55 protein-coding genes (2 of these 55 running past the window's edge) are annotated in these 56,098 nt (G+C 64.8%); 32 read left to right on the top strand and 23 right to left on the bottom strand.

Annotation, left to right across the window (positions count from 1 at the left end):
- The 3 genes in view from PV781_RS03810 to PV781_RS03800 are tightly spaced (each overlapping or abutting the next) and all read right to left on the bottom strand, a layout consistent with a single transcriptional unit that may run on beyond the window.
- Positions 1-17, bottom strand: the start of a protein-coding gene (locus PV781_RS03810) for an ABC transporter permease (protein ID WP_274774302.1). It extends 862 nt beyond the left edge of the window; only the first 17 of its 879 coding nucleotides appear in the window; it begins with the start codon at positions 15-17; its stop codon lies off the left edge, out of view.
- Positions 14-1,090 carry an ABC transporter ATP-binding protein gene (locus PV781_RS03805; RefSeq protein ID WP_274774301.1) on the bottom strand — a complete coding sequence of 359 codons (1,077 nt, stop codon included), beginning with the start codon at positions 1,088-1,090 and terminating at the stop codon, positions 14-16. The genes PV781_RS03810 and PV781_RS03805 overlap by 4 nt, the downstream gene beginning before the upstream one ends.
- Entirely contained in the window at positions 1,087-2,133 is a 1,047-nt protein-coding gene (locus PV781_RS03800) for an extracellular solute-binding protein (RefSeq protein WP_274774300.1), read from the bottom strand. Before PV781_RS03800 ends, PV781_RS03805 begins: the two co-directional genes overlap by 4 nt.
- A 249-nt stretch (positions 2,134-2,382) precedes the next feature.
- On the opposite strand from PV781_RS03800, the gene PV781_RS03795 reads away from it, so the two are divergent.
- Positions 2,383-3,096: a GntR family transcriptional regulator gene (locus PV781_RS03795; RefSeq protein WP_274774299.1), complete on the top strand. Its 714-nt coding sequence runs from the start codon at positions 2,383-2,385 to the stop codon at positions 3,094-3,096.
- 30 nt (positions 3,097-3,126) lie between these two features.
- Here PV781_RS03795 and PV781_RS03790 read toward each other — a convergent pair whose 3' ends face one another.
- Positions 3,127-4,050, bottom strand: coding sequence for a LysR family transcriptional regulator (locus PV781_RS03790; RefSeq protein ID WP_274774298.1), 924 nt, complete (start codon positions 4,048-4,050; stop codon positions 3,127-3,129).
- A gap of 185 nt (positions 4,051-4,235) precedes the next feature.
- Here PV781_RS03790 and PV781_RS03785 point away from each other — a divergent pair, with 185 nt between their 5' ends.
- Entirely contained in the window at positions 4,236-5,267 is a 1,032-nt protein-coding gene (locus tag PV781_RS03785; protein ID WP_274774297.1) for an aldo/keto reductase, read from the top strand.
- Positions 5,268-5,333: 66 nt separating this feature from the next.
- Here PV781_RS03785 and PV781_RS03780 read toward each other — a convergent pair whose 3' ends face one another.
- The 4 genes from PV781_RS03780 to PV781_RS03765 form a co-directional block, all read right to left on the bottom strand.
- A complete protein-coding gene (locus PV781_RS03780; RefSeq protein ID WP_274774296.1) occupies positions 5,334-5,867 on the bottom strand; it encodes a hypothetical protein in 534 nt (177 codons plus the stop codon).
- Between the two features lie 128 nt (positions 5,868-5,995).
- Positions 5,996-7,150, bottom strand: coding sequence for an MFS transporter (locus tag PV781_RS03775; protein ID WP_274774295.1), 1,155 nt, complete (start codon positions 7,148-7,150; stop codon positions 5,996-5,998).
- Positions 7,147-8,490 (bottom strand): HdeD family acid-resistance protein, encoded by a 1,344-nt coding sequence (locus PV781_RS03770; RefSeq protein WP_274774294.1) that lies wholly within the window; start codon positions 8,488-8,490, stop codon positions 7,147-7,149. Before PV781_RS03770 ends, PV781_RS03775 begins: the two co-directional genes overlap by 4 nt.
- A 324-nt stretch (positions 8,491-8,814) precedes the next feature.
- The gene (locus PV781_RS03765; RefSeq protein ID WP_274774293.1) at positions 8,815-9,429 is read right to left on the bottom strand and encodes a carbonic anhydrase; all 615 of its coding nucleotides are present in this window, start codon (positions 9,427-9,429) and stop codon (positions 8,815-8,817) included.
- A 445-nt stretch (positions 9,430-9,874) separates the two neighbouring features.
- Between PV781_RS03765 and urtA the strand changes: the two genes are divergently transcribed.
- From urtA to ureG, 13 genes are all read left to right on the top strand, one after another.
- Positions 9,875-11,206 (top strand): urea ABC transporter substrate-binding protein, encoded by a 1,332-nt coding sequence (gene urtA / locus PV781_RS03760; protein ID WP_425532355.1) that lies wholly within the window; start codon positions 9,875-9,877, stop codon positions 11,204-11,206.
- A gap of 261 nt (positions 11,207-11,467) precedes the next feature.
- Positions 11,468-13,033: an urea ABC transporter permease subunit UrtB gene (gene urtB / locus PV781_RS03755; RefSeq protein ID WP_274774670.1), complete on the top strand. Its 1,566-nt coding sequence runs from the start codon at positions 11,468-11,470 to the stop codon at positions 13,031-13,033.
- A 5-nt stretch (positions 13,034-13,038) separates the two neighbouring features.
- On the top strand, positions 13,039-14,148 hold the full coding sequence (urtC, locus tag PV781_RS03750) for an urea ABC transporter permease subunit UrtC (protein WP_425532354.1): 1,110 nt from the start codon (positions 13,039-13,041) through the stop codon (positions 14,146-14,148).
- A 5-nt stretch (positions 14,149-14,153) separates the two neighbouring features.
- A complete protein-coding gene (gene urtD / locus PV781_RS03745; protein ID WP_274774291.1) occupies positions 14,154-14,924 on the top strand; it encodes an urea ABC transporter ATP-binding protein UrtD in 771 nt (256 codons plus the stop codon).
- 70 nt (positions 14,925-14,994) lie between these two features.
- Positions 14,995-15,690, top strand: coding sequence for an urea ABC transporter ATP-binding subunit UrtE (gene urtE / locus PV781_RS03740; RefSeq protein ID WP_274774290.1), 696 nt, complete (start codon positions 14,995-14,997; stop codon positions 15,688-15,690).
- Positions 15,656-16,504 carry an urease accessory protein UreD gene (locus PV781_RS03735; protein WP_274774289.1) on the top strand — a complete coding sequence of 283 codons (849 nt, stop codon included), beginning with the start codon at positions 15,656-15,658 and terminating at the stop codon, positions 16,502-16,504. Before urtE ends, PV781_RS03735 begins: the two co-directional genes overlap by 35 nt.
- 11 nt (positions 16,505-16,515) lie before the next feature.
- Entirely contained in the window at positions 16,516-17,136 is a 621-nt protein-coding gene (locus tag PV781_RS03730; protein ID WP_209104585.1) for an urease subunit gamma, read from the top strand.
- Between the two features lie 54 nt (positions 17,137-17,190).
- A complete protein-coding gene (locus PV781_RS03725; protein ID WP_274774288.1) occupies positions 17,191-17,475 on the top strand; it encodes an AbrB/MazE/SpoVT family DNA-binding domain-containing protein in 285 nt (94 codons plus the stop codon).
- Positions 17,472-17,867: a type II toxin-antitoxin system VapC family toxin gene (locus PV781_RS03720; RefSeq protein ID WP_274774287.1), complete on the top strand. Its 396-nt coding sequence runs from the start codon at positions 17,472-17,474 to the stop codon at positions 17,865-17,867. Before PV781_RS03725 ends, PV781_RS03720 begins: the two co-directional genes overlap by 4 nt.
- Positions 17,868-17,880: 13 nt before the next feature.
- Positions 17,881-19,596 (top strand): urease subunit alpha, encoded by a 1,716-nt coding sequence (gene ureC, locus PV781_RS03715; protein WP_274774286.1) that lies wholly within the window; start codon positions 17,881-17,883, stop codon positions 19,594-19,596.
- Between the two features lie 58 nt (positions 19,597-19,654).
- Positions 19,655-20,305: an urease accessory protein UreE gene (locus PV781_RS03710; protein ID WP_274774285.1), complete on the top strand. Its 651-nt coding sequence runs from the start codon at positions 19,655-19,657 to the stop codon at positions 20,303-20,305.
- A complete protein-coding gene (locus PV781_RS03705; protein ID WP_274774284.1) occupies positions 20,229-21,038 on the top strand; it encodes an urease accessory protein UreF in 810 nt (269 codons plus the stop codon). The genes PV781_RS03710 and PV781_RS03705 overlap by 77 nt, the downstream gene beginning before the upstream one ends.
- Positions 21,035-21,658, top strand: coding sequence for an urease accessory protein UreG (gene ureG, locus PV781_RS03700; protein ID WP_274774283.1), 624 nt, complete (start codon positions 21,035-21,037; stop codon positions 21,656-21,658). The genes PV781_RS03705 and ureG overlap by 4 nt, the downstream gene beginning before the upstream one ends.
- Before the next feature lie 106 nt (positions 21,659-21,764).
- Here the strand turns inward: ureG and efp are convergent, their stop codons facing one another.
- Positions 21,765-22,334 carry an elongation factor P gene (efp, locus tag PV781_RS03695; protein WP_274774282.1) on the bottom strand — a complete coding sequence of 190 codons (570 nt, stop codon included), beginning with the start codon at positions 22,332-22,334 and terminating at the stop codon, positions 21,765-21,767.
- 126 nt (positions 22,335-22,460) lie between these two features.
- On the opposite strand from efp, the gene epmA reads away from it, so the two are divergent.
- Both epmA and PV781_RS03685 read left to right on the top strand, forming a co-directional pair.
- The gene (gene epmA, locus PV781_RS03690) at positions 22,461-23,531 is read left to right on the top strand and encodes an EF-P lysine aminoacylase EpmA (RefSeq protein ID WP_274774281.1); all 1,071 of its coding nucleotides are present in this window, start codon (positions 22,461-22,463) and stop codon (positions 23,529-23,531) included.
- Between the two features lie 184 nt (positions 23,532-23,715).
- Positions 23,716-24,081, top strand: coding sequence for a DoxX family protein (locus tag PV781_RS03685; protein ID WP_274774280.1), 366 nt, complete (start codon positions 23,716-23,718; stop codon positions 24,079-24,081).
- A 28-nt stretch (positions 24,082-24,109) separates the two neighbouring features.
- Here PV781_RS03685 and PV781_RS03680 read toward each other — a convergent pair whose 3' ends face one another.
- The gene (locus PV781_RS03680) at positions 24,110-25,285 is read right to left on the bottom strand and encodes an alpha/beta hydrolase (protein ID WP_274774279.1); all 1,176 of its coding nucleotides are present in this window, start codon (positions 25,283-25,285) and stop codon (positions 24,110-24,112) included.
- A 182-nt stretch (positions 25,286-25,467) separates the two neighbouring features.
- The gene (locus PV781_RS03675) at positions 25,468-26,598 is read right to left on the bottom strand and encodes an aminomethyl transferase family protein (RefSeq protein WP_274774278.1); all 1,131 of its coding nucleotides are present in this window, start codon (positions 26,596-26,598) and stop codon (positions 25,468-25,470) included.
- Positions 26,599-26,907: 309 nt separating this feature from the next.
- On the opposite strand from PV781_RS03675, the gene PV781_RS03670 reads away from it, so the two are divergent.
- The 7 genes from PV781_RS03670 to PV781_RS03640 all read left to right on the top strand — a co-directional run bounded on the left by PV781_RS03670 (position 26,908) and on the right by PV781_RS03640 (position 35,854).
- On the top strand, positions 26,908-28,311 hold the full coding sequence (locus tag PV781_RS03670) for an acyl-CoA dehydrogenase family protein (protein WP_274774277.1): 1,404 nt from the start codon (positions 26,908-26,910) through the stop codon (positions 28,309-28,311).
- 112 nt (positions 28,312-28,423) lie between these two features.
- Positions 28,424-28,927 carry a flavin reductase family protein gene (locus tag PV781_RS03665; RefSeq protein WP_274774276.1) on the top strand — a complete coding sequence of 168 codons (504 nt, stop codon included), beginning with the start codon at positions 28,424-28,426 and terminating at the stop codon, positions 28,925-28,927.
- Positions 28,928-28,957: 30 nt separating this feature from the next.
- Entirely contained in the window at positions 28,958-31,240 is a 2,283-nt protein-coding gene (locus tag PV781_RS03660) for a trimethylamine N-oxide demethylase (RefSeq protein WP_489667327.1), read from the top strand.
- A 268-nt stretch (positions 31,241-31,508) separates the two neighbouring features.
- Positions 31,509-33,191, top strand: coding sequence for an APC family permease (locus PV781_RS03655; RefSeq protein ID WP_274774274.1), 1,683 nt, complete (start codon positions 31,509-31,511; stop codon positions 33,189-33,191).
- A gap of 11 nt (positions 33,192-33,202) precedes the next feature.
- Positions 33,203-33,790, top strand: a complete 588-nt coding sequence (locus tag PV781_RS03650; protein WP_274774273.1) for a dimethylamine monooxygenase subunit DmmA family protein — start codon at positions 33,203-33,205, stop codon at positions 33,788-33,790.
- Positions 33,787-34,743 (top strand): PDR/VanB family oxidoreductase, encoded by a 957-nt coding sequence (locus PV781_RS03645; RefSeq protein WP_274774272.1) that lies wholly within the window; start codon positions 33,787-33,789, stop codon positions 34,741-34,743. The genes PV781_RS03650 and PV781_RS03645 overlap by 4 nt, the downstream gene beginning before the upstream one ends.
- Positions 34,744-34,798: 55 nt before the next feature.
- The gene (locus PV781_RS03640) at positions 34,799-35,854 is read left to right on the top strand and encodes a heme-dependent oxidative N-demethylase family protein (protein ID WP_274774271.1); all 1,056 of its coding nucleotides are present in this window, start codon (positions 34,799-34,801) and stop codon (positions 35,852-35,854) included.
- 66 nt (positions 35,855-35,920) lie between these two features.
- On the opposite strand, the gene PV781_RS03635 is transcribed toward PV781_RS03640, so the two are convergent.
- Complete coding sequence (locus PV781_RS03635; RefSeq protein ID WP_274774270.1) at positions 35,921-37,222, bottom strand: MFS transporter; 1,302 nt, start codon at positions 37,220-37,222, stop codon at positions 35,921-35,923.
- 247 nt (positions 37,223-37,469) lie between these two features.
- On the opposite strand from PV781_RS03635, the gene PV781_RS24040 reads away from it, so the two are divergent.
- Entirely contained in the window at positions 37,470-38,609 is a 1,140-nt protein-coding gene (locus tag PV781_RS24040; protein ID WP_342455436.1) for an NUDIX hydrolase, read from the top strand.
- 38 nt (positions 38,610-38,647) lie between these two features.
- Here PV781_RS24040 and PV781_RS03625 read toward each other — a convergent pair whose 3' ends face one another.
- The 7 genes from PV781_RS03625 to PV781_RS03595 are packed head-to-tail and all read right to left on the bottom strand — an operon-like array spanning position 38,648 to position 45,889.
- Positions 38,648-39,394 carry an HAD family hydrolase gene (locus PV781_RS03625; protein WP_274774269.1) on the bottom strand — a complete coding sequence of 249 codons (747 nt, stop codon included), beginning with the start codon at positions 39,392-39,394 and terminating at the stop codon, positions 38,648-38,650.
- Positions 39,394-41,484, bottom strand: a complete 2,091-nt coding sequence (locus PV781_RS03620; protein ID WP_274774669.1) for a glycosyltransferase 87 family protein — start codon at positions 41,482-41,484, stop codon at positions 39,394-39,396. The genes PV781_RS03625 and PV781_RS03620 overlap by 1 nt, the downstream gene beginning before the upstream one ends.
- The gene (locus PV781_RS03615) at positions 41,481-42,068 is read right to left on the bottom strand and encodes a phosphatidylinositol-specific phospholipase C/glycerophosphodiester phosphodiesterase family protein (protein WP_274774268.1); all 588 of its coding nucleotides are present in this window, start codon (positions 42,066-42,068) and stop codon (positions 41,481-41,483) included. Before PV781_RS03615 ends, PV781_RS03620 begins: the two co-directional genes overlap by 4 nt.
- A 19-nt stretch (positions 42,069-42,087) precedes the next feature.
- Complete coding sequence (locus PV781_RS03610) at positions 42,088-42,792, bottom strand: glycosyltransferase family 2 protein (RefSeq protein ID WP_274774267.1); 705 nt, start codon at positions 42,790-42,792, stop codon at positions 42,088-42,090.
- Positions 42,789-43,187, bottom strand: a complete 399-nt coding sequence (locus PV781_RS03605) for a GtrA family protein (RefSeq protein ID WP_274774266.1) — start codon at positions 43,185-43,187, stop codon at positions 42,789-42,791. The genes PV781_RS03610 and PV781_RS03605 overlap by 4 nt, the downstream gene beginning before the upstream one ends.
- A complete protein-coding gene (locus tag PV781_RS03600; protein WP_274774265.1) occupies positions 43,184-44,842 on the bottom strand; it encodes an NTP transferase domain-containing protein in 1,659 nt (552 codons plus the stop codon). Before PV781_RS03600 ends, PV781_RS03605 begins: the two co-directional genes overlap by 4 nt.
- A gap of 12 nt (positions 44,843-44,854) precedes the next feature.
- Positions 44,855-45,889 carry a class II aldolase/adducin family protein gene (locus PV781_RS03595; protein ID WP_274774264.1) on the bottom strand — a complete coding sequence of 345 codons (1,035 nt, stop codon included), beginning with the start codon at positions 45,887-45,889 and terminating at the stop codon, positions 44,855-44,857.
- A 122-nt stretch (positions 45,890-46,011) separates the two neighbouring features.
- On the opposite strand from PV781_RS03595, the gene PV781_RS03590 reads away from it, so the two are divergent.
- Positions 46,012-47,577, top strand: a complete 1,566-nt coding sequence (locus PV781_RS03590) for a hypothetical protein (RefSeq protein WP_274774263.1) — start codon at positions 46,012-46,014, stop codon at positions 47,575-47,577.
- 61 nt (positions 47,578-47,638) lie between these two features.
- On the opposite strand, the gene rfbG is transcribed toward PV781_RS03590, so the two are convergent.
- The 3 genes from rfbG to PV781_RS03575 all read right to left on the bottom strand — a co-directional run bounded on the left by rfbG (position 47,639) and on the right by PV781_RS03575 (position 50,452).
- Positions 47,639-48,748: a CDP-glucose 4,6-dehydratase gene (gene rfbG, locus PV781_RS03585; protein ID WP_274774262.1), complete on the bottom strand. Its 1,110-nt coding sequence runs from the start codon at positions 48,746-48,748 to the stop codon at positions 47,639-47,641.
- Positions 48,709-49,482, bottom strand: coding sequence for a glucose-1-phosphate cytidylyltransferase (gene rfbF, locus PV781_RS03580; protein WP_274774261.1), 774 nt, complete (start codon positions 49,480-49,482; stop codon positions 48,709-48,711). The genes rfbG and rfbF overlap by 40 nt, the downstream gene beginning before the upstream one ends.
- Before the next feature lie 472 nt (positions 49,483-49,954).
- Complete coding sequence (locus PV781_RS03575) at positions 49,955-50,452, bottom strand: CYTH domain-containing protein (RefSeq protein WP_274774260.1); 498 nt, start codon at positions 50,450-50,452, stop codon at positions 49,955-49,957.
- A 181-nt stretch (positions 50,453-50,633) separates the two neighbouring features.
- On the opposite strand from PV781_RS03575, the gene PV781_RS03570 reads away from it, so the two are divergent.
- Positions 50,634-50,840, top strand: coding sequence for a hypothetical protein (locus tag PV781_RS03570; RefSeq protein ID WP_274774259.1), 207 nt, complete (start codon positions 50,634-50,636; stop codon positions 50,838-50,840).
- An 11-nt stretch (positions 50,841-50,851) separates the two neighbouring features.
- Here PV781_RS03570 and PV781_RS03565 read toward each other — a convergent pair whose 3' ends face one another.
- Complete coding sequence (locus PV781_RS03565) at positions 50,852-51,121, bottom strand: hypothetical protein (RefSeq protein WP_274774258.1); 270 nt, start codon at positions 51,119-51,121, stop codon at positions 50,852-50,854.
- A gap of 146 nt (positions 51,122-51,267) precedes the next feature.
- On the opposite strand from PV781_RS03565, the gene PV781_RS03560 reads away from it, so the two are divergent.
- The 5 genes from PV781_RS03560 to PV781_RS03540 all read left to right on the top strand — a co-directional run.
- Positions 51,268-53,052, top strand: coding sequence for a potassium/proton antiporter (locus PV781_RS03560; protein WP_274774257.1), 1,785 nt, complete (start codon positions 51,268-51,270; stop codon positions 53,050-53,052).
- A 35-nt stretch (positions 53,053-53,087) separates the two neighbouring features.
- Positions 53,088-53,387: a hypothetical protein gene (locus PV781_RS03555; RefSeq protein ID WP_274774256.1), complete on the top strand. Its 300-nt coding sequence runs from the start codon at positions 53,088-53,090 to the stop codon at positions 53,385-53,387.
- A 96-nt stretch (positions 53,388-53,483) separates the two neighbouring features.
- Positions 53,484-54,701 carry an aminotransferase gene (locus PV781_RS03550; RefSeq protein WP_274774255.1) on the top strand — a complete coding sequence of 406 codons (1,218 nt, stop codon included), beginning with the start codon at positions 53,484-53,486 and terminating at the stop codon, positions 54,699-54,701.
- Between the two features lie 190 nt (positions 54,702-54,891).
- Positions 54,892-56,022: an efflux RND transporter periplasmic adaptor subunit gene (locus PV781_RS03545; protein ID WP_274774668.1), complete on the top strand. Its 1,131-nt coding sequence runs from the start codon at positions 54,892-54,894 to the stop codon at positions 56,020-56,022.
- Between the two features lie 3 nt (positions 56,023-56,025).
- A protein-coding gene (locus PV781_RS03540; RefSeq protein WP_274774254.1) for an efflux RND transporter permease subunit crosses the window boundary here: on the top strand, positions 56,026-56,098 show its start. 3,050 nt of this gene lie beyond the right edge of the window; only the first 73 of its 3,123 coding nucleotides appear in the window; the start codon lies at positions 56,026-56,028; its stop codon lies beyond the right edge, outside the window.

Below are 56,098 nucleotides of genomic sequence, written 5' to 3'. Positions count from 1 at the left end.
AGGGCGTGATCGCTCATGCGGCCTCCGGCGCCGGAAAGGCCAGCGTCTCTGCGGCGGGCCAGCCGAGCTGGATGGGATCGCCTGTGGCAAGGCCGGCCGCGTCCTGGCCCGGGAATTCGGCAAACAGGGAGCCGGCCTGCGTCTCCACTTCCACGAGGCTGCGGGAGCCCTGGAACACCACGGAGCGCACGCGACCGGCGGCGATGTTGTCGTCGGCCCCGCTGGCCGGGCGCATATGCTCGGGGCGGGTGGCGACCACCACCGGCGAGCCGGGCAGGAACCGGCCGGAGGCGCGCAGGCGGCCGAGCGGCGTGTCCACCTCCATCCGCCCGTCCGCCGCATGGGCGACCGTGCCGATGATGCGCGAGGACAGGCCGACGAAGTTCAGCGTGAACAAGGTGGCCGGGCGGGCATAGATGGTGCGCGGCTCGGCCAGTTGGTCGATGCGGCCGGCATGCATGACCGCGATGCGGTCGGACATGGTGAGCGCCTCGTCCTGGTCATGGGTGACGAAGATGGCGGTGGCGCCGATGTCGCGCAGGATGCGCCGCATCTCGCCTTGCATTTCCTCCCGCAGCTTGCGGTCGAGGGCAGAGAGCGCCTCGTCGAACAGGAGGACGTCCGGCTCCACCGCGATGGCGCGGGCGAGCGCCACGCGCTGCTGCTGGCCCCCGGAAAGGGCCGAGATGGGCCGGGCCGCCAGATGGTCCAAATGGACCATGGCGAGCGCCCGCATCACCTTAGCCTCCACTTCGGCCCGGGGCTGGCGGCGCACCTTCAGCCCGAAGGCCACGTTGCCGGCCACCGACAGGTGGGGGAACAGGGCATAGGACTGGAACACCACGCCCACATTGCGCTTGTGCGGCGGGACGTTCGTCACGTCCCGGCCGGCAATCTCGATGCTGCCCTCGTCGGGGGTGGCCAGGCCCGCCACCAGCCGCAGCAATGTGGTCTTGCCGCAGCCGGAGGGACCGAGCAGCGTGACGAGCTCGCCCCGCGCGATGGACAGGTCCACGCGGTCGAGCACCGTGGTCGAGCCGTAGCGCTTCGAGGCGTGGCGGACCACCAGATGAGGGGCGCTCTGGCTCATGACATCTCCTTGATCCAGCGCTCCACCCAGCCGGCGCGCTCCTTGGCGATGAAGGCCCAGTCGGGGGCGAACAGGGAATTGGCGTCGGGATAGCCGGCCGGCGTCGGCACGGTGGAATTGGTGGGCGCGACGAAGGCCTTGGTGGCAAGCACGCTCTGCACTTCGGGGGAGAGGAAGGCGTTGATGACTGCGTCGGAGGTGTCACCCGCTGGCGCGCCCGCCACCTTGGCGATGCCCGAGGGCATGGAGAAGCCGCCGCCTTCGGGGATGGCCAGGTCGATGGGCGAGCCGTCGGCCTTGCGGATCAGCGTATAGGCGGAGAATTGCCCGCCGATCATCCAGGCCTCGCCCTGCTCCAGGAGGTTAATGGCCTGGGGGGCGTTGGTGTAGACGTTCAGCAGATTGGGCTTCAGGCTTTTCAGCTTCCGGAAGGCGGCGTCGATGTCGTATTGCGCTTCCTTATAGGGCTTTCCGGTCTCCAAGTGCGCGGCCGCCAGCAGCACCCAGAAGCCCTCGGTGTTCTGGAGCGAGGGGACGATGACCTTCTGCCCGAACTTGGGCTCCCAAAGCGTCGCCCAGCTCTTGGGGGCGGCGGGCATGCGCTTGGTGGAATAGGCGATGCCCACCCAGGGGCGCTGATAGTTCGCCCACATGCCGTCCTGGTGGATGGTCCCGGCTACGAGCTTGGCCAGGTTCGGCACGGTGGAGGCGGTGATGGGGGTGATGAGGCCGGAGGCGGCGGCCGGGAGCATGACCGGATCGTCCATGATCACCACGGACATTTTCGGGCTCGCCTTGTCCGCCTGCATCTTCTGCAGGTTGGTGAGCGAATTGGTGCCCTCATAGAGGATCTTGACGTCCAGGGCCTTCTCGATGATGGGGAAGACATCGGCATTCAAGTATTTGGCGGCGCCCGCCGGGCCACCCACCACGATTTCCTTGGGGGCCGCGCGCAGGATGGCGGGCATGGCGATGCTGCCGGCCAAGGCCCCCGCGCCGAGCCGCAAGGCGCTCCGACGGGAGATGCGCAAATCGAAGACCATCTTTCCCACTCCTTGTCCGGGAGACGACGGGAGACACTTCGCAAGACTTGGGCCAAGCGGCGAGGAGTGTGCACATTTTTGAAAAACGTTGCATGCTTAATGTGTTAGAGCGGTGCGGCGGTGCAGGCGTCGCGACTGGGGAAAGGCAGCTTTGGAAATGTGCACATTATAAAATCTGATTGTGCACATTTTTCAGGCGCGGGCAAAGCGGCGAGGACGGTCTATCCTCGCCGACATCAGTGAGGCGGAATGAACGAGACGCGCAAGAGAGGCCCAAAGGCGGACCCGGAAGCCGACGAGGCCATCCATGGGGCCATCCTCAAGGCCATCATGGAAGGCCGGCTGAAGGCGGGCACCAAGCTCGCCGAGCATCGGCTGGCCGAATGTTTCGGCGTGTCCCGGGAGCGGGTACGCAAGGTGCTCCAGCGCCTTGGGGCCGAGCGGCGCATCGAGATCATTCCCAACCGGGGCGCCCGTGTCGCCCGGCCCTCGCTGGAAGAGATCCGCGCCGTCTATGAGGCCCATCGTGTGCTGGAAGCCGGCGTCCTGGTGCAGCTCGGTCAGATCCTGGACGAGACCATCCTCGATGCCCTCGACGCCCATCTCAGCCAGGAGCGCTTCGCCGCCGAGCGGGGCGACCGGGCGGCCTCGGTGCGCCTGTCCGGCGCTTTTCATCTGCTGCTGGTGGATGCGCTGGGCAATGAGGAACTCTCCCGCTTCCTGCGCGAGCTGCTCTCCCGCTCCTCGGTGATGGTCTCGGTCTATGAGCCCGCCAACCAGTCCCTGTGCGCGGTGGACGAGCATGGCGCCATCGTCGAAGCCCTGCGCGCCCGCGACATTCCCCGCGCCATCGACCTCTCCCGCCACCACTTCCTGCATGTGGAACAGCGCCTCAAGCTCGACGCCGACCCCGGCGAGGCGCCCGACTTGATGGACATTTTCGCCGGCGCGGCGCTGGGGTGAGGCCGGCCCGGCTCTCTCTTGGAGGGACGCTCAGGCCGCCGCCTCGGCGTGCGGGCGCAGCATCACCCGGGTGCAGGTGTCCACGAAGGCGCGCAATTTGGGCTGGGCGCGGCTTTGGCGGGGGAAGCAGACGAAGAGGGCATCGCGGGGGGGCACGAAGTCGCTGAGCACCGGCACCAGCGACCCGGCGGCCAGGTCCGCCGCCGCATGCAGCTCGGATGTATAGAGCAGGCCCAGCCCCTGGCGGCCCAGCGCGCGGGCGAGGCTGGAATCGTTCACCGCCACGCTGCCGGGCGGCTCCAGGGTGAGGGACTGGCCGTCCCGTTGGAATTCCCAGCGATAGAGCCCGCCCAGCTCCGGCCGGCGATAGCGGATGCAGGTGTGGCGGGCGATGTCCTCCGGCACCAGCGGCCGCCCGTGCCGCTCCAGATAAGCGGGGGAGGCGGCGACGATCCAGGCAAAGGGCTGGGTGACGCGCACTGCCACCATGTCGCGGTCGATGAATTCGCCCACCCCGATGCCCGCGTCATAGCCGGACTTCACCAGGTCGGCGTGGCTCTCATCCACCACGATGTCCAGCTTCACCTGCGGATAGGCGCGGTGAAAGACCGGCAGCACCGGCTCCAGCACATGCTCCACCGCGCCCCGGTGCACCAGCAGGCGCAGCGTTCCCGACGGCTCGCCGCGCATCTGGCTGAGCCCGTCGAGGGAGCCGACGATGGTGTCCGCCGCCTGTCCCACCCGCCCCATCAGGTGCTCGCCCGCCTCGGTGAGGGAGACCGAGCGGGTGGTGCGGTGGAACAGCGGCAGGCCGAGCCGGGCCTCCAGCGCCTGGATGGCCTGGCTCACCGCGCCGGGTGTCACATCCAGCGCCGAGGCCGCCTTGCGGAACGAGCCCAGGCGCGCCACGGCAAGGAATTCGCTCAGGCCGTCAAAGGGATCGGGGCGAGGCATGGGGCGTCCGTAGGTGGACCATATAGTCCAGCTTCATACTCTATGGGGGATATGGCGTCTAATCCTCAACAAAGAGGCAGCCTATGTGAGGGCCAGCCCGGCGGCCGGGCAGCTCCGGGGGCGGGGCCTGGCCGCGCGTGGCGCGCGCCGGGCGCACCGCCCGGCCTTGAGGAGACAGGGATCTCATGCGCACCAAGACACTCGGCGGCACGGGCCTTCTCGTGTCCGAAATCTGCCTCGGCACCATGACCTTCGGCGGCCGTGGCGGCCACTGGACCGCCATCGGCACCCTCGACCAGAGCGCGGCGGACGCCATCGTCGCCCGCGCCCTCGATGCGGGCGTCAATTTCATCGACACGGCAGACGTCTATTCCGGCGGCCTGTCGGAAGAAATCACCGGCGCCGCGATCCGCAATTCCGGCCGGCCGCGCACGGACGTGGTGCTGGCCACCAAGGTCTATGGCCAGATGGGCCCGGGCCGCAACGACCGGGGCTCCTCCCGCGGCCATATCATGGATGGCGTGAAGGCCAGCCTGAAGCGGCTCGGCACCGACTATATCGACCTCTACCAGATCCACGGCACCGACCCCCTCACGCCGGTGGAGGAGACGTTGCAGGCCCTCGACGACCTCGTGCGCCAGGGCCATGTGCGCTATGTGGGCATTTCCAACTGGCAGGCATGGCGGCTCATGAAGGCGCTGGGCCTGTCGGAGAAGAATGGCTGGGCGCGCCCGGTCACCCTCCAGGCCTATTACACCATTGCCGGCCGGGACCTGGAGCGCGAGATCGCGCCCCTTCTGATGTCCGAGAAGCTGGGCCTTATGGTGTGGAGCCCGCTGGCGGGCGGCCTGCTCTCCGGCAAGTACAGCCGCGACGGCGCCGGCACCAATGACGGACGGCGTGTCACCTTCGACTTCCCGCCCGTGAACAAGGACCGCGCCTTTGACTGCATCGACGCCATGCGGCCGATTGCCGAGGCGCGCGGCGTCTCGGTGGCGCGGATCGCGCTCGCTTATGTGCTGGCCAAGCCCTTCGTCATGTCCGCCATCATCGGCGCCAAGACGCTGGAGCAGCTGGACGACAATCTCGCCGCCACGCAGATCCGCCTGACGGAGGAGGAGATGGCGACGCTGGACGCGGTGAGCGCCCTGCCGCCGGAATATCCCGGCTGGATGCTGGAGCGCCAGGGCAAGGACCGGGCGGCGCAGCTGGGCTGATCATCCCCCGCCCCACATGAAAAGGGCCCGGCTTGCGGCCGGGCCCGAACCTTGAAGCGCCTTGTCTCAATAGACGCAGTGCAGGCCGCCATAGGGACCGCGCCAGCAATGGCCGGGTCCGGCATACCACCAGTCGATGAAGAGGCTGGCAGAGGTGCCCGCCACCGGCTGCTCGTTGCTGAGCGTGCGGAAGGTGTAGGTGAGGGTGTCGCCATTCACCACCGGGTCGGTCAGCTCCACCACGGCGGTCTGCGGCTTGCCGTCTGCGCCGGTCACCGCGAGGGTGGCATTGGGCGGATCCTTCTGGAAGCTGTCCTTGCCCTGGTTCCAGATCTTCACGAAGCCGGCGGTGGTGGTCTCGCCGGTCATGCGCTCCGGCCGGTCCGCGAACATCAGCGTCTGCGGGGCGGTGCCCTTCAGGATCAGCTTGTTGCCTTCGATGGACACCTGGTCGGCCACCTGCACGAACAGCCAGTTGGCCCCGGTGGCGGGAACTTCGGTGTTCACCGGGTCGGCGGCGGCAGGCGTTGCCGCCACGGACAGGGCGAACGGCGTGGCAAGCGCGGCGGCGACGGCCAGCGCTCCAAAAAGCCTTTTCATAATTCTTGTCTCCAGGTCTTCCCAACCCAGCTTTATCTTAGCAGCAATCGCGGGCGCCTGAACGGGATCTCGTGCCTTCCCGCATTAATTGTTGGACAGATTTCGCAAGGTCAGGCCATGTCCTTGGGTCAGGTCTCGTGCTTCAAAAGCATGACGGCGAGGGCGAATGCGCCCAAGGCGAAGGCGCAGAAATAAGCCAGGCCATGCACGAAGACTTGCATGGCCATCCCGGCCGCCAGCGGGCCGATGAGCGCGCCGCCGCCCCAGGTCAGGCCCATGACCGCATAGATGCCCACCAATTCCCCGCCCTTGAAGCGGCTGCCGACCACGGTGAGCATGATGGTGTAGATGCCCACGAACGCGCCGCCCCACACGAAGAGCAGGGCATAGGAGGCCCAGAAGGAGCCCAGCGCGAACGGCCAGATGAGCGCGCCGATCGCGCCGATGGAGGCCAGGGCAATCACCAGCGTCCGGCGGTTCATGGTGTCGCCCAGCCAGCCGATGGGCAATTGCAGCACGATGGCGCCCACCATCATGCAGGTGATGAGGCGTGTGGCATCCGATTCCGGCCAGCCCAGATTGATGGCGTAGATGGCCAGGAACGAGAGGCCGGCCGCCTCGATGGCGGCGTTCAGCACCGTCGCCGACAAAGCGATGGGCGCGATGCGCATGTAATGGAGCGGGCTGGCGTGGCTCGGCTCCTCGAACTTCGGCGCGGTGATGCGCGGGGAGGCCACGAAGCAGGCGGCGCAGAGGGCCAGCACCGAGCCCACCGCATAGCCGGTCATGCCCCCCGTGCCGACGATGGACAGGATGAGCGGCCCGAGCGCGAAGCCCACCGACAGCGCGGCGGTATAGGCGGCCATGGCGCGGGCGCGGGTCTGCTCGGTGCTGAGGCTGTTGATCCAGGTCTCCGAGAGCACGAACAGCGATTCCGAGGCGGCGCCGAGGAAAAAGCGCAGCGGAAACCAAAGCCAGACCAGCGGCATGAGGGGAAAGGCCATCATGGTGACGGCCGCCAGCACCAGCGAGGACAGGATCAGCCCGCGCACCCCGAACACGCCGACGAGGCGCGGCAGGACCAGGGCGGTGGCGAGCACGCCCACCGCATGCATGGCCGCATTGGCGCCGATGAGCGCCTCGCTCATGCCCCGTTCGGCCAGGTCGAGCGCGATGAGGGCGGCGCTCAGCGAATAGGTCAGGCCGAAGATCATGGCCGTCGCGATGACGGCGGCCCGCGACAACAGATGCCCGGAGGCGGGCGGAAGGGCGGTCTCGCTCACGGAACGGCTTTCTCTGCGGCGGGGGATTGGGGGGTGGGATGGCGCTTCCACACGCGGAAGGCCAGCATCAGGCGGCCGAACCAGGAGATCTGCGTCGGCTCCACCAGGCGCTTCATGAGGCGGGCATAATCGAGCGCGATGCCGGGCGTCCAGGTCATGGATTCCGCCCGGTGGCGCAGCATGGCGGCCATCCAGAGGTCTGGATTGGCGAACAGGCCGGCGATGCGCACGAACGGCCATTTGGTGGCCAGCGCGCCTTCGAGCGCGGCATCCATCGCCGAGGCCACCGCCACCGAGCAATTGCGGTTGGTCAGGTTGTAGGTGTTTTCCTGCCGGTAGCCGATCCAGAAGGCACGCAGGCGCCGCTGGTTGTAGTTGCGGAAGATGACGTGCGCGTCCGCCTCGGTCCAGCCGGCGACCTCCTCCTCATAGGACGGCAGGAAGCGGCCGGGCACGTCATTGTCCCGCGTGGCGCGGAAGGCGCGCATGAATTGAGAGGGGTCGCGGTCCAGCTCGGAGGCGGGATAGTGGCTGATATAGACGTCGGGCTTGGCCTCCAGCGCCGCATGGCCGGTGGAGATGACCCCCTTGGAATCCACCGCCGCGATATAGCGGTCCAGCACCGGCCGGCGCGCGGCGCCGTGGGCGGTGCCCAGCGGCGTCCACACATGCACCACCATGGGCTCGCCCGAGGGCGGCGGACCGCCGGGGCCGGCAAAGACCGGGGCGTGCTCGTACCAGGCGCGCTTGCCGAACATGGGCAGGTTCAGGATGGCCGCCTCGGGCTCCAGCGAGCGCAGCATCAGCCCCATGCGCAGCACCACCCAGCCGGAAAACATCAGCGAGACGGAGACGAAGAAGGGGATGTTCTTGCCGCGCGGGATCGGCCAGTCGGAGAAGATCAGCCCGGCCAGGATGAACTGCACCACGCCCCACACCAGCATGGTGCGCCAGCCGGAATAGCGCAGCACATAGGCGCTGCCGAAGCGCAAAATGCCGTCCACCATGAAGGCGAGGCCGAACAGAACGGTCACCGCCAGGTCGTTGCGCCAGGGAAAGTCCAGGATCAGGCAGGCCAGCACCACCAGGAGGAGGGCGCGCGTCAGGTTGATATAAAGACCGAGCGGCGAGCCGGCGGCCAGCGCCGTGACCAAGGTGAGCACGCCCTGGAGCAGGATCACCAGGCCGAACGCATCAATGGTGGCAATGGTAATGCCTTCCGCCGCCTCGCCGAAAATGAGGAGGCCGAGCAGGATCAGGAGCACCCCGAGGCCCGCCACCACCATCCAGCGCCGCCGGAGCGAATCCGAGCCCACGAGAAGGAACGCCAACTGTCCCAAGGACGGACACTCCAGATAAGAATAGGTAAGACAATGGCGCCGGTGCGTCCGACGCTTATTTGAAGCGCGCAAGTCCTAGCCGAATGTGTTGCTTGCGCCAAGTCGTGAAGGCGTATTCCGGGCTTTGGCTTCCCGAACCGTTTTGTTAATGCGCGTTGCCAGGTGGGGGACGGAAATGCTGGCGAGCCGCCCCGGCAGTGAAGCGCCACGCTGCGGCACGAGCGGTTGCCCTGCGGGGGAGGCGGCGCGATTCGCCGCCGGGCGGGGCTTGCCAGTTGCCGATGGGGGCTAAAAGCGGCTTCGCCGAAGGCAAGGGGCCGGCGGTCAGTCCACCGCCTTGAAGGTGCCGTCGTCGGCGAGGAGTTCCAGGCGGCCGGTGGCGACACCGAAATAGGCGCCGTGCAGGGTGAGGTCGCCGTCCTCCACCCGCTTCGACAGCCAGGGGAAGGACTTCAGGTTCGAGAGGGAAAGCCGCACGCAGCAATGCTCGCAGAAGCGCTGGCGCTCCTCGGGGGGCAGGTTGGCCTCCAGCGTCTCCTGCCGCGCGCTTTCCGCCATGGTCATCCAGGGGGCCACGAAGTCCTGCGCGCCGGGCGGGGCGCCGTCCAGCAGCGCATGGACGCCGCCGCACTGGGCATGGCCGAGCACCACCACCTTCTGGACCTTCAGCACATTGACCGCGAATTCCAGCGCGGCGCTGGTGCCGTGATACTTCGCGTCCGGCTGGTAGGGCGGCACGAGATTGGCGACGTTGCGCACCACGAACAGTTCGCCCGGCCCGGTATTGAAGATCATCTGCGGATCGACGCGGCTGTCCGAGCAGGCGACGATGAAGGTGTGGGGCCGCTGACCGCGGGCGGCGAGGCGCTCGAACACCGCCTTGTGGTCCGGCCAGGCCACTTCCCGGAATCGGCGGTAACCGTCGATGAGTTCGTCCATGAAATGCCCCGTCCCCTTTCCGGCATAAGAAAGAGGCGCGGGCCGCGGGTCAAGATCATGCAATGCACAATAAGCCAGACGGGAACGCGGGCGGTCCGCGTGCGTTGAAGGGACAGGTGTCACAACAAAGGACTTCATCCCATGCGCGGCGTGCTTCTCTGGCTGATGGGCGTCCCGTTCGGCGTCATCGTTCTCCTGTACCTGTTTAACTTTCTGTAACATTTGCCGCCGGTTCGGGCAGGTTCTGGCCTAATTGCCTAATTAAAGGGCATTTTAGTCCGCCTCTTCCGCAGGCAGATTGCTGTCGTCGGCAATGCCCACCGTGTGCGGCGCAAGATTCCGCATTGCATGCATGTGCGCCCCATGCCCTCCGTTCCGGGTGGCATGGGGCTTGCTGTGTACCTCGCGCTGGCTGTGCGCCAGCCGACGAACACGGAGAGAGCGCATGCTCGGTATGCTGGGACGGGTAGCCAAGGGAGCGGCGGCAGGTGCTGCCAAGAGCCTCGGGCTCGGAAGCCTCGTGGCGGCCACGGCGATCGCGGGAATGATCGGGACCGCGTCCGCACAGGAAACCATCAAGGTCGGTATTCTGCACTCCCTCTCGGGCACCATGGCCATCAGCGAGACCACGCTGAAGAACGTCATGCTCATGCTCATCGAGGAGCAGAACAAGAAGGGCGGCGTGCTGGGCAAGAAGCTCGAGGCCGTCGTCGTGGACCCCGCTTCCAACTGGCCGCTGTTCGCCGAGAAGGCCCGCGAGCTCATCACCAAGGACAAGGTGTCCGTGGTGTTCGGCTGCTGGACCTCGGTGAGCCGCAAGTCGGTGCTGCCGGTGTTCAAGGAACTCAATTCCATTCTCTTCTACCCCGTCCAGTATGAGGGCGAGGAGAGCGAGCGGAACGTCTTCTATACGGGCGCCGCGCCGAACCAGCAGGCCATCCCGGCGGTGGACTATCTCGCCAAGGAAGAGAAGGTGGAGCGCTGGGTGCTCGCGGGCACCGACTATGTCTATCCCCGCACCACCAACAAGATCCTGGAAGCCTATCTGAAGTCCAAGGGCGTGAAGTCCGAGGACATCATGATCAACTACACCCCGTTCGGTCAGTCCGACTGGCAGACCATCGTCTCCGACATCAAGAAGTTCGGCTCGCAGGGCAAGAAGACCGCCGTGGTCTCCACCATCAATGGTGACGCCAACGTGCCCTTCTACAAGGAGCTGGCGAACCAGGGCATCAAGGCCACCGACATTCCGGTCGTGGCCTTCTCGGTGGGCGAGGAAGAGCTCGCCGGCATGGATACCAAGCCCCTCGTCGGCCACCTGGCCGCGTGGAACTACTTCATGTCCATCAAGACCCCCGAGAACGACGCCTTCATCAAGCAGTGGCAGACCTTCATGAAGAACCCGAAGGCCGTCACCAACGATCCCATGGAAGCCCACTATATCGGCTTCAACATGTGGGTTCAGGCCGTCACCAAGGCCGGCACGGTCGATCCGGACAAGGTCATCGCCGCGCTCCCCGGCACCAAGCAGCCGAACCTGACCGGCGGCGTGTCCGAGATGCTGCCGAACCACCACATCACCAAGCCCGTCTTCATCGGCGAGATCGAGGACAACGGCCAGTTCAACGTGGTGTGGAAGACCGAGAACCTGATCCCCGGCGAAGCCTGGTCCAAGCAGCTGGAAGGCTCCAAGGATCTGGTGGCCGACTGGGTTCAGCTGAACTGCGGCAACTATGACAGCGTGAAGAAGGTCTGCCTCGGCAGCGCCACCAAGTGAGGCGCGCGCGGGTGCCCGGCACGCCGGGTGCCCGCTGACGCCTGATGCGGGTGGACCCGTTCCACCCGCCCGCCCGAAGGCCGCAGCGCGGCCCGGTGGCCGCACCCGCTCATCCGGCCGCGCCCGCGCGGCCGCCCCCTCGCAGCGGTGGACTTGCGGACTGACATGACCCATCTCAAACTGAGGCGCGCCGCCCCACTTCTCCTTGCCGGGCTGGCGCTGGCCGTTTCGCTTCTTCTCGGGCTGGCCGCGCCGTCCGCCATGGCCCAATCCGCTGCTCCCCCCACTGCCGCGTCCGCCGATCTGGCGCCGGCCCTCGCCAAGCTGGGCACAGACAGCTATTCGGACACCGAGGCCGCCCTCGGCCTGCTGGCGATCTCCACCAATGCCCAGGCCGCCGCCATCGTGGACGGCATCCGTGACGGGCGCCTGCTGTTCGATCCCGCCACCAAGGCGGTCTATCTGCGCACCCCGCAAGGTGCGGTCACCGATGCCGCCACCGGCGCGGTCGTGGCCGCTCCGCCCGCCGGCCTCAAGGTGGTGCGCCTCAACAACCGCGTCCGCCGCGGCGTGGATGCCGCCGCCGGCGCGCTTGCCTTGCTGAGCCCCGATCCGGCCAAGCGGCTCGCCGCCGCATCCGCCGTCTTCAAGTCCCGCGATCCCGCCACCTTGCCGACCCTGGACGCGGCCCTGGCGAAGGAGAGCAATGGCGATGTGAAGGCGGTGCTCGCCCAGGCCCGCGCCGCCATCCTCATCACCAAGCCCGATGTGAGCGAACACGAGCGCGCCTCCGCCGCCCGTGTCATCGCCGCCCGCGGCGACCAGGACGCCCTCGCGCTGCTCTCCAGCCTTCCGGCAGACAGCCCCGCCTCCGTGAAGGCGGCTGCGGCGGACGGCGTGAATGCCATCAACCGCTCGCTCGCCATCTGGGGCGTGGCGCAGAATGTGTGGTACGGCCTCTCGCTGGGCTCGGTGCTGCTCTTGGCCGCCATCGGCCTTGCCATCACCTTCGGCGTCATGGGCGTCATCAACATGGCCCATGGCGAGATGGTGATGCTGGGCGCCTACACCACTTTCGTGGTGCAGGAATTCATCCGCACCTCGGCGCCCTGGCTGTTCGGCTGGTCGCTGGCCATCGCCTTGCCGCTGGCCTTCCTGTTCACCGCGCTGGTGGGCATCCTGATCGAGCGCACGGTCATCCGCTTCCTTTATGGCCGGCCGCTGGAAACCCTGCTGGCCACCTGGGGCATCTCGCTCATCCTCCAGCAGGCGGTGCGCTCCATCTTCGGCCCCACCAACAAGGAGGTGGGCGCGCCCTCCTGGATGTCCGGCTCGTTCGATATCGGGCAGATGGCCATCACCTATAACCGGCTCTGGATCATCGTCTTCTCGCTGCTGGTCTTCTTCGCGCTGCTCATGGTGCTCAAGCGCACCATGCTCGGGCTCTATGTGCGCGCCGTGACCCAGAACCGGCGCATGGCCGGCGCCATGGGCATCCGCACCGGCCGCATCGACGCGCTCACCTTCGGGCTGGGCTCGGGCATTGCCGGCATTGCCGGTGTCGCCCTCTCGCAGATCGACAATGTCAGCCCGAACCTTGGCCAGGGCTACATCATCGACAGCTTCATGGTGGTGGTGTTCGGCGGCGTGGGGAACCTCTGGGGCACGCTGGTGGCCGCCTTCGGGCTTGGCGTCGCCAACAAGCTGCTGGAGCCCTTTGCCGGCGCGGTGCTCGGCAAGATCGTCATTCTCGTCCTCATCATCCTCTTCATTCAGAAGCGCCCGCGCGGCCTGTTCGCGCTCAAGGGCCGGGCGGTGGAAGCATGACCGGCATGATCGATCGCAAAGGCTGGTTCTTCCTCGCCATCGTGCTGGGGGCGGCGGTGCTTGTGCCGGCCGCCAACCTCATGGTGCCGGAGGGCTCGCCCCTTCACGTCTCCGACTATCTGGTCCCGCTGCTCGGCAAATATGTCTGCTACGCGCTGCTTGCCGTGGCGGTGGACCTGGTGTGGGGCTATTGCGGCGTGCTCTCGCTCGGCCACGGCGCCTTCTTCGCGCTCGGCGGCTACGCCATGGGCATGTATCTCATGCGCCAGATCGGCGCCCGGGGCGTCTATGGCAATCCGGTGCTGCCGGATTTCATGGTGTTCCTGAACTATAAGAGCCTGCCCTGGTTCTGGTACGGGTTCGACTTCTTCCCCTTCGCCCTGCTCATGGTGTTCCTGGCGCCGGGCGCGCTGGCCTTCCTGTTCGGCTGGTTCGCCTTCCGCTCGCGGGTGACGGGCGTCTACCTGTCCATCATCACCCAGGCTATGACCTTCGCCCTCATGCTGGCCTTCTTCCGCAACGACATGGGGTTCGGCGGCAATAACGGCCTCACCGACTTCAAGGACATTCTGGGCTTCTCCATCTCGGCGGACGGCACCCGCGCCACCCTCTTTGCCATGTCGGCGCTGGCGCTGGCGGGGGGCTATGTGCTGTGCCGGGCGCTGGTGACCTCCAAATATGGCAAGGTGCTGGTGGCGGTGCGCGATGCGGAGAGCCGCACGCGCTTCCTCGGCTACCGGGTGGAGAACTACAAGCTCCTGTGCTGGACCATCTCGGCCATGCTGGCGGGCCTGGCCGGCGCGCTCTATGTGCCGCAGGTGGGCATCATCAATCCCGGCGAGTTCGCGCCCGCCAATTCCATCGAGACGGTGATCTGGGTGGCGGTGGGCGGTCGCGGCACGCTGGTGGGGGCGGCGCTCGGCGCGCTCATCGTCAATGCGGGCAAGACCTGGTTCACCGGCCTCCTGCCGGAAGCCTGGCTGTTCGCGCTCGGCGCCCTGTTCGTGCTGGTGACCTTGTTCCTGCCCAAGGGCGTGCTCGGCCTATGGGCCAGCCTCTCCGCCCGCCGCCGCAAGCCCACCCCCGGCGCCGTCGCCGCCAAGCCCGCGGAGTGAGGATCATGGAAGCCTCCCAGCCCCTCACCAACGAACTCACTCCGGCGCTGCTTTATCTCGACAACGTCTCGGTCGTGTTCGACGGCTTCCGTGCGCTCAACGCCCTCTCGCTGACCATCGAGGAAGCGGAGATGCGGGCCATTATCGGCCCCAACGGCGCCGGCAAGACCACCATGATGGATGTCATCACCGGCAAGACCCGCCCCACCAAGGGCGAGGCGGTGTTTGCCGGCACCCACGATTTGACCCAGCTGGACGAGGCTGCCATCGCCCAATTGGGCATCGGCCGCAAGTTCCAGACCCCCACCGTGTTCGACATGCACACGGTGGAGGACAATCTGCTCCTGGCGGTGAAAAGCGACCGGCGCGCCTTCTCCAACATCTATTGGCGCCGCACCGCCCATGAGCGCGAGCGCATCGACGAGCTTCTGGAACGCATCCGCCTGAAGGACCACCGCAAGCGCAGCGCCTCCGAATTGAGCCACGGCCAGAAGCAATGGCTGGAGATCGGCATGCTGCTGGCCCAGGAGCCGCGTCTTCTCCTGGTGGACGAGCCCGCCGCCGGCATGACCGACCAGGAAACCGCCGACACGGCCGACCTGCTGCGCGACATCGCCCGGACGCGCTCCGTGGTGGTGGTGGAGCATGACATGGTGTTCGTGCGCGACCTCGGCGTGAAGGTCACGGTGCTGCACGAAGGCTCGGTGCTCGCGGAAGGCTCGCTCGATCAGGTGAGCGCCAACGAGCGCGTCATCGAAGTTTATCTGGGGAGGTGAGGGTGGCCGGCACCTTGTCCTTCACATCCCGCGCGCCTGTGGGCGCCATCCCCGCCTTGGAGGTTTTCGCATGCTGAAGGTCGAGAACCTCGATCTCTATTACGGCGCCGCCCACACCCTGCGCAAAGTGAACCTCGAAGCCCAGAAGGGGCAGGTGACCTGCGTGCTCGGCCGCAACGGCGTGGGCAAGACCTCGCTGCTGCGCGCCATCATGGGCCAGCGGCCGGTGGCGGGCGGGTCCGTCACCTTCAATGGGCAGGACATCACCCGCTTGCCCACTCCGGATCGCGCGGCGCTGGGCATCGGCTTCGTGCCCCAGGGGCGCGAGGTGTTCCCGCTGCTGACCGTGAAGGAAAACCTGGAGACGGGCTATGCCCGCCTCGCCCGGCGCGACCGCAACGTGCCGGACGAGATTTTCGAGTTATTCCCGGTGCTCAAATCCATGCTGGGCCGGCGGGGCGGCGATCTTTCCGGTGGACAACAGCAGCAATTGGCCATCGGCCGGGCGCTGGTGACCCGGCCCTCTTTGCTGGTGCTGGACGAGCCCACCGAAGGCATCCAGCCCTCCATCATCAAGGATATCGGCCGCGCCATTTCCTACCTGCGCGACAAGGGGGACATGGCCATCGTGCTCGTGGAGCAGTATTTTGAGTTCGCGCGTGATCTCGCTGATCGCTTCATCCTCATGGAGCGCGGCGAAGTGGTGGTGAGCGGGGACCGGAGCGGGCTTGATGGAGATGATGTCCGCCGTCTCATGGCCATCTGAGCGCGCCCCCTCCCACAGGCAGCGCAGCATCGGTCGGGTGGACCTGGTGGCGGAATCCTCCGCCGCCGGAACGCATCTGTCCGCGCTGGCCGAGAGCGGCGCGCTGCGCGCCCGCTTGCCGCGCGTGGAGGGCGGGGGCCTTGAGGCCGTGCTGGTGAACACCGCTGGCGGGGTCGCCTGCGGCGACATCTTCCATATTTCCATCGCCGCCAAGGCGGGCGCCCGTGTCACCGTGGCGACGCCGGCGGCGGAAAAGGTCTATCGCTCCGACGGGGCGGTGTCGGAGATTTCCGTGCGGCTGGTGGCGGAAGCCGGCGCGACTTTGCAGTGGCTGCCGCAGGAGACCATCCTGTTCGACACGGCGCGCCTTGCCCGTTCCTATGAGGTGGATCTGGCCGGGGATGCCCGCTTCCTGTCCTTCGAGGGCTTGATGCTGGGCCGCGCCGCGCGCGGCGAGCAGGTGAAGGAAGGCCATCTGTCCGACCGCTGGCGCGTGCGCCGGGACGGCAAGCTCATCTATGCGGATGCCCTGCGCCTCTCCGGCCCCATCGCCGATCTCCTTGCCCGACCCGCGGTGGCGGCGGGGGGCGTGGCGCTCGGCACCTGTCTTTACGTGGCGCCCGACGCGGAGGCGCGGCTGGAGGATGCGCGCAGCCTGCTTGAGGCCTGCGCCTGCGCATGCGGTGCCAGCGCCTGGAACGGGCTGCTCGCGGTGCGTTTCATCGCTTCGAGCATCGAGACGTTGCGGCGGGATGCGACGTCGTTTCTGATGGGGTTCACGGGCAGTCCGCTGCCGCGTGTCTGGGGTCTTTAGGGAGAGATGCCGTGCTGCTGACGCCGCGCGAAAAGGACAAGCTGTTCATCGCCATGGCCGCCGAGGTGGCGCGCAAGCGCTTGGCGCGGGGGGTGAAGCTCAACCATCCGGAGGCCATCGCCCTCATCACGGACTTCGTGGTGGAAGGCGCGCGCGACGGCCGGACCGTCGCCGACCTGATGGAGGCGGGCGCCCATGTGCTCACCACCGACCAGGTGATGCCGGGCATTGCCGAGATGATCCACGACATCCAGGTGGAAGCCACCTTCCCCGATGGCACCAAGCTGGTCACCGTGCACCACCCCATCCGGGGCGCGGCGTCCGACGACGTGCCCGGCGAGGTCATCACCATGCCCGGCCAGATCGTCTTCAACGCCGGTGCCGAGCGGGTGGTGGTGTCAGTGGCCAATACCGGCGACCGGCCCATCCAGGTGGGCAGCCACTATCATTTCTACGAGACCAATGGCGCCCTCGCCTTCGACCGCGAAAAGGCCCGCGGCATGCGCCTCGACATCGCCGCCGGCACCGCCGTGCGCTTCGAGCCCGGCGCCACCCGCGAGGTCTCCCTCGTGCCGCTTTCGGGCAAGCGCGAGGTCTATGGCTTCCGGGGCGATGTGATGGGCAAGCTGTAAGCGCCTTACCTCCGTGTTAATGTAAGGCGATAAGAGACCTGTAAGGGTGTGGCCGTGCAGAACTTCAAGCTCACCGTGACGAGCAAGGGCCAGGTGACGCTGCCCGCCGCCTATCGCAAGGCGGCGGGCATCGAGACCGGCGCCACCCTGCAACTGGTGGTGGATGACGACGGCCAGGCCCACATCCGCCGCCGGCTGACGCTGGATGATATCGCCGGATCGCTGACCAAGGCGGTTGGACGCCGGAACCGGAATTTCGGCCAGCCGGACATTGATGCGGCCCGGGATCAGGCCATGGACGAGCAGGAAGAGCGCGTCCACAAGCGGCGCGGCACATGATCGGCCTCGATACCAACGTCCTGTTGCGGGTGTTTATCGAGGACGAGCCCGTGCGCCAGCACGCGCAGTGCGTGGCACTGCTGCGCGCGGTGGCGCCCGAGCCGGCCATGATCAATCCCATCGTTCTGGCCGAGGCCACCTGGACCCTCTCCAAGCGCATGAAGCGCAGCCGCCGGCAGGTGGCGGACTTCGTGGCCGATGTGCTGGATGCCGAGGTGTTCGAGGAGCCGTTCTCGCTGGCGGCGCGCCGGGCGCTGAAAGCCTACGAACACGGGCGCGGCGATTTCGCCGACTATCTTATTGCCGAGATCAATGCCGAGGCCGGCTGCCGCGCCACCTTCACCTTCGATACCGACGCGGCCGATCATGGCCACTATTCACTCCTCCCCTGAGGATCATCGTTCCATGTCCGCACCCGCCCACCTTCCCCGGTCCGCCTATGCCCACATGTTCGGCCCCACCGTGGGGGACAAGATCCGCCTCGCGGACACGTCCCTCGTCATCGAGGTGGAGAAGGACTTCACCACCTATGGCGAGGAGGTGAAGTTCGGTGGCGGCAAGGTGATCCGCGATGGCATGGGCCAGAGCCAGGTGACCAATGCGGACGGCGCCGTGGACACCGTCATCACCAATGCGGTGGTGCTGGACCATTGGGGCGTGGTGAAGTGCGACGTGGGCATTGCCGGCGGGCGCATCGTGAAGCTCGGCAAGGCCGGCAATCCCGACGTGCAGCCGGGCGTGGACATCATCATCGGCCCCGGCACCGAGGTGATTGCGGGCGAGGGCAAGATCCTCACTGCCGGCGGCTTCGACAGCCACATTCATTTCATCTGCCCGCAGCAGATCGAGGAGGCGCTGGCCTCCGGCGTCACCACCATGCTGGGCGGCGGCACCGGGCCCGCCACCGGCACCTTCGCCACCACCTGCACGCCCGGTCCCTGGCACATCGCCCGCATGATCGAGGCGGCCGATGCCTTCCCCATGAACCTGGCCTTCGCCGGCAAGGGCAATGCCTCCAAGCCCGCAGCTCTTGAAGAAATGGTCCGCGCGGGCGCCTGCGCGCTGAAGCTGCATGAGGACTGGGGCACGACGCCCGCCGCCATAGATTGCTGTCTGTCGGTGGCGGATGCCTTCGACATCCAGGTGATGATCCATACCGACACGCTCAATGAGAGCGGCTTCGTGGAAGACACCATCGCCGCCTTCAAGGGCCGCACCATCCACGCCTTCCACACGGAAGGGGCGGGCGGGGGCCATGCGCCGGATATCATCAAGGTGGCCGGGCTCGCCAATGTGCTGCCTTCGTCCACCAATCCCACGCGCCCCTTCACCCGCAACACCATCGACGAGCATCTGGACATGCTCATGGTGTGCCATCACCTCGACCCCTCCATCGCCGAGGACCTCGCCTTCGCCGAAAGCCGCATCCGCAAGGAGACCATCGCGGCGGAGGACATCCTCCACGATCTCGGCGCGCTCTCCATGATGAGTTCGGACAGCCAGGCCATGGGCCGGGTGGGCGAGGTCATCATCCGCACTTGGCAGACCGCGGACAAGATGAAGCGCCAGCGCGGGGGGCTGCCGGGGGAGGGCAACAACGACAATCTGCGCGCCCGCCGCTACATCGCCAAATACACCATCAATCCCGCCATCGCCCACGGCATGTCCAAGCACATCGGCTCGGTGGAAGCGGGCAAGCTTGCCGACCTCGTGCTGTGGACCCCCGCCTTTTTCGGCGTGAAGCCGGATTTGGTGCTGAAGGGCGGCGCCATCGCCATGGCGCAGATGGGCGACCCCAATGCCTCCATCCCCACCCCCCAGCCGGTGCATTATCGCTACCAGTTCGGCGCCTTCGGCCGCGCACGCACGGGCACCTCGCTCACCTTCGTCTCCAAGGCGGCGGTGGAGGATGGCCTGGCGGGCAAGCTCCAGACAAGCAAGACCCTGGTATCCGTGGAGAATGTGCGTGGGGGCATCAGCAAGAAGAGCATGGTGCTGAACGACGCAACGCCGCACATCGAGGTGGACCCGGAAACGTATGACGTGCGCGCCGATGGCGAGCTGCTCGTCTGCGAGCCGGCCGAGGTTCTCCCGATGGCGCAGCGCTACTTCTTGTTCTGAGGTTCGGCGTGGCGGATAGTCGCCGCCCATGCCGCGACACCGCCCGGAGACGATAAAAATGGCCCGTGCTACCCGCATCATCCGTCACCTGGCCGTCCGCGCGGACCAGGTGGTCGACACTATCACCCTCGACCATCATGCCCGCCACCGCCGGCGGATCGCGCTGACCTCCGACACCGGCGCGGAGTTCCTGCTCGACCTCGACCGCGCCACCGTGCTCGACGATGGTGACGCCTTGGTGCTGGATGACGGCCGCCTCATCCGCGTGAAGGCAGCGCCCGAGACGCTCCTGGAGATCACCACCTTCAACCCCCTGCGCCTGATGCGCGCCGCCTGGCACCTGGGCAACCGCCATGTGCCCACCGAGCTCACCGAGAACGCGCTCTATGTGGCCGACGACAAGGTGATCGAGGAAATGCTGCGCGGCATCGGCGCCGCGACGGTGGCGGTGGTGCGCCCCTTCCGGCCGGAGCGCGGCGCCTATGAGGCGGCGCAGGAGCACAGTCACGGCGAGCATGGCCACGGCGAGCATGGCCATGGCGAGCACCACGACCATGATCATGACCATGCCCATTGCGGGCACGATCATCACGACCACGACCACGATCACGCCCATACCCATCGGGACGTCCATGGCCACGCCCATGCTCATGCCCATGAGGAGGCGGGCGCAAGCTGCGGGTGCGGACATCACCACCATCACGACTGACCCGCCGGGGGTCCTGCCCGGCTCCGCGGTGCAAGATCAGGGAGAGGCGGCGGCCGGCATCGGCCTGCTGCCCCTTTTTGCGTGGCTGTCCCCGAGCTTCCCCGTGGGCGGCTATGCCTATTCCCACGGCCTGGAATGGGCGGTGGAGGCGGGCGACGTGGACCGCGAGCCGAGCCTTCTTGCCTATGTGACCGACATAGTGGATCACGGCTTTCCCCGCTCCGACGCCATTTTGTTCGCCCATGCCTACCGGGCGGCCGCCGCCGATGACGAGGCGGCGCTGCGCGAGGTGAATGAACTGGCCGTCGCCCTGTCTCCCTCTGCGGAATTGCGGCTGGAGACCTGCCAGCAGGGCCGGTCCTTCCTTGATGCGGTGACGGCTGCCTGGCCCCATCCGCGCCTGTCGCGCCTCGCCCCCGTGCTGGAGGGGGAGGACGTCGCCTATCCCGTGGCCGTGGCGCTCGCCTGCGCCGTCCATGGCGTGCCCTGCGCCAGCGCCGGGGAAGCCTTCATGCTCGCCCAGGTGCAGGCGCTGCTCTCGGCGGCGCTGCGCCTTGCTCCGGTTGGACAGACCGCTGCCGCGCGCATCCTTGCGGCGCTTTCGCCCCACATCGCGCGCCTTGCCGGGCAGGCCCAGGCGCGGGGGCTCGACGAGATCGGCACCGCCACCTTCCGGGCCGACCTCGGCTCCTTCCGTCACGAAACCCAATATACGAGGCTTTTCCGCTCATGAGCGCATCCGGCAACGGCCCCCTTCGGGTGGGCATCGGCGGTCCCGTCGGCTCGGGCAAGACCGCCCTCATGGAGATGCTCTGCAAGACGTTTCGCGAGCGCTACAACATCTGCGCCATCACCAACGACATCTACACCAAGGAAGACGCCCGCCTTCTGACGGTGGCCGGCGCCCTGGAGCCGGAGCGCATCCTCGGGGTGGAAACGGGCGGCTGCCCGCATACCGCCATCCGTGAGGACGCCTCCATCAATCTGCGCGCGGTGGCGCAGATGGAGGCGAAGTTCCCGGGGCTCGATCTGGTGCTGATCGAATCGGGGGGCGACAATCTGGCCGCCACCTTCTCGCCCGAGCTCGCGGACATCACCGTCTATGTGATCGATGTGGCCGGCGGCGAGAAGATCCCGCGCAAGGGCGGGCCGGGCATCACCCGCTCGGATCTGCTGGTGGTCAACAAGACCGACCTTGCCCCCCTGGTGGGCGCGGACCTCTCCATCATGGAAGCCGACACCCAGCGCATGCGCCAGGGCCGGCCCTATGTGTTCGCCGCCATCCGCCATGGCAAGGGCGTGGAAGTGGTGGCCGATTTCATCGTGCAGGCCGGCGGGCTGAAGGCGGCCTGAGCGGCATTCCCACGCACGCATCAGACACCCACGCATAAGAAAAGCCCGCCCCCGGCGAGGGGGCGGGCTTTTCTTTTGGTCACATGCCGTGGGCGATCGGGGCCGATCAGTCCTTGGCGCGCTCCACATAGGAGGCGTCGGCGGTCATGATCACCACGCGGGTGCCGGCGGAGACGTGCGGGGGCACCATGGTGCGCACGCCGTTGGACAGCATGGCCGGCTTATAGGAGGAGGACGCCGTCTGGCCCTTCACGGTGGGCTCGGTGTCCACGATCTCAAGGGTGACGCGCTGGGGCAGCTCGATGGCGATCGGCACGCCATTGTGCAGGGAGAGCATGCATTCCATGCCTTCCTGGAGATAGACCTTCTGATCGCCGATCACGTCCTCCGGCACCGTGACCTGGTCATAGGTCTCCGGGTTCATGAAGGTGTAGCCGTCGCTGTCCTGGTAAAGGAAGGTGTGGGGCCGGTCCTCCACGAAGGCGCGCTCGACCTGCTCGGTGGTGCGGTAGCGCACCGAGATCTTCACGCTGTCGGAGATGCGGCGCAGATCCATCTGCGTGACCGGGGTTCCCTTGCCGGGATGGATGTTCTCGGCGCTGATAACCACGTAGAGCTTGTCCTCGATATCGACGACATTGCCCTTGCGCAGAGAGCTGGCGATGACCTTGACCACGGCTTGTCTTCCTCAAAACTTTGGCGGCGCCCTCATGCGCCTTGTGGGCGCGCAACATAACGATCCTGACGGGTTTCGCCAGTCTTCCTTTCCGCTGGGCGCCCTCGGGCGCGCAAGGGGCGGGCTGTGAGCGGGCAGGCGAGCCCCTGGTGGGACAGGTCCGTCCATCAGGACCGTCGCGGCTTCCTGCTGGCGCGCGGACGTATCCTCAAGGCGGTGCGGGATTATTTCGCTGCCGAGGCCTTCCTGGAGGTGGAGACGCCCGTCCTCCAGATCTCGCCCGGAAACGAGGCGCACCTGCACGCCTTCGCGACGGTGTGGACTGCCCCGGACGGGGAGCGCCATCCCTATTATCTACGCACCTCGCCGGAATTCGCCGCCAAGAAGCTGCTGGCGGCCGGCGAACCGCGCATCTTCGAACTGGCCCGCGTCTTTCGGGACCGGGAGCGGGGGCGCACCCATCACCCCGAATTCACCATGCTGGAATGGTACCGCGCGGAAGAACCCTATGAAGGACTAATGGAGGATTGCGCCCGTCTGCTGGCCCTGGCCGCGCAGGCTGGGGGCGTCTCCACCTTTTCCTATCGCGGCATGGCGTGCGACCCCTTCGCCGCGCCGGAAAAGGTCACGCTGGCGCAAGCGTTCGCCCGGTTTGCAGGCATCGACCTCCTGCCTTGCCTCGCCCCGGCGGGTGAGGAGCCGGAAGTCGGCCCCTTGCGCGCGGCGGCGGTGGCAGCGGGCATCAGGGTGGCAGAGGACGACACCTTTGCGGATGTCTTCTCCCGCGTGCTGGTGGAGAAGGTCGAGCCGCATCTGGGCGAGGGGCGGCCGACCATCTTATGCGAATACCCCTCTTCCGAAGCGGCACTCGCCCGCCCCAAGCCGTCCGATCCAAGGGTGGCGGAGCGGTTCGAGCTTTATGCCTGCGGGGTCGAGCTGGCGAACGCGTTCGGCGAGTTGACCGATCCGCAGGAGCAAAGGCGCCGATTCGCCGTGGAGATGGACGAGAAGGAGCGCCTTTATGGGGAACGCTACCCCATCGACGAGGGCTTTCTCGCCGCGCTGTCCGCCATGCCCCCCGCCAGCGGCTGCGCGCTGGGCTTTGACCGGCTGGCGCTTCTGGCCTCCGGTGCCCGGCGGATCGAGGATGTGTTGTGGGCGCCGGTGGAAGGGGGGGGAGAGGTAATATTTTCGTGAGCCCGCCATATTTGCGCCGCATCAATGGCGTGGTGCGGCGCGAGGTACATGGTCTCCTCATCGCACTTGAGGAGTATTCATCATGTCGTTGACCTCATCACACGGAGCGGTCGGCGCCCATTTTTCGCTTCGTTCGCTGATTGGTCCGGTGACCTTGCCAAACAGGTTCGCCTTGACTGACGGGATGAACGTTGTCCGCATCCTGGCGGGTCTGTTTTACGCACCTCACGTCTATCAGAAACTCACTGCCGTCGAGCCGACACTTGCCTTTTTCACGAAGGCGGGCCTCACGCCGGCGCCGTTCTTCCTGGGGCTGGCGGTGGTGTTCGAGGCGCTGTCCTTCGTCGGATTGACCTTCGGCCTCTTCACCCGCTGGATGGGGCTCTTGTCCTTCGGCTGCATGGTGGTGGCGGCCTATGCCATTCTTCAGACCAAGGGCGTGAACTGGTACTGGGCCAAGGGTGGCATCGAGTATCTGGCCTTCTGGGGCATCACCTCGCTGGCCATCGCCATTGATGCCTGGCGCAAGGAACAGGCGCTGAAGGCGTAAAGCGCGGGCGCATGCGGGGCTGGAGGGGTCAATTCCCCCCCAGCTGACGCATCTTGGCATCGTCGATGCCGGAAATATGAACCCCATCCAGTTCGATCACAGAAGCCGCTGAGCCTGTGGGGGCGACCTTCTGCTTGTCGATGATGCCGCGCAGCTGGGGCGCCATTTCCGCCAGTTGGGCGAACTTTCCATGGTTCATGGAATCGAGCGCCTTCACATTGGTCATGTCCACCACGATGGCACCCAGCGCCACCAGGTCCTTGTCATCGGTATAAGAGCCGAGGCGCTCCTTGTTGCCGGCGAGGAAGTCGGAAAAGCCGAGGGCCTTGTCATCGTGGGAGACCACGACGATGAAGGGCTTTTCCGGCTTGCCGAAGCGCTTCAGCTGGGTCTTGAACACGTCCACGTCGATGTCCGGGGCGGCCAGGATGATGTTGCCCACCCGCTTGGCGGCGATCATCTTGCCGCCGATCTTCATCTGCCGCAGCGTTTCCACCGTCAGCCAGTTGCCCATGGAGTGGGCGATGATGGTGATGGTCTCCGCCTGGCTCTGGGCGACCAGGCTCAGGGTGCGCTCCAGGCTGTCGCGGGCGGCGGTGGCGCTGTTATTGTCATAGACATAGTCCTCCGTGCGCCCGCGCGAGGCCCAGGTGAACAGGACTGGCGCCCCCGGCTGGCCGGAATCGTGGACCATCTGGGTCAGGCGGAAGAGCGCCTCGGAGAATTGGGTGTTGTAGCCGTGCACGAACACCACCGCCTGCTTGCCGCCCACGGGCAGCTTGGCGATCTGGGCGTTCAGGTCGGCGAGGAATTGCTGCTCGGTGTCGAGATAAACGGCCTCGTGGACCACCATGTCGGTGGCGGGGTTCCCCGGCTGCTGCTTGGCCCATTCGATGTCGCCGGCCTTGTGGGTGGGCGGCACGGTGAGGGTGACGGTGGCAAAGTCCAGCTTGCCGGAGCGTTCGCCATTATAGAGGGTGCCGGGGCGCGGATCGCGGGCGCGGGTGCTGGCGACCATGAGGGTGTAGGGCTTGGCGCCGGGCGCCGCCGCCAGCGCGGGCGTGAGGACGTCGGGTCCCGGGCGGGATGCGCAGCCGGGCAGGGCGACCAGCACCACCAGGGCGAGGGCAAGGCCCATCCCGGCGCCGGGGCGCACGGACAAGAGCGCGCCGCAAGGGCGCAGGGAAAGCAACCAGCCGAACACGCGCGACGTCCATACGCAGGCCAAAACAGCCCGCACCATAAGCGTGGCCGCGCCCGGGCGCGAGAGGCGGGCGCGCGGGGAGGGCGCAAACCGGGCGCCTGCCTCGCAAGATCCTTAAGAAATGGAACGACCCGGCGCTGCCCTGACACGGCGCCGGGTCGTCGGTCACGGTGCCTGAAACCTCAGGCGCGTTCTTCCAGCGGGTGGGTGCGCAGGCGCATGGGATCGTAGAAGGGCGTGCGCACCACATACGCCGTGAAGGTCTCCCCGCCATCCACCACTTCGACCTTGGTGCCGAGCGCGGTGAGGGAGGGAATGAGCGAGACCATGGCCAGCGACTTCATGAGATGTTGGGAAAAGACGGTGGAATTCACCGTGCCCACCTCGGCGCCGTCCTTGAAGAGCTTGGCGCCCGGCGTAATGGCCTTGTGGTGCTCCACTTCCAGGCCCGCCTGGTGGGTGCGCTCCGTGCCCTTGCGGCGGATGAGCGCTTCCTTGCCCCGGAAATCGGGCTTGGAGAGGTCCACCGTCCAGTCCATCAGCACTTCCCAGGGGGTGGTGTCGGTGTGGGGCATGTCGAAGGGGAAGAAGAGCAAGGCGCCTTCCACGCGCACGATGTCGAGGCAGTCCCAGGAGACCGGCATGACGCCGAAGGGGGCGCCGCGCTCCAGGATCTTGTCCCACACATAGACCGCGTCCTTGGCGGCGCAGAACACCTCATAGCCCCGCTCGGCCGAATAGCCGCCGCGCGCGATGGACACCTCGATGCCGTAGAGCGTGGTGCGGGCATGGCCGAAATAGGGGATGGTCTTCAGGTCGAGCGGCGTGTCGGGCTGCAGGATGTCCAGCGCCTTCGGCCCCTGGAGCGAGAGGATGTGGATGTCCTCGTCGCGCGGGAAGCTCACCTCGAGCCCTTCGGCCAAAGCGGGGAGGGCCTCCTCGGTGGCGCCGCCGCCATGGGAGAGGCGATAGGCATTCTCCCCGTCGCAATAGATCAGCACGTCGTCGATGAGGCCGCCTTCGTCATCCACCATGGACGAGATCATGGAGCGGCCGGGGGCGATCTTGCTGACGTCGGAGGTGACCAGCTTGTTCAGCAGCTTGGTGGCATCCGGCCCGGTGACGTTCAGGATCTTGAGGGCGGACACATCGATGAGGCCGGCCCGATACCGCACCGCCGCCGTCTCCTCATAGGGATCGGTGGCATAATGCTGGGGAATGGCCATGTCGTTCCAGGACTCCTCCAGCTTGGAGCCGAGCGCGCGGTGACGTTCATTGAGGATCGACTGCCGCAATTGGGTGGCACCCGTCATTTTTGTCCCCTCGGTGTGCGAAAATCCGCGACATCCTGGGGATTCTTGATCGTCCTTGTCAATTACTTTTCCTGACAAGAAATTGTCGTCTGATCCTGCCTCAAAATGCATCCGCCAAGGGTTTGGAAATCCGGTGAATCCCGGAGTGTGATCGAAAAATATGCAACCGGGTGCCTCATTTTGGGCTTGCGCTCCGTTCGAGCGGTGGCATGCTGTTTCTGCGGCGTCAAAAAAGTTCACTGAGGGGAACAGTCGCCGGCCGGTTTTCGACAGTCCTGGAATTCAGGCCCGAACGGGCGGAGCACACGCATGTCCGATGTCAAGAAATGGGGAAGCGAAGAGTTTTGGGGCCTCGGTTTCGAGTGGGACCCCCAATGGCTGCTTACTCCTGCCCAGAAAGACCTCCAGGGCAAGTTGATCGCCCTGTGCGAGGCCACTTTGCGCGCCAATGCGGTGGAAAGCGACGCGCAATACATCTATCCCCGCAAGAATTTCGAAGCCCTTGCCTCGCTCGGACTGCTCTCGCTCACCGTTCCCAAGGAACTGGGCGGCCTCGGCGAGAACCATGTCTGCGCCGCCATGGTGGTGGAGACCATCGCCCGCTATGGCTGTCCCTCCACCGCCATGTGCTACACCATGCATCTGGGCGCGGTGGCGGCGGCGCTCCTGCGGCACCACGAAAACCCCATCCTCATCGACATCCTGAAGCGCCTGGACAAGGACGTGCTCATTGGCACCTTGTCCTATTCCGACCCGGAAACCGGCTCCCATTTCTGGTACCCCATCTCCTCCAAGGCCGAAGCCCATGGCGAGGGCTGGAAGGTCACGAAGAAGGCCTCCTGGACCACCTCGGGCGGCTTTGCCGACTGGTACATCATCCAGACCACCAGCCCCGGATTTGCCGGCGACTATTCGGACCTGTCCTGCTTCCTGGTCACCAAGGACGAGGTGAAGGCCAATCCGTCCGAATGGGATGGCCTGGGCCTGCGCGGCAACCAGTCCGGCCCCATCGCGGTGGAGAACGCCATCCTGCCCAAGGAGGCCCTGGTGGGCCCCATCGGCGATGGCGCCAAGTCCAATGACGAAGTGGTGGACCCCTTCTTCCTCACCTGCTCGTCGGCCTGCTGGAACGGCATTTCGCTGGCCGTCATCGACATCGCCAAGCGCCACACCACCCGCAAGACCCACAATGACGTGGGCATGCGGGTCGCCGACTATCCCACCATCCAGGACTATGTGGGCGAGGCGATCATGGACACGAATGCCTGCCGGGCCTTCGTCTTCCAGATGGCGCAGGCGCTGGATTCGGTGACCAACAATTGCGACTGGTCCATCCACAAGGACCTCGACGCCTTGCCGCGCTCCACGCTGCTGCATTGGCTGTGGCAGGTGAAGTTCGAGGCCTCCAAGAATGTGGCCCACGTCACCGACAAGATGCTCCATGCCTGCGGCGGCACCGGCTATCGCCCGGCGCTCCAGATCGAGCGCTACCTGCGCGATGGCAAGGCGGGATGGGTGATGGGTCCCACCAACGAGGTGCTGCGCCAGTTCGTGGGCAAGGCCTCGCTCCTGGGCTTCGGTGCGCTGGACTATTGGAACAAGTCCATCAATGAGCGGATGCTCAACAACGAAATCAAGAAGATGAGCGAGGACGAAAAGCGCGCCTTCGCCGAGAAGCTGCTCGCCGACATCGCCCCCGCAAAGGTGGCCTGAGGATCGGTTTTTTTCTCGCCCCGCATGGGGCGCGGCCGGCGCGGGCGATCATCGTCCGCGCCGGCGCTTCCAAGGCCGGAAGCGCCACAGGATGCCGCCACAGGGTGCGCCCATGACCACGCTCGATCTCGACGCCCGCTTCGATCCGCGCGAATTGCGCAATGCGCTCGGCCGCTTCGCCACCGGCATCGCCGTGGTGCTGGCCCATGACGAAGACGGCCCGGTGGGCGTCACCGTCAATTCCTTCTCCTCCGTCTCCCTCGATCCGCCCCTGGTGCTCTTCTCCATGGCGCGGTCGCTCTATTCCCTCTCCCGCCTCCAGCGCGCGCCGGCCTATGCCATCAATGTGCTGATGGAAGGCCAGGAGGCCATTTCCAACCGCTTCGCCCGCGCCGGTGCCGACAAGTTCGCCGACCTGCTCTTGCGGCGGGGCGTGAGCGGGGCGCCCGTGCTCGACCCCATGCTCGCCTGTTTCGAGTGCCTGCCTTATGCGGAATATGACGGCGGCGACCATGTGATTTTCGTGGGCCGCGTGGTGCATCTGCATGTGGAAGGGGAGGGCGACCCGCTCCTTTATTATCGCGGCGGCTATCGCAGCCTCGCCCGTTCGGCCTGAGGACCGCCCATGGACGCGCCCACTCAATTCATGCCCGCCGGCCCCGCTCGTGCCCGCTTGCCCGAGCGCCTGAGGGTGCACGGGGGGGATTGCGCGGCGGTCCAGCTGCGCCCCGGTGACACAGTGTCCATCACCGATCCCGAAGGCCTTCAGCCCGCCCACCTCTTCGTCTTCGACGCCGCAGGCGCCCCGGCGTCCGCGAGCCTCGGCCTTGCCGGCCTGCCGGAGGGGCTCGCTTTTGCGGATGCGCTCGCCACCTCCGGCGAGGCGGGGCGGGCCGCCGCGCGGCGCGCGGAAGCGGCGGGCCTGTCGAAGGCCGCCACCGCCCGCGTGCTGTTCGCCGAGGGTGATCGTCCCGGTCAGTCCGCCTGCTTCACGGCGCCCACGGACCTTCTGGTGTTCGTCGCCGCCGCCGGCCCCCTCATGGCGCCGGACGAGCAGGCCCCGCCCACCGATCTCGACGTGGAAGTCACCCGCGCCGCCGGCGCGCCCGATCTGCCGCCCCCGCTCGGCGCCGTGACGCTGGACCTGCGTGTCCCGGCCGCTGAGGCCCGCGCCTTCCGGGTGAAGGCCGGCGACTACATCCAGATCATCGACGTGGAAGGCCGGCAGTGTTCGGACTTCCTCGCCTTCGATGCGGCTGCATTGGAGGAGGGGGCCGAATATGGCCTCGATGCCACCACCACGCGCACTTTGATGGGCGCCGCCTATCCGGGGCCGGGGCTGCACTCGAAATATTTCGACGAGCGGCAGGTGGCATTGGTCGAAGTGGTGCGCGACACGGTGGGCCGCCACGACACCTTCGCGCTGGCCTGCTCGGCCAAATATTACGAGGACATGGGCTATCCCGGCCACGCCAATTGCTCGGACAATTTCAATGCCGTGCTCAAGCCCTATGGCATCCGCGAGCGGCGCGGCTGGCCGGCCATCAACTTCTTCTACAACACCTGCATCGAGGGCTCGAACGCGCTGACCATGGACGAGCCCTGGTCGCGCCCCGGCGATTATGTGCTGCTGCGCGCCCTCACCGACCTCGTCTGCGCCACTTCCTCCTGCGCCGATGACATCGATCCGGCCAATGGCTGGGACCCCACCGACATTCATGTGCGGGTCTATGACGGGGCCGAGACCATCTCCAAGGGAATTGCGTTCCGCATGACACCCGACGCCGAACCGCGCCTCACCCGCGAGAGCGCCTTTCATCCGCGCCTTGCCGCGCTGACCCGCAACTTCGTGGAATATCGCGGCTTCTGGCTGCCCACCTGCTTCACCGGGGCGGGCCCCATCGCCGAATACTGGGCCTGCCGGGAGAAGGCGGCGGTCATGGACCTCTCGCCCCTGCGCAAGTTCGAGGTGACCGGCCCGGATGCCGAGGTGCTGCTCCAGCGCACTGTGACCCGCGACATCCGCAAGCTGGCGGTGGGGCAGGTGGTCTATACGGCGCTCTGCTACGACCATGGTGGCATGATCGACGATGCCACCGTCTTCCGCCTCGGCCCGGCCAATTTCCGGGTGGTGTGCGGGGAGGAATTCACCGGCGTCTGGCTGCGCACCAAGGCGGCGGAATGGGGCCTGAAGGTGTGGGTGAAATCCTCCACCGACCAGCTCCACAACATCGCCGTGCAGGGTCCGCTCAGCCGCGAGATCCTGGCCGATGTGATCTGGACCTCGGCGGTCCAGCCCTCCATCCCCGAACTGAAATGGTTCCGCTTCGCGGTGGGCCGCCTCGGCGGGCCGCAGGGGCCGGCGCTGGTGGTCTCGCGCACCGGCTATACGGGGGAATTGGGCTATGAGATCTGGTGCCATCCCAAGGACGGCGTCGCCCTGTGGGACGCGGTGTGGGCGGCAGGTTCCCCCAAGGGCCTGACCCCGCTGGGCCTCACCGCCCTCGACATGCTGCGCATCGAGGCGGGGCTTGTCTTCGCGGGCTATGATTTCTGCGACCAGACCGACCCCTTCGAGGCCGGCATCGGCTTTGCGGTGGCCAACAAGGACGAGGATTTCGTCGGCCGCGAGGCGCTCGCCCGCCGCAAGGCCAATCCGGCGCGCAAGATGGTGGGCCTCGTCGTCTCGTCCAACGAAGACGTGGGCCATGGCGACCCGCTTTATGTGGGCCGCGCCCAGGTGGGCGTCGTCACCTCCGCCACCAAGTCTCCCATCCTGAAGCAGAACATCGCGCTCGCCCGGGTGGATGTGTCCCTCGGCGGGGGCGAGGTCGAGATCGGCAAGCTGGACGGTCACCAGAAGCGCATCGGCGCCGCCATCGTGCCTTTCCCCCATTTCGACCCGCAGAAGACGAGGGTGCGCGCCTGAAGGTCTTGGATCGCGTGCGTTGGCGTTAGGGAAAGAAATCGAACTGCCACGCATCGCAGGGAGCGGTGCGTGGTCGACTTTGTTTTGTTGTCTTAAGTAAAAATTTCTCTGAATACAATATGTTTGGCCGCAGCGTTGCAGGGAGACTGAAAAAGAGGCAGTCCTGCCTAAAAATTCATGCCGACATGACCTATCGGAACATTTATATCTTCGTTGACAACAAATTTTCTCGGTAGGAAAGTCCCTTCCCATAAAGAGGGGAACAACCATGACAATCACCACCACTACGGACATCGCGTCCGTCCCGGTCGAGGGCGGATTGCAGCGCAAGATCAGTTGGACCGGGGCCTTCTGGATCGCCAGCGGCGTCCCGGCCTTGGTGCTGTTCTCCATTGGCGCCATCGGCGCCACGGTGGGGGCGCCGGCTTGGTTCGTCTGGATCCTGTCCATCATCTTCGGCTTCATCCAGGCCTTCTCCTATGCCGAGATTGCCGGCCTGTTCCCGCACAAGTCGGGCGGCGCCTCGGTCTATGGCGCCATTGCCTGGGTGCGCTATTCCAAGCTGCTGGCGCCCTTCTCGGTCTGGTGCAACTGGCTGGCCTGGTCGCCGGTCCTGTCCATCGGCTCGGGGCTCGCGGCGGGCTATGTGCTGTCCATCCTGTTCCCGGCGGACTCGGTGGTGAACACCTGGTCGCTGACCCTGGTGGACCTCACCTGGCTGAAAGCGGGTCTGGCGCTGCGCATCAACGCCACCTTCATCCTGGGCGCGGTTTTGCTGCTGGTGGCTTTCGCCATCCAGCATCGCGGCATCGGCCAGACCGCCAAGGTGCAGGTGATCCTGGGCGTGGTCGCCCTGCTGCCCTTGATCCTGATCGGCCTCGTGCCGCTGATCACCGGCGACGTGCTCGCCTCGAACCTCGGCCCCTTCGCCCCGCTCGCCAAGGATGAGACGGGCAAGGTGATCGCCGGCTCGTGGGACATGGCGGGCATCACGCTCATGGCTGGCGGCCTCTTCATCGCCGCCTGGTCCACCTATGGGTTTGAGACGGCGGTCTGCTACACCCGCGAGTTCCGCGACCCCAGCCGCGACACCTTCAAGGCCATCCTCTATTCCGGCCTCCTGTGCATCTTCGTCTTCACCATTGTGCCCCTGTCCTTCCAGGGCGTGCTGGGCCTTGGCCAGCTGGTGACGCCAGCGGTGACGGACGCCTCCGGCACCGTCGTGACCCCGGCGGTCTATTCCGGCATCCTGAACGCCGACATCTATTCCGGCATGGGTGTTGCAAGCGCCATGGCGGATATGATCAAGGGCGGGCCGGTGGTGCACAACATCATCGTGGTGATGCTGATCCTGGCGCTGATGCTGGCCATCGTCACCTCGATGGCGGGCTCCTCGCGCACGCTCTACCAGGCCTCGGTGGATGGCTGGCTGCCCAAGTATCTCAGCCATGTGAACGAGAATGGCGCGCCCACCAAGGCCATGTGGACGGATCTGTGCTTCAACCTGATCCTGCTCCTCATGTCCGACTACGTGTTCGTGCTGGCCATCTCCAACGTCTGCTACATCCTCTTCAACTTCCTGAACCTCAACGCCGCCTGGATCCACCGTATCGACCGCCCCACCTGGGAGCGCCCCTTCAAGGCCCCCACCTGGCTGCTGGCGGGCGGCACGGCGCTGTCCTTCGTCAACCTGGTCCTGCTCGGTATGGGCGCGGACATCTGGGGCGCGGGCACGCTGGTGACCGGGGTCATCTGCTCGGCGCTCATCATCCCGGTCTTCTGCTTCCGCCACTATGTCACCGACAAGGGCCGCTTCCCGGCGGCCATGATGGAGGACATGCACCTGCGCCAAGAGGCCGGGGCGGCAACGCGGGCCGGAATGCTCCCCTATCTCGCGCTCGCCGCCGGCGCCGCGGTGGTGATCGTGGCCCGCCTCGTGGCCGTCTACTGAACGGAGGATCGATGACCGACCAAGGCATCAAGAGCCGTCCCCGCTACCAGCCGTTGGAGATCGATCCGGCGGGCCGGCACCACCTTCTGGTGGTGCCAAGCGAGGACGTCCCCTCGGACGCGGTGGCGGAGGGCTTTGCGCCCTCCGCCTTCGAGGTTTGGACGGTGGTCCGCAAGTCCGCCCTTCCGCCCTCCGCCATCACGGAGGAAGCGGCGGGCACGGTGCGGGCCTTCCGCTCCCCGGCCCATCTTTTCTCCGCTTTGGAAGAACGGCTCGCCCGCGAGACCATGGGGCTGCGCCTTTATGCGGTGGGCCCCGAGGACTTCCTGTGGGACGTCTATGGCGTGGGCGAGAAAGCCGGCCTCAGCCGACAGGAAATGCGCTTCACCCATTCCGGCACCAAGGCGCGGCGGATCTTTTGCGTCCATTGCCGGGCAGTGACGGAGAAGGTGACCACCTCCATCGTCACCTGCTCGGGCTGCGGGGCCAGCCTGTTCGTCCGCGACCACTTTTCCCGCCGCCTGTCCGCCTTCATGGGCGTCCAGGTGGATGCCGAAGCCCCCGGCGACGTGCCGGCCGCCGAGGAGCTCTACGCATGACCGCCGCGCCCACTTTGTCCGTCCGCATCCGCGAGATCGAGCCCTTGGGCGCGAGCCTGAAGCGCTTCGCGCTGGAGGCGGCCCATGGCGGCGAGTTGCCCACCCCGGCGCCAGGCGCCCACATCCTGCTCACCCTGCGCGATGGCGGGCGGGTTATGAAGAACGCCTATTCCCTGGTCTCGCCCGCTGAGGCGCGGGACCGCTACGAGATCATCGTGCGCCGCGTCGCCCAGTCGCGCGGCGGCTCGGCCTTCCTGCACCAGCAGGCGCGGGAAGGGGATGTGATCGACATCGGCTATCCGGTGAACCTGTTCCCGCTCCAGGCCAAGGCGCGCAAGCACCTCTTGATCGGCGGCGGCATCGGCATCACGCCGCTCTTGTCCCACCTCCACCTTCTGAAGGAGCGGGGCCTCAAGTTCGAGATGCACCAATTGTGCGCCCCGGAGGAGGCCGGCGTGTTCGAGGCCCTGCTCGCGCCCTATGGCGAGGCAGGGGAAATCCTGGTGCACGGCACCGGGCGGGCGCGCTTTGACCTCGCCGGCATCCTCGCCCGCCAGCCGCTCGGCACCCATGTCTATACGTGCGGCCCCCGTTCGCTGATGGAGGCGGTGGCGAGCACGGCGGCGGCGCTCGGCTGGCCTCCTGGCAAGATCCACAAGGAGAGCTTCGGCGAGACCTCCGGCGGCCTGCCCTTCAAGGCGCTGCTGGCGCGCTCCGGCATCGAGGTGGAGGTGGGCGAGACCCAGTCGCTCCTGGAGGCGGTGGAAGCCGCCGGCATCGATGCGCCCTGCCTGTGCCGGGGCGGGGCCTGCGGCGAATGCAAGGTCGCGGTGCTGGAAGGCGAGGTGGAGCATCGCGACGACTTCCTCTCCGCCGAGGAGAAGGCGTCCCAGGGCGCCATCATGCTGTGCGTCTCCCGTGCCCGCGGCGCCCGGCTCGTGCTCGATTTGTGATCCTTTTCCCGCCGCCCGCGCCCGGGCGTTGGACAGCCATTGCCGAGGACAAGCCATGACCCTGCAATTCAAGCCGGATGAGACCTTCCGCAAGGATTTCACCTATCGGAACTCCGACGCCGGCATCCTGCGCTTTCCCTTTCCCTTCCCCGAAGACGAATACATGTATTCGGTGAACATCGAGCCCCATGTGCGCGGCGGCCCCACCGCCGCTTTCCAGGCGGCGTTCGATGTGGACGAGCATTATGTGGCCGAGTGCCGGGAGCGGGCGCTGGTGCTCGCCGAGGATCCCAAGCGCTGCCAGGTGCTGCCCCATATGGAGCTCGCCCAATGGGATACGCTGGAACTGATCATGGAGAGCCTGGCGGCGGATTACCCCGACCTCTTCTCCCTCTCGAAGGATGGCGACCTCTGGACCTGGGTGAACAAGCCGCTCTCGATCCAGCAGACCTTCACCTTCGGCAAGGCCGACACCCTGCCGTGCCCGCCCTTCGAATACATCACCCGCCAGGCCCAGGGCGACTTCACGCTCCAGGACCAGCGGGAGGACAATCTCTATGTGGATGGCGGCATGGTCACCACACAGGCCGACTGGTCGCTGGAATTCGACATCGGCATGAGCTTCCACGAATGGCACGGGCCGGTGCCGCTCGCCCATGAGAAGGGGGTGTTCGACCGGGCGCTGAAATATCTGCTGCGCCTGCAATATGGCCAGCCGGTGCGGCGGCTCAACTGGACCATGACCATCAATCCGCGCCTCGACACCTCGCCGGAAAACTATCCCGTCTGGGGGCCGGACCGCACCACCATCACGCCGGAAAACGTGGCCGAGAAGGTGCATCTGCGGGTGGAATTGCAGACCCTGTTCCGCCTGCCGCGCTCCAACGCCATCCTGTTCGGCATCCGCTGCTATCTGGCGAGCGTCGCGGAGCTCTCCCGCGTGCCCAAATGGCGCAAGCGCCTGCACCGGGTGCTGCGCGACCTCCACCCCGCCATCCAGGAATATAAGGGCCTGCCGCGCTACCGGCAGATGGTGATCGACACTCTCGCCCCCTTCGACGACGGTGCGCCTCTTTCCAAGGGCATCCAGAGCGACCTTGCCGCGCTCTGAACATCAAGCGGAAGCCCGGCCGGCATTGCCGTCGGCCGGGACAGGAGGCGCGTTCGCCGCTTCCGCTCAGGCCGCGATCCCCTCGACCGCGGCTTCCTCCGCGGCGTCCTCCTCCGCATCCTTCAGCAGCAGCCCGGCCATCAAGCCCACCGCGCAGAAGACCGGCAGCAAGCCGATGGCGAGACGATAGGCGGTCATGGAATAGTCGCCTGCCGCGGCATCGGGATCATTGAACAGATCCAGCAGGGCCCCGAAGCCCCATTCGCCCACGCCACCCAGCAGCATGATGATCATGTTGGTGGAGGCGATGGCGGTGCCGGTGACGTTGGAGGGATTGTGCTCCACCGCAGCCGCGAAGCACACCACCTCGGAGGTGGAGGCAAGGCCCAGCAGCAGCATCAGCACATACATGCCCGGCAGCGACACCGCGGGCAGGAGGGCGATGGCCAGCGTCACCGCCAGGGTCGCCACGCTCGCCCCCAGGAGGAAGACGCGCCGCGCATTCAACCGGTCCGACACATAGCCCACCACCGGGCCACCCACCAGCCAGCCCACATACATCATGGAGATGGCGCCCGCCGCCTCCACCTTGGTGGCACCGGTGATGGAGGAGACATAGTTTTCGCCCCACAGCGCGCCGAGGATGGACAGCGGCATGTAGAGCGCGGCCCCCACGATGCCGATGTACCAGCTCTGCGGGTTGGAATAGACCACCTTGAGCGCGGCGATCACACTGGGTTTCTTGATGTGCGCCGTCACCTGCGCGAGGCGCGAGCGATGGGGCACGATCAGCCCGATCAGCGCGGCGATGGCAAGTCCCACGAAGCCGGCCACCATCAGCGAGGATTGCCAGCCCATGCTCTGCACCATGTGGGCGATGCCCGCATTGCCGATGATGGCGCCGGCCATGCCGAGCGAGGTGGTCAGCCCGGCGAGCAGCGCCAGCATGGAGCGGGGAAACCATTCCGCCGCCAGATACATGGTGCCCACGAAGGCGAAGGCCGAGCCGAGGCCCTGGCAGAAGCGCGCGGCCACCAGCAGGAAGGGCGCGCTGCCGAGGATTTCCAGGAAGGCGCCCAGCGTGCAGATGAGCGCGGAGGCCAGCAGCACGGTCTTGGGGCCAAACCGGTCGATGATGGTGCCCGACATGAGCTGCATGGGCGAGTAGATGAGGTAATAGGTGCCCGCCGCCGCCCCGAGCGCCGCGGCGGTGAGGCCGAAATGGGCCTGCAGCTCCGGCTCCATGGTGGAGGGCGCCACGCGCACGAAGAATTCGTAGAGATAGAAAAGTGCCGCCGTGCCCCAGATCAGCCAGCCCCGCAGCGATGTGCGCGTGGCCAGTTCTGGTCCCTGGTCATCCGTAATCATGCCCTGCCCCCAACCCATGATCGATGTCACCATCCTGACGCAAAGGGAGTGCCATGGGCAGAGGGGCAGGTCGTCACAAGCCGGTGCGCGGGTTCGGCGTGGCGCGCCCGGCCTTTGTCGGGGCGGGAGTGCGGGTGGAATGAACATTTGGTGGCCTGGCCTGCACATTTTTCGGCCGAGACATGATCCTGACGCTCCCTTAGGTGATATTGCGCGCCTTTAGAGAGGTGGGTTCGGGATTCGCGGCATGGCGGACACCAACGGCACATACCGCGTCCAATATGCGGCGCTGCCCTATCGCGTGCGGCAGGATGGGGAGGTGCAGCTGCGCCTCGTGACGTCCCGCGAGACGCGCCGCTGGGTGATCCCCAAGGGCTGGCCCATGAAGGGCATCCCCCCGCACAAGGCCGCCGCGCGCGAGGCCTATGAGGAAGCCGGGCTGCTGGGCTCCATCGCCAGCGCGCCTCTCGGCATCTATCGCTACGACAAGCGCCTGTCCGCCACCCGCTCGGTGCTGTGCGAGGTGATGGTCTTCCCCATGAAGGTGAAGCGCTATCTGAAGAAATGGCCGGAGCGCTCCCAGCGGGTCGGCTTCTGGTTCTCCATCGAAACCGCCGCCTCGGTGGTGCAGGAGCCGGAACTGGCCAGCCTCATCCTGGAATTCGGGACGGTAATGGCCGAGCGCCACGCCCAGAAACTGGCCAAGCAAGCGGCCGCCGCACGGGCGAAGGCCGAGGCGGACAAGCCGACCCGCGCTGCGCCGAAGAAGAAGGCGGTGGCGAAGACGGGGGGTGACGAGGCGGATGCGAAGAAGAAGGGAAAGACGGGGCGGCAATCACCCGCCGCAAAAGACGAAAAAGTTGCCAGTGTGGCGGCCGAAAACCCCTCTCTCAACGCGCTGACATCAGCACTCGACCGTACCAAGGTAGCGAAGGTCACTCGAGCATTGAAGCGCAGTGGGTTGCCCCTCCAGGAGCCCAAAGAGCAGCTATCAGAGAGCTCGCAGCCTGACAGTTCCGTTGCGAAAAAAAAGCAAGCGGATAGTGGGGCGACCGCAAACCTCGCCGTAAAGACCAAAGGAAAAAAGAAACCTCTGACCCTTCAGTCAGGCGCGCCCGAGCCGAAAAGCGCAAAGGTCTTACGCGGGGCTGTTACGATGACCCCCGCAGATGCGATGATGCCTGACGAACCTGCCACAGGTTTGCGGGACGTGCCGTCCGCAGGGAAGGGAAAAAGGACCGAGGTCGCGCAGCTTTCCGAGCAACTCCCTGATAGTGGGGCAGTTAAGGCCACCAAAAACCATAAGCCGGAAAAGCCCGCAAAAGCAAAGAAACGCCCGATTCGGTCATCCACTGTCGCGCGCGAGCAGGATGACGGGGGGAGTTAAGCGATCAGAGAAAGAGCACGTCATGACCTGGCGTTGCCCTACCTCACCAAGCGGGAAAAGAGCGCGCGTAGCTCTGAAAACTCATGGAAGACGACATCCGGCGCGTCCCCTGCTTCCCCCACCCGCACACCGTCATGAACCTTCTGGAACGTAACTGCATTCAAACAGGCGCGAGCGCCACGAATGTCTGCGACGGGATTATCACCGATCATCCAGATATTTGATCCGACATCACCGAGCTTGTTCATGGCGAGCCGGAAGGGAGACGGATCTGGCTTTTCCTTGCCGGCCTCTTCCGAGGTTACAATGTGTTCAAAATGACTGTCCAGACCAAGATAAACGAGCTTGCGCAACTGAATCTGGGTGGTCAGGTCGCTCACAAGAGCAATAGGCGTGCCGTTCAGGCGCAGGTCGTCAAGAAACTCCATAACGCCGTGGAAAAGATGCGCCTCATCTAAGAAACGACGCCAGTAGGCCTGTTCGAGGTCCAAAGCGAGAAGTGCTTGGCTGCGTAGCCCCACAAGTTCAAGTAGCCGCTGAAAATAGAGCAAACGACTATGAGAGCTTGCGGTTCCTTTCAGGGTTTCTTTGACCTGCTTGCGGGCCTCTGTGAAGGCATCGTCAAATTGTTGTGCGGTCAGCCCGATGCTCTGGATCGCCTTTTCGCGCACAGTCTCCATGGCTTTGGCGTGGGAAGGGGCATAGGGATAGAGCGTGTCGTCGAGATCGAAGATGACGCAATTCGGAGCGGCAGCCACAGATGCCTGATTGTTGATGCGGATCATCACAGACGCTTTCTGAGTGCGGAGGCAATCTGATTGGCAATGAACAACTGCATGAGGCCCGTCGTATCAGGCTGCCAGACTGGCTCGTATCCGAGAATCTCAAACATATGGTCGTCCAAAGACTTAGCCGCAAGCCTAACTAGATCAACGGGAATGGTCCCTTCAAGCACGATTTCCACTGGACCTGGAGCATCGTTCTCGGTGACGTTCGCATCAATGCCGCACACGCCCACCAGATTCCGTATTAGCGGTTTATAGGGCGTGCCGTGGGACAGGCGCACATAGAGCTCAAGCCTTGGCAGCCGACTGGCATAGTTGCTGAGATCTACGTGTCGTACAGGCCGGATCTGAAAAAAGATGTCCGCATTGCGGGCCTGTGGATCAATGAAACGCCGCCGATCTGGCAGCCGGCGCTCAATGGAGGAAAGCACCCGGTCGGGCGTATGGCCACGAACTGTCACGTCGCGCTGAAGCTTTAGATGCCGCCGCAGCGTCTCGTCCATCTCCAGGAAAACGCACACATCATAAAGACGCACTAATTCAGGATCGTAAAGAGCATGTAGACCGCTCGCAACGACCAACACATCGCGTGCCGGTACCAAGCGCGGGCGGGTCATTTTCCCGCGTTCATGATCGTAATGTCGGTTCATGATCGACCGGCCGAGTGACAATTGAAGGATGTCTCTTCGGAACGAGTCGAGGTCGTTTGCACGCGGGTTGAGATGTGTCATCACCTGCCACATTGGCTTGTGACGATCCCAGGAATGGTAATCATCTCCGGAAACGTGGGTAGCCGATTCCGGCCCAACGAGCCCGATGAGCGCTTCGGCCAGCGTATCTTTTCCAGATCCGCTGTCTCCTGCGATCCCAAGCAAGACGGGGCGCCGGCTCAACCGGAAGAAATCGTTCCGCAGAACACCGTCGCGCAGCAGAAGGACGCATAGCATAAGTCCGAGCACGAACAGCAAGGACAGCCAGAGGGACATCAAACGGTTATCGGATTGCAGGCCCTGCAGCCAACGTCCGAAGGCTGGCTCGATTCCAAGCACTCCGGCGCCGCTGGAGTTGATGAGATGAAAAATAACAAAGACGATGGAGTAGGCAGCGATCAGCATAGCCGTGCGGCGACGTGACGGCGCGAGTGTTACAACCAGAAATGGCACAGTCCAAAGATACCAGCCCGGCGAGGCAGGTGTCAGGAGGACTATGACTAGAAAAGATACTCCGGTCAGCGCAATAAGAAGATCAAAACTAATGCGGCGCACAAGCCAGGCGCTGAAAAGAACAAGGAGGTATGCAATTGGAACAATGTATATCTTCACGCCAGATGTGACTGTCAGTGCGAAGTCGTATACTTTGTCGATCTCTGGGGTGCCCAAGACCATCGTGCGGGCGGAGCTCGAAAGTATGATGGGTAGCTCAGATATTAGGAATACAATGGAAAACGACACGAGATAAGCAGGTATCTGAACGAAACGGCGCCGCGCGGACGCAAGATAGAGCAGCATAATCGGAGGGGCGATCAACATGCTTAGCTTTGCCGATGCCGCAGCGGCCACCAATGCACCCGACCAACCGGACCGTCTCTCTTTCAAAAAGAGCATCGACAGGACCAGAAAAAAAACTGGGATGATGTCGAGCTGGCCGTGCCAGTAGCAGACATATAGGACGATTGGCGAGAGCCAGTACAGAATAATGATACGATGCGATCGTGCGACATTCATCGACACGAGCATGAACAGAACAAGCGTATCGACAATGAGAACAGTCGCAGAGATTCCTAGGTAACCCCAGATTGGCCATCCGGTCATTAACTGCGCCAAGGCTCCGAGGAGGGCTCCAGGCAGCAAGGGCAGTAACATAAATATACCGTAAGGGAACGCTCTTACGTCACCTCCCTGCGCCAAGTGTGCGCCCCAGGCATTTAAGGGGTTTTCGAGGGCATGCTGCAGGAATGGTGCGAACCACTCGCTATGAGCAATCGGCGTGACAGCGACGATCAAAGCGATCCGCAGCAGCATTCCCCAACGGAAGACGGGATCCGTTGAGGAAATTGAATAAGCATCCCGAATCCTTTCGGGGAGCGTCATTGCCACTGTGTCGGATCCTTCGTGCATACAGCTTCCGGCGCAATCTCTTCGGCGTCCAGCAGTGCACGCAGCGCGACGATCTCTTGCGGATCTGTGCGCCCCTGAAGCTCGGGCGAAACGAGGCAGAGGCGAAAGCCCGCCTCCTGCAACCGATGGGCCTGACCTCCCGTGAGCGGGAATCTGGTGAAGCAATCAACCCACACCCAATCAATTTTGCCGGCGAGCGTGAGTGCGGTATCTATGGTTTCAAACTCAGAGACACGCACCGCGCAGCGTCTCTCGCCTCGCCGAGAAGTTCTGATCAGAAACGGAAATGATTGGTCAAGGAAGAAGAAGTCAGAAATATTTCGATCACGCATGACGTCAATCAGGCGGTCTTCAAGTCCTTCCTCTTTTACGTTGAGGATCAAGGTGCCGTGCTGATAATGTGAAATCCAGGTGAGAAAGTCTTCTCCCTCAACGAACGGGTCGTGATGAATGACGAGTCGTTCGCCCTGGCTGCGGATATCCACCTCGACGCCCAGATTGCTAGGTGTCGCACGTAATTCATCTACAGTATTGCGGCGATGGCGTATGAGATGCATGGCTCCGTGCCTTTTAATGTTACCTGCCGACTTTCCGCCGAAGGTCCAAGCTGTACTTTATTGTTCGCTCGATGAATTTCCGTTTTGCGGCCCAATTGACGTTCCAGTGCGACAAGCCATGGGCCCGCTCACCAAAGCGCACAGGAAAGCGCTTAACATCCAGGCCCGAACGACGTGCCATGTAAAAAGCGTAAAGGTCTAGCGAGAAGTCGTGGGGCGGCTCTGACCAAGTTTCGAAAAAGTGGCGATGAAACATGGTCGGCTGAGCATTTATGTCTGTCAGATCCGCTTGCATGAGTATGGTCTCGAAAACCGACATGCCGACCGTGAAAAGGGTGTCGGACAGAGGGCGCCCGTATCGACGGCCCTTCACAAACGTCCGGTGTGGATCCCGCGCTTGTTCAAAGAATTCAAGGCCTGTCAGCACATCAAGCGGATTGGTCTGCATATCGGCGTGGGTCCAGGCCAATACGTCGCCACGCGCCGCTCGCAGTCCCGCTAAGATGCCGTAGCCATAGCCTTGGTTGGTCTCCACGCGCACGCTCCGCAATGCCTCCTGCCCAGCCAGAAGGTCTCGCATCACATGAGCGCTATCATCGCTGGAGCCGTTGTCCACAAGAACAACCTCGATGTTCCCCCGTTTCACTAAGTCGAGGCATCGAGGAACGAGCAGTGGAAGGTTTTCAGCTTCATTGTAGCAGGGGATGACGAGGGACATCTTCATATGCGCCGTGTCCTTTCGCTCGTCACATCTGTGAATACGAAGAAGCGCATGCCGATGAAATTAAGAACGGCCGAGATGCCGGTCGCAATCACGAAAGCCAAGTAGATTATCCATGGAAAGTCCATCAATTCGAGAATGAGCTGATTCATTCCGACATTTATCAGAAAAGTTGTGACATACACGCAACAGAACCGAAGGAAAGCCGCGCCTGAGACGTTGCTCCTAAATGTGTAGCTGCGGTTCGCGAAATACGCGAAGACTGTGCCCGCCGCGAAACTGGTCCCCTTGGCGACTGGATGGTGCAGGCCGGCCGCGACAAGGATCAGGTAGACCACCAGATCCACTCCCACGGTCGTTAATCCAACCAGAAGAAAGCGCGCAAAGGGAGTATTCATGGGCGCTTCACGGGCAGACGGGGGGGCTCCGGGGCGTATACACGCTCAAGCGATGCTCTCTGGGAAGCTGGCACGCGGCGGTCTTTTTCCAGCGAATAGGGATGGTGCGGCCATTTATGGAAGCAGGACTGCCAATAATTAAAGGTGCGAAGCTCGTCCGGCGTACCCCAACTGAGATAGCCATCCACCTCCATGATCCGCACTGAAAGCCCGAGCTGCACCGCATCATTTATGCACGTGTCTACATAGAACTCACCGTTCACGCGGGCATTGCGCGCGATCATGTGTTCCGCGCAGCTTTTGAAGTCCCGGGCGCGGCGAAATGTGAAGGTTCCTATCACGATCGGATCGTGTTTCGGGTCCGATAGGGGTTGCTTCACTGACACGGATCGAACGCGGTCGCCGTCAGCATCAACCCAACCATACATGTGTGGATGCCGTACCGCATTGGCGTGTCCGCGCGCCACCCAAACGATGACGTCCGCCAATGGCTCTTCGAGCAACGCGAAGAGACGTTCGGGATCATAGAGGACGCCATTATCGCAGGCGCCGATTGTGAGAGGAGCGTCCTCCTGCACATCGTCCAGTCCCATCAGACAGGTGCGGGCCTGCCCGTCAGTGATCGCATCAAGAATTTTCAAGTTGGCGGAAGGGTTGGCGGCTTGGATCGCTGCTTCGATGTCGAGGCGCCCGGGCAAGTCAGCTCTTAGAATAAAGACATGGTTGTCCGCCTGCGGGAGATCGCTGGTGGCCTGGAGAACCATGGGGGATCCGGACACGGGAATCAGCGGCTTCGGCAGCGCATAGCCTTCTTTCACAAACCGCGAACCGGCCCCGGCAAGAGGAATCATCACCGCTCCCTCCTGCCGCGGGGCGGGTGCCGAAGGTGCAGCGAGGCGCCGAAAAGCACGCGACCAATTCCGATATGTGGCGAGATCTTCCGGCGTGCCCCATTGCATGAAGTGTTGCAATGGATAAACGGCGACACTCCCTCCATCGGTGAGCAATGGCTTGTATGCCAGACTGACGTAATGTTCGCCATTGAGGAGCAGGCTGTCATCGGCGCGGGATCGCCTGCAGCACTCGAGAGCGAGCGCCCCACTGCGAAAATAATAGGTTCCGCTTGAGGCGTATTCCGACATCGGAGTGTCAGTGAAAGGCTTTTTCTCCTGAATGTCGAGAACCCAGCCGTCCCTTTCGCGCACGTAGGCATAGTTGGTCGATCCCAACATATGCGGGTGAAACCCGGTGTAGGCAGGAATCGCCCCGTCGCATGCGCTCTCTTGCACGAAACGCGTAAAATTTCCGAAGTCCCAGAAACAGGTGAAATCACAATAATTTATGACCGTCGGCCGATCGACGTCGATGGCATGGCTCGCATTGAGAATGGCTTGAACCGGACCCTGGCGGACCGGCGGTACCGGTACAATCCGCCCGTTCGGTCGCAAATCCCGCAGGATTTCCTCCATGCGAAAGCTAGGTTCGGACAGGTGTTCAGTATTGCATATGAAGATTATGTCTTCCACGTCGGGGAACATGTCGCAGACATGTCCGATGATCGGGCGACCATCGACGCGTATAAGCGGCTTTGGAATGTCATAGCCGGCGCGTCGAAAACGCTCGCCGAATCCAGACATGGGAACGACCACCTGCATGGTTTGCGTCCTTTAAGGCCTATTGAGGGATTGGCGCAATTTCTCTGCGTCCCAATTCAGGAGTTCGTTCTCCTGTGCAGTAGAGAGGCCTTCGACAGTGGCACCCATGGTCAGCCGCGCAAGCACATCGGAGAGGCAGCCAATCATGGCAAGCGATGCCGCGCTCATGGACTGCCGGACCAGAACGCCTTTGCCTTCCACTGCGACAAGCGGGGCATCGGGTGGTAAAGCCTCGCCCTCTCGACACCCCGCAATGCGCGAGCCGAGGAAAACCACGTGATCTGGATAAAGAGAGTATCTTGTCGCCACGGCGAATGCTTGCGGCTCCACTCCCAGGCGATGGACGCTGGCGTCGGCGGGCAGAACCCAGTCCGTGTGGTGGGCAAGGTGGGCGAGTTCGTCGAGGTCGGGAAGCGCGTGCTCTAGCGTTTCTTGTTCGAGTCGCCGCTCCACCTCCGCCATCGTTCCAAGTGCCTCATCGACGCTTCCGCCGCCGACAACCAGTCCATGGTTTCGAAGCACGAGCACGTTTGGAGCGCCGTCTATCATGCGGTCGGCGATGAGGTGCGTGAGAGGTAAGCCGGGACGCGCGTAGGGGATGAGCGCCCAGTTCAGTCCCCTCAACTTCTCGTTGAAAAGCTGCTCCGCGTCAGCCCGGATTGCACCTGCGAGTACCGAAACCGAATGGGTATGGAGCACGACGCGGTGGGGAAGGAGTGCGTGGAAGGAGGTTTCAATAGACGGCCGCCCCAGGGCTCCCGCCACGAGATCTGTGCGGATCGCTCCGGTTCCCGGCTCAGAATGGCCGTTGCGGATCTGATCCCGGATTAGACTAAGGTCGACCGGAACAAAGCCGTTGCGCTCATCAGCCTGAGCCATCCAGATACCGGATGCCTTGACCCACAGAACGCCCGCGTCTTTTATTGACGTGTTGCCGCCCGGACCTTGGACTAGAAGCCTGTTCTCGCCAAGTTGGACCGTGGCGCGGAGAAGGTCGTGGAAGTCGCTGGGACGCGTGATGGCCCGATCATCACGAACATTGTGCATGCGCCCTTCCCTCGAATGATGGTGGCGTGGTAACTGCCAAAACGTGCATCGTCAAGACGACACACGGCCCGGATCCCGCCAAGTGCCGCCGCGTGACGCCAGAGGATAGGAAGTGCTTCACGATGGGTTCTGATCGCAAGCTTGACCTGCGCGTGACCGCCGCTGTTTTTCTACTGATCTTCGCCGCGTTTTCGTTCGCCTATTCAACGGTATATGGTCCTGTCGGTGAGTTCGGCAATTACATTGCAGCGTCGCGATGGAGCTCAGTCTATGGAATGTTTTTTCGTCCGTTGTCGCTGAATCTCTTCCCGTATTGGCTTAATGAGGGTCTGGGCATATCATTTTCTCGTTATTCGTACGTGTTTTCCGCCTTGTTTTGTCTCGGAATTTTTATCTCAGTCGCGTTTTTGATTCAGATGCTTCGTTGGTCGAGTCGTGAAAATTTTAAAGTCACGTATTTTGTAGATCCATTATTTCTAATTTTATTTGGTTTTTCTAATGTCTTCATAATTACGACATTGATGATTCAGTATACTATAACCGATTTTTTGTTTATGTGTTCTTATGCCTTGTTTTTATTGTCGATTTTGCGATTCCTTAATAATGGTTCTCTGGAGTGGCGCGACGGAGTTCTCGCTGTCCTCGGCTTGACATTAATGTGTGGCTCCAAGGAGTTCACACTTGTTACGCCGGTGATGCTGCTTGTGTTGCTGGTACTCCGCTTTAGGCCGGCAATCCGCCTGGTGAAGGAGCATCCTGCGAGGGTCCTTGTCGTCGCGCTGCTTTTATCGGTGGTGGCGTCCTTATACGTGATGTTCCTAGTCACGCAGCCAACCTACATCGCGAACACCCTTGCTGGTGGGGCTCCTCCCGGAGAGGACTTCATCCGCGCCAGTTCAGCCAAATTCCTGTCCAACCTATGGACCTGCCTCCTTTGGGTGGGGCAGGTCCCGTTGCAGGGAAATTATCCATATGTCTTCAATCCCCTGCCGCTCCTTGGTCCAGTGTCGACCGCCATTCTCTGGACATATGGCATCGTCCTGATTCTGGGATGGATAGCGGCTTTCAGCCATCGTGACTTCCGGCCTGCAGCCGTGTTCAATTTGGTCGGGGTTTTATTTTGGATAGTGCTCGCCGCCAGCAACAACCGTGCGCTCAGTTCGTACCTGGCGCCTGCATTTTTGCATGGCGCCATACTTTGGGCCATGGGTGCATGGGTGACACTTGAGCGGATCGGTTCGTCCTGGTTTTCAGGCTCCGTGAAGGTCGCTTGCCTCGGGCTGCTTATCTGGTCGATGTGGCTGGGCTCGAATACGTTGTACTCTCCGGACCGAACGGTCTCGTTCCACGGGGCGATGGCGGCTTCGGACGGCCAGTTGCGCAGCACACTCCGCGCGATCGCTCAAAATTTCGATCGTTTTCAGGTTACATTCGATTTGAATGGCGCGCCCGACTACGTTCCATTCCACCTGCATCTTGGTGGGCGCCTGGCCAGTTCGCAGTTGTTTGTAATGGATGATTTTGTGGTGGACAGCAAAGCTAATACCGTCCTGGTTAAGGGGCATCGTCCTGGGGTGGCGGCCGACGGGGAATATGTGCGGGTGATCGTGCGTGTGGAGCCCGACCCCTTGAAGGGAAGTCGCTTCAGGTTTGTTTCTGGTATGCCGCTGGCGGCGTCAAGCCAGTAACTCCATTGTTGGGTCGGAAAGCAGAGGCACGCCGCATTGCGTCTTCTTTCCGTCGGATCGTTCAAGAGGCCACATAAGCATCGATCTGTGCATCTGTGACCGCCACCATATCGGCCCCCTGGTGCCAGGCGGCATACCATTGTGCGGTCAGGCCGATGGCGTCGGCAAAGCGCAGGCGCGGGTGCCAGCCGAGCTCTGCCTTGGCCTTCGAGCAGTCGAGCCGAAGCAGGCGGGCCTCATGGGGGCCTGACGGATTTTCCTCGATCACGATCCGCCCGGTGCCGAGCGCGCCGACCATGGCCTGGGCCACATCGATCACGGGCCGGTCGTCGCCGGGATCGGGACCGATATTCCAGCCCTCGTCAATGCCGTCCGGTGCCGTGGCGAGGCGCTCGGCAATCGTCAGGTAGGCGCCGAGCGGCTCCAGCACATGCTGCCAGGGTCGTACCGAATGGGGGCTGCGCAGCCGCACCGCGCCCTCCGGGCCAAGGCAGCCGCGCACGATGTCCGGCACCAGGCGGTTGGCCGACCAGTCGCCGCCGCCGATCACGTTGCCCGCGCGCACCGTGGCGATGCGGGCGGGGTGCCCCTCGGGTGCGAAAGGCTTGAAGAAGCTGCGCTGCATGGACTGGGCGGCGATTTCGGCGCAGCCTTTGCTGGCGCTGTAGGGATCGCGGCCGCCGAGACGATCGACTTCCCTGTAGCCCCACACCCATTCCTTGTTGTCGTAGCATTTGTCGCTGGTGACGATGACCACCGAGGTAACGCTCGGTGTGCGGCGCACCACGTCGAGCAAGGTCACGACCCCCGTCACATTGGTGGCGAAGGTGGAGATCGGGTCCTCATAGGAGTCCCGCACCAGAGCCTGTGCGGCCAGGTGGAGGACGATCTCCGGCTGGGTCTCTGCCATCACCTGCGCAAGGCGCGGCCGATCATTGATGTCGGCGATCACGCTGCGGACGCGCGTTCCCACCTTTCCCAGGCTGAAGAGACTGGGCGAGCTTGAAGGGGCAAGGCCGTAGCCGGTGACGTCTGCACCCATCCGGGCGAGCCATGCCGAAAGCCAGGCGCCCTTGAAGCCGGTATGGCCGGTGAGGAGAACGCGCTTGCCGCGCCAGAAGGCGGGGAGCATCAGCTCCACACCTTCCAGGGGGCCTTGCCGCTGGCCCATAATTCTTCCAGTTGCACCTTGTCCCGCAAGGTGTCCATGGGCTGCCAGAAGCCCGTGTGCTCGTAGGCGTGAAGCTGACCGTCCCGTGCGAGCCCCTCCAGCGGCTCGCGCTCCCACGGGGTGGCGTCGTCATTGCCCAGATAGCGCTCCACGTCCCGGTTGAGGACGAAGAAGCCGCCATTGATGAAGCCGCCTTCGCCGTCCGGCTTTTCCCGGAACGTGCGCACATCCCCCCCGATGATCTCCAGATAGCCGAAGCGCTTGGGCGGATAGGTGGCGGTCACGGTGGCCAGGCCGCCATGGGTGCGGTGAAAGGCGATGGAGCGGGTAATGTCCACATCTGCGACGCCGTCGCCATAGGTCAGGCAGAATGTGTCGTCCTTCACATAAGGCAATGCGCGCCGCAGCCGGCCGCCGGTCATGGTGCTTTCGCCGGTGTCGATCAAGGAGATGGACCAAGGTTCGGCATCATTTCGGTGGACATCCACCGTTCCGCTGCGAATATTGACAGTCAGGTCCGAAAGGTGCTGAGCATAATTTATGAAATATTCTTTGATCATATAGCCTTTGTATCCAAGGCAAATGACAAAGTCATTGATCCCGTGATGGGAGTAGATCTTCATGATGTGCCAGAGGATCGGATAGCCGCCGATCTCAACCATCGGCTTCGGCCGCGTGAGCGTCTCCTCGCTCAGGCGTGTTCCGAAACCGCCGGCCAGTATCACCGCCTTCATCTCAACCCCCGACCAACCCGCGCCCCTGCGCGCCGGGAAAAGTCTGGCAGCCGGTCGAGCTTTCGAGCAAGCGGCGTTCCCACCGTTTTGGAGGGCGTCCCGTCCTGGCGCCGCCGGGCGGGAGAAGCGGCGCGGGGCGCGGGGGTCCTTGCAGGACCTCAGGCGTAGGCCGTTTCCTGCCATGTCCTGCCACGGGATGGCCTGTCCACCGCAGAACAGGTGGGCGCCCGTCGCATCGGGATTGCGCAATCAACCCTATGAAAATGCGGCGCCTTTCCTGCGGGCAGAGCAGCCAGTGGAGCGGCGGCAGCGCGCATCTTGGCCGGTGTCGTCGCCAACCCCTACCGTTCTCCGGGCAAGAGAGGCGGCGGCCGTCGGGCGGACGGGGCGGCCGGCCCGCCAGGGCGGCCAATTCCGCCAAATCGGAACGGATTCTTTTCCACTGAGGCGGACGGGTATCGCCCCCCGGCGATCAACTCGCCTCTGCGTCCCGCACGCCTGTCCCCAGCGCCAGGGTGATGCGCCGGATCAGGGCGGCGCTGCTATAAGCGGGGTCGGCGGTGACCTCCCGGCCGATCCAGGAGGGGAGGCGGAAGGGCTGGTCATCGCTCTCCAGTTCCACCTCGGCGATCACGAGACCGGCCAGCGGCCCGGAAAACTCGTCCACTTCCCAGATGACGTCGTCATGGGGAATGCAATAGCGCGTCTTTTCGATGAGCGGCCCGTTGCACAGGTCCGCGAGCATCTGGTCGGCATCGGCGACCGGAATGGCATATTCGAATTCCGGCCGGCTGATGCCGCTCTTGGGTCCCTTCACCGTGATCCAGGCCTTGGCATCGCTCCGCCGGATTCGGACCTTGCCGCGGGCCATGCGCGCGAGGAGCCCCTCCTTGAACATCTGACCCGCCCCGGCACTGGCACGCCATGTGTCGTTCGCGACCAGGAACTTCCGTTCGATCTCCAAGGGCATGCAAAGTCCGCAAGACGTTTCGGATGGGCGACCCTTAGCATGTTTCCAAATTTGTTGCACTGCGGGAGCAGGGCGTGGCTTGAGGTCGGTGGCCGTTGTCCCCGTGCCGTTCCGCGCGGCAATTCAAGCCTTCAGCGCGGCCTTGCCTCATTGTGCGCAACTTTGCCCCGCTTGATGGCGCATGCTTTGCGCCGAATGCTCCCGCTGCCGCCGAAAATCCATCCTGGGCCTTGCCCCCGCCGACGTGCACCTGCCGGCACCCGATACGCCGACCGCTGCCGAGCGCGGCGCGCGGCTGCGCTGCGACCTGTGCGGCAGCAAGGACGTCAAACTGGTGCGCGTCGCCTCTCCCGCGGAGGCGGTGGCCTTCGTCACGTCGCGGATGTGAGGGTGGGGGCGTCAGGCGCGGCCGCGGCAGACCCAGCCGGCGGCGAGGTCGGGAGGCAGGTGAATGCCGTGGCTGACCAGCGGGCGTTCCGCCAGCGGCATGCCGTCGGCATCAATGGCATAGACGGCGAGGCCGACCGCATGCGCACGATCCGTCTCCGCAATCTCCAGCGCCAGGTCCAGGTCGAAGCAAATGGTGTCCGGCTCCTGAAACAGGGCGCCAGCCGATGTGCGGATGCACGCCCGCACCAGATAGGCATAAGCAGAGGGTGCCATCTTCATGGCTTATATCTCCGCCCTGCGACCGCATCCCCCCGCGGAACGCATGAGGGTCGCATGAGCTGAAATCGACCATACGCCGGGCCACCTGGAGCGACTACAGTGTTTAATTGACCACGTCACACGCCTGAGGAGGAACGAAGCGGCTTATGGATGCGGTTTTCCTGACCAACCTGATCCTGCTCGTCTGCGCCGCCCTGGTGGTGGCCGGCACGGTCTCCAGCCTGGTGGCGGCCCGTTTCGGTGCGCCCATCCTGCTGGTCTTCCTGCTCGTGGGCGTGGTGGCGGGGGAGGATGGTCCGGGCGGCATCCAATTTTCCGATTACTGGGCCACCTATATGGTGGGCTCGGCCTCGCTCGCGGTGATCCTGTTCGATGGCGGCCTGCGCATGCGCGCCTCCAGTATGCGCGGCGCGGTGATCCCCGCCTTTCTCCTGTCCACGGTAGGCGTGCTGCTGACCGCTGCCCTGGTCGCCTTCCCCGCAGCCTGGCTGTTCAGCCTCTCGCCCCTCCAGGCGCTGCTCGTGGGGGCCATCGTCGCCTCCACCGATGCCGCCGCCGTCCTGTTCCTCGTGCGCGCGCAGGGGCTGAAGCTCGGCCGGCGCGTGGGCGCGGTCATTGAGGTGGAATCGGCCACCAACGATCCCGCGGCCGTGGTCATGACGGTCATCCTGGTGGAACTGATCGCGTCCGGCGCCGGCGATCCCGGCTGGACCATGGCCGTGGGGGTGGTGCGCGAGCTGGCCATCGGCACGGCGGTGGGCGTGGCGGGCGGCTACCTGCTCTCGGTCTTCCTCAACCGGGTGGAATTGCCGGGCGCGCTCCAGCCGGTGATGGTGGTGTCATCCGCCGTGCTGCTCTTTGCCACCACCGCCATGCTGCATGGCTCGGGCTTCCTGGCGGTCTATCTGGCGGGCCTCGTCCTGGGCAACCGGCCGGTGCGGGGCCTTGCGGGCATCATCTCGTTCCACGACACGGTGAGCTGGCTGTGCCAGATCGTCATGTTCACCATGCTCGGCCTGTTGGTGACGCCCCACAAGCTGGCGGAAGCGGTGCTGCCGGGCCTTGCCATCGCCGCCTTCCTGTTCCTGGTGGGCCGTCCCGCGGCGGTGTTCGCGTGCCTGGCGCCGTTCGGTTTCTCCATGAAGGAAAAGGCCTTCATCTCCTGGGCGGGGTTGCGGGGCGCGGTCTCCATCTTCCTGGCCACAATTCCCATGCTCGCCCATTTGCCGGCGGCTCAGATCTATTTCAACACCGCCTTCATCGTCGTCCTCGCTTCGCTGATCCTGCATGGCTCCACCCTGGTCCTGGCCGCCCGGCGGCTGAACGTGGCGCTGGCCGAGCCCATGCGCGACCCGCAGCGCTTCGAGATCGACCTGCCCGGGCAGACCGAGCACGAACTGGTGGGCTATCCCGTCACCGCCAAGACGCTGGCCATCAGTTCGGCCCTGCTGCCGGACTGGGCCCGGCTGGTGCTGGTGGTGCGCGAGAAGCGCATCCTAAGCGCGGAGGAGGCGGGGGCGCTCGTGTCGGGCGACTATGTCTATGTACTGGCCCCGCCCCGGCGGGTGCACCAGTTGGACCGGTTCTTCGTCGAGGAGGAAATGGTGTGGGCGGATGACACCGCCTTCCCCTTCGCCGGCGATGTGCATATGGGGGACGTGGCCGATCTCTACGGGCTGCCGGTGAGCGAGGCCGAGCGGGGGATGACCATCGCCGAGGCCTTCGCCGATCGGGCGGATGATCGCCCGGCGCGCGGCATGCGCATTGCGCTCGGCCATGCGGTGCTCGAGGTGCGCTCGGTGGAGGGCGGGCGGGTCAGCCAGGCGGCCCTGCATTTCGAGCAATTGGATGGCGAGGTGCCGCCCTTTGGGTTCCGGCGGCTGGCGGAGCGGCTGCGCCTGCGCCGTCCCGTGGTCCGCGGGCCGGTGTGATCGGCGGCAGGCGCGGGGGGCGAATGGAGGGGAAGATGGCGCGTTTCTTCATGCGTGGGCGCGGTGGCGGCGGGGAGGGGGCGCGGGATGCGGCCCGCAAGCTCGCTGACCGCATCCGTGAGATCCTCGAACTGGAAGAGGAGGCCACCGTCTCGGTCACCGAGATCGCGTGCGGGGACCCGGCCTGCGGCGGCGCGGAGACCGTGATCCTGGTGATGCGCCCCGGACGCCGCACCGAGGCGGCCAAGCTGATGAAGCCGCTGGCCACCGTGACCGAGGAGGAGCTGATCCCCGCCCTCGCCCCGCTGGCGGGCCCCGAGGTCCGGTCCGCCTGAGGCGCGCTCGGCCTCCGGCGCGGGATGTGTTCCCCGCCGGCCCTTCAATTGGCGCGGCCGAGGTTCTATGAGGAGGGCGACACGAGCCCGAGTGCAATGACCGATACCCTCCTTTCTTCCGCCTCCCTTTCTCCGGCGCTTGCGCCGGCGCGAAGCTTCAATCCCGTCTATAGCGGCCTGCCGACCACCATTTTCGAGGTGATGTCCGGCCTTGCCCGCACCCACGAGGCCATCAATCTCGGCCAGGGCTTCCCGGACGATCCGGGGCCGGCGGACGTGCGGGCCAAGGCGGCCGAGGCGGTGGTGGACGGGTGGAACCAGTATCCCCCCATGATGGGCCTGCCCGAGTTGCGCCGGGCGGTGGCGGACCATTACCGGCATTGGCAGGGCCTGAGCCTGGACCCCGACAGCGAGGTGATGATCACCTCGGGCGCCACCGAGGCCTTGGCCGGCGCCCTCTTCGCCCTGATCGAGCCGGGCGACGAGGTGGTGCTGTTCCAGCCGCTCTATGACGCCTATCTGCCGCTGGTGCAGCGGGCCGGCGGCGTGGCGCGGCTGGTGCGCCTGGAGCCGCCCTCCTGGCGCATCACGGCGGAGAAGCTGGAAAAGGTCTTCTCGCCCCGCACCAAGCTCGTCCTGTTCAACAATCCCCAGAACCCCACCGGCGTCGTCCATTCGGACGCCGAGATGCAGCTTCTGGCGGATTTCTGCGTGCGCTTCGATGCCTTTGCCGTGTGCGACGAGGTGTGGGAGCACATCGTGTTCGACGGCCGCCGCCACCGGCCCCTGATGGCCCTGCCGGGCATGCGGGAGCGCACGGTGAAGATCGGCTCGGCCGGCAAGATCTTCGGCATGACCGGATGGAAGGTGGGCATGGTCTGCGCCGCCCCGCCCATCATGAAAGTGCTGGCCAAGGCGCACCAGTTCCTCACCTTCACCACCCCGCCCAACCTGCAGAGCGCGGTGGCCTATGGGCTTGGCAAGGATGAGGCCTATTTCGAGGGCATGCGGGCCGAACTGCAGCGGGCGCGCGACCGGCTGGCAGGGGGGCTTTCCGCCCTCGGCTTCGACGTGCTGCCGAGCGCGGGCACCTATTTCCTCTCGGTGGACCTGGCCGCCCTCGATCCCAATCTGGACGACGAGGCCTTTTGCCTTGATCTCGTGAAGACCCATGGGGTGGCGGCCATCCCGGTCTCGGCCTTCTATGCCGAGGACGCCGTGCGGTCCGTGGTGCGCTTCTGCTTCGCCAAGCGGGATGCAACCCTGGACGGCGCGCTGGAGCGGTTGAGCGGCGCCTTGCGCAATTACCGGTAGTATCCTGCCGTTAGGGGACAAAAAATCAACGCATTATCCCGCGACAACGTGATCGCCAGTCACATCAGCTGCGTGTAACGTTCGTTTCAGCTTGGGGCAGAGATCCTGTCCCATGCGATCCCGGACAGTGGTGACGCGAGGATTTATGTCGGCGGGGAAGGCATCACGGGGCCTGCGGCCCCTCTTGGCTGTGCTCGTCATGGCCGTGCTGGCGGGCGGGGGCTGGGCGTGGTCCCAGGGCCTCGTGCCGGACAAGTACCTGCCCTGGAAAAAGGCCGCCCCCGCCGCGCCGACCGCACAGGCGCGCGGCGTGCCGGTGCTCGTGTCCACCGCCCTGAACAAGGCCATGCCGCTGCGGGTGGAGGCCTTGGGCACGGTGGAGCCCATGATCTCCGTGACCATCCGCACGCGGGTCGCCAGCCGGGTCGATGCGGTGAAATTCGAGGACGGCGCGGCGGTGCAAGAGGGCGACGTCCTGTTCGTGCTGGATTCCCGGGACATCGATGCCCAGATCCTCCAGGCGGAGGCCACCTTGTCCCGCGACAAGGCGCAGTTGGAGAAGGCCCAGCGCGACGTGGAGCGCTATTCCGGCCTGCTCGCCCGCAATGCGGTCTCCCAGGTCCAGGTGGAAGACGCCAAGACCACCGCCGATGTGCAGAAGGCCACCGTGCAGCAGGACGAGGCCAATCTGCAGTCTCTGAAAGTCCAGCGCTCCTATTACGAGATCAAGGCTCCCGTGACCGGCCGCGTCGGCGTGGCCGGCGTGCGGCCCGGGGCCGTCATCCGGGTGGACGACACGCTCGCCACCGTGCGCCAGATCAAGCCCATCTACGTGGCTTTCGGCGTGCCGGAGCGGTATTTGGGCGAGCTGAGGGCCACCATGGGTCAGTCCGAGGTCCAGTTCCGCCTGCAAGGCAGCGAGGAGCGCGTCACCGGCGGCAAGGTGGTTGCCCTCGACAACACCATCGACCCCCAGACCGGCACCTTGATGGTGCGTGCGCTCTTTCCCAACGCGGACGAGCGGCTGTGGCCGGGAACGTTGGGCGATGTCACCGTGACGCTGCGCATGGAACCCAACATGGTGGCCATCCCCTCCGAGGCGGTACAGGTCGGTCAGAACGGCACCTTCGTGTTCGTGGTGGAGAACAACACCGCGTCCGTGGTGCCGGTGAAGATCTCGCGCACCGTGGACGGGCAGGCGGTCGTGACCAGCGGCCTGAAGGGCGGGGAAGTGGTGGTCACCGAGGGCCAGCTTGCGCTGCGCAACGGCTCGAAGGTGGAAGTGAAAAGCGCCAAAGGGGCGGTGACCGCCGGGAGTTGAGGCATGTTCTCCGAACTGTGCATCCGCCGGCCGGTCCTCACCACCTTGTTGATGGTGTCGCTGATCGTGGCCGGCA

It is taken from the genome of Aquabacter sediminis (genome assembly GCF_028863665.1).
In the GTDB taxonomy this organism is placed as follows: domain Bacteria; phylum Pseudomonadota; class Alphaproteobacteria; order Rhizobiales; family Xanthobacteraceae; genus L1I39.
The sequence above is the reverse complement of the archived record's forward strand: the minus strand, read 5'-3'. Positions and strand labels throughout refer to the sequence as shown.

What these genes read in the sequence shown, in the direction of transcription:
- PV781_RS03670 (WP_274774277.1), top strand. Translation starts at nt 26,908, where the DNA reads ATGTCCGATGTCAAGAAATGGGGAAGCGAAGAGTTTTGGGGCCTCGGT.
- PV781_RS03640 (WP_274774271.1), top strand. Translation starts at nt 34,799, where the DNA reads ATGACCCTGCAATTCAAGCCGGATGAGACCTTCCGCAAGGATTTCACC.
- urtC (WP_425532354.1), top strand. Translation starts at nt 13,039, where the DNA reads ATGATCGATCGCAAAGGCTGGTTCTTCCTCGCCATCGTGCTGGGGGCG.
- PV781_RS03780 (WP_274774296.1), bottom strand. Translation starts at nt 5,867, where the DNA reads ATGAAAAGGCTTTTTGGAGCGCTGGCCGTCGCCGCCGCGCTTGCCACG.
- PV781_RS03685 (WP_274774280.1), top strand. Translation starts at nt 23,716, where the DNA reads ATGAACGTTGTCCGCATCCTGGCGGGTCTGTTTTACGCACCTCACGTC.
- PV781_RS03805 (WP_274774301.1), bottom strand. Translation starts at nt 1,090, where the DNA reads ATGAGCCAGAGCGCCCCTCATCTGGTGGTCCGCCACGCCTCGAAGCGC.
- ureG (WP_274774283.1), top strand. Translation starts at nt 21,035, where the DNA reads ATGAGCGCATCCGGCAACGGCCCCCTTCGGGTGGGCATCGGCGGTCCC.
- PV781_RS03765 (WP_274774293.1), bottom strand. Translation starts at nt 9,429, where the DNA reads ATGGACGAACTCATCGACGGTTACCGCCGATTCCGGGAAGTGGCCTGG.
- PV781_RS03615 (WP_274774268.1), bottom strand. Translation starts at nt 42,068, where the DNA reads ATGCATCTCATACGCCATCGCCGCAATACTGTAGATGAATTACGTGCG.
- PV781_RS03645 (WP_274774272.1), top strand. Translation starts at nt 33,787, where the DNA reads ATGACCGCCGCGCCCACTTTGTCCGTCCGCATCCGCGAGATCGAGCCC.
- PV781_RS03565 (WP_274774258.1), bottom strand. Translation starts at nt 51,121, where the DNA reads ATGAAGATGGCACCCTCTGCTTATGCCTATCTGGTGCGGGCGTGCATC.
- PV781_RS03800 (WP_274774300.1), bottom strand. Translation starts at nt 2,133, where the DNA reads ATGGTCTTCGATTTGCGCATCTCCCGTCGGAGCGCCTTGCGGCTCGGC.
- PV781_RS03790 (WP_274774298.1), bottom strand. Translation starts at nt 4,050, where the DNA reads ATGCCTCGCCCCGATCCCTTTGACGGCCTGAGCGAATTCCTTGCCGTG.
- urtB (WP_274774670.1), top strand. Translation starts at nt 11,468, where the DNA reads ATGGCCCAATCCGCTGCTCCCCCCACTGCCGCGTCCGCCGATCTGGCG.
- urtA (WP_425532355.1), top strand. Translation starts at nt 9,875, where the DNA reads ATGCTCGGTATGCTGGGACGGGTAGCCAAGGGAGCGGCGGCAGGTGCT.
- PV781_RS03620 (WP_274774669.1), bottom strand. Translation starts at nt 41,484, where the DNA reads ATGACGCTCCCCGAAAGGATTCGGGATGCTTATTCAATTTCCTCAACG.
- PV781_RS03655 (WP_274774274.1), top strand. Translation starts at nt 31,509, where the DNA reads ATGACAATCACCACCACTACGGACATCGCGTCCGTCCCGGTCGAGGGC.
- PV781_RS03785 (WP_274774297.1), top strand. Translation starts at nt 4,236, where the DNA reads ATGCGCACCAAGACACTCGGCGGCACGGGCCTTCTCGTGTCCGAAATC.
- ureC (WP_274774286.1), top strand. Translation starts at nt 17,881, where the DNA reads ATGTCCGCACCCGCCCACCTTCCCCGGTCCGCCTATGCCCACATGTTC.
- PV781_RS03795 (WP_274774299.1), top strand. Translation starts at nt 2,383, where the DNA reads ATGAACGAGACGCGCAAGAGAGGCCCAAAGGCGGACCCGGAAGCCGAC.
- urtE (WP_274774290.1), top strand. Translation starts at nt 14,995, where the DNA reads ATGCTGAAGGTCGAGAACCTCGATCTCTATTACGGCGCCGCCCACACC.
- urtD (WP_274774291.1), top strand. Translation starts at nt 14,154, where the DNA reads ATGGAAGCCTCCCAGCCCCTCACCAACGAACTCACTCCGGCGCTGCTT.
- PV781_RS03550 (WP_274774255.1), top strand. Translation starts at nt 53,484, where the DNA reads ATGACCGATACCCTCCTTTCTTCCGCCTCCCTTTCTCCGGCGCTTGCG.
- PV781_RS03555 (WP_274774256.1), top strand. Translation starts at nt 53,088, where the DNA reads ATGGCGCGTTTCTTCATGCGTGGGCGCGGTGGCGGCGGGGAGGGGGCG.
- PV781_RS03705 (WP_274774284.1), top strand. Translation starts at nt 20,229, where the DNA reads ATGGCCACGCCCATGCTCATGCCCATGAGGAGGCGGGCGCAAGCTGCG.
- PV781_RS03600 (WP_274774265.1), bottom strand. Translation starts at nt 44,842, where the DNA reads ATGCAGGTGGTCGTTCCCATGTCTGGATTCGGCGAGCGTTTTCGACGC.
- PV781_RS03590 (WP_274774263.1), top strand. Translation starts at nt 46,012, where the DNA reads ATGGGTTCTGATCGCAAGCTTGACCTGCGCGTGACCGCCGCTGTTTTT.
- PV781_RS03610 (WP_274774267.1), bottom strand. Translation starts at nt 42,792, where the DNA reads ATGAAGATGTCCCTCGTCATCCCCTGCTACAATGAAGCTGAAAACCTT.
- PV781_RS03720 (WP_274774287.1), top strand. Translation starts at nt 17,472, where the DNA reads ATGATCGGCCTCGATACCAACGTCCTGTTGCGGGTGTTTATCGAGGAC.
- PV781_RS03710 (WP_274774285.1), top strand. Translation starts at nt 19,655, where the DNA reads ATGGCCCGTGCTACCCGCATCATCCGTCACCTGGCCGTCCGCGCGGAC.
- rfbG (WP_274774262.1), bottom strand. Translation starts at nt 48,748, where the DNA reads ATGGGCCAGCGGCAAGGCCCCCTGGAAGGTGTGGAGCTGATGCTCCCC.
- PV781_RS03735 (WP_274774289.1), top strand. Translation starts at nt 15,656, where the DNA reads ATGGAGATGATGTCCGCCGTCTCATGGCCATCTGAGCGCGCCCCCTCC.
- PV781_RS03575 (WP_274774260.1), bottom strand. Translation starts at nt 50,452, where the DNA reads ATGCCCTTGGAGATCGAACGGAAGTTCCTGGTCGCGAACGACACATGG.
- rfbF (WP_274774261.1), bottom strand. Translation starts at nt 49,482, where the DNA reads ATGAAGGCGGTGATACTGGCCGGCGGTTTCGGAACACGCCTGAGCGAG.
- PV781_RS03675 (WP_274774278.1), bottom strand. Translation starts at nt 26,598, where the DNA reads ATGACGGGTGCCACCCAATTGCGGCAGTCGATCCTCAATGAACGTCAC.
- PV781_RS03605 (WP_274774266.1), bottom strand. Translation starts at nt 43,187, where the DNA reads ATGAATACTCCCTTTGCGCGCTTTCTTCTGGTTGGATTAACGACCGTG.
- PV781_RS03570 (WP_274774259.1), top strand. Translation starts at nt 50,634, where the DNA reads ATGCTTTGCGCCGAATGCTCCCGCTGCCGCCGAAAATCCATCCTGGGC.
- PV781_RS03635 (WP_274774270.1), bottom strand. Translation starts at nt 37,222, where the DNA reads ATGATTACGGATGACCAGGGACCAGAACTGGCCACGCGCACATCGCTG.
- PV781_RS03665 (WP_274774276.1), top strand. Translation starts at nt 28,424, where the DNA reads ATGACCACGCTCGATCTCGACGCCCGCTTCGATCCGCGCGAATTGCGC.
- PV781_RS03560 (WP_274774257.1), top strand. Translation starts at nt 51,268, where the DNA reads ATGGATGCGGTTTTCCTGACCAACCTGATCCTGCTCGTCTGCGCCGCC.
- PV781_RS24040 (WP_342455436.1), top strand. Translation starts at nt 37,470, where the DNA reads ATGGCGGACACCAACGGCACATACCGCGTCCAATATGCGGCGCTGCCC.
- PV781_RS03625 (WP_274774269.1), bottom strand. Translation starts at nt 39,394, where the DNA reads ATGATCCGCATCAACAATCAGGCATCTGTGGCTGCCGCTCCGAATTGC.
- PV781_RS03595 (WP_274774264.1), bottom strand. Translation starts at nt 45,889, where the DNA reads ATGCACAATGTTCGTGATGATCGGGCCATCACGCGTCCCAGCGACTTC.
- PV781_RS03650 (WP_274774273.1), top strand. Translation starts at nt 33,203, where the DNA reads ATGACCGACCAAGGCATCAAGAGCCGTCCCCGCTACCAGCCGTTGGAG.
- PV781_RS03660 (WP_489667327.1), top strand. Translation starts at nt 28,958, where the DNA reads ATGCCCGCCGGCCCCGCTCGTGCCCGCTTGCCCGAGCGCCTGAGGGTG.